Source organism: Lentzea sp. NPDC020367 (assembly GCF_044387305.1).
In the GTDB taxonomy this organism is placed as follows: domain Bacteria; phylum Actinomycetota; class Actinomycetes; order Mycobacteriales; family Pseudonocardiaceae; genus Lentzea.
This window is the reverse complement of record NZ_JBIRVV010000031.1, coordinates 1-56583: the sequence shown is the minus strand read 5'-3', so window position 1 is coordinate 56583 and position 56583 is coordinate 1. Positions and strand designations below refer to the sequence as shown.

The window sequence follows — 56583 nt, the reverse complement described above, 5'->3', positions numbered from 1 at the left end:
TTGACCTTCGGGTTGAGCTTGCCGGACACGGCGTCGACCAGCGTCTTGAGCAGCGGGTTGTTCGACGCGGCGACGGCGACCGGGTCAGCGGCCATACCCGAGACGGAACCCGCGCCGGACGGAACCTGCTTCGCGTAGTCGGCACAGCCCGGGCCGACGAGGTCCTTGGCCGGGTCGGCCATCGCGGCGGACGAGGTCGCGGTCGAGGTGGGCGCGGCACTGGACGAGGTGCCGCTGCTGCTGGCCGTGTCACCCGAGCCGCACGCCGCGCCGAACAGGGCGAGCGAGGCGGCGCCGACGGCCAGGACGGTGTTGCGGACGGTCTTGTTCATGACAGGACATCTCCAAGGGGTGATCGAGCAGTTGCTGCCCGTGATTCGCCACCCCCCTGGGAGCGGATGGGTGTGGTTATCGATCCGTTACCAAACGAGATCTGACGCATTCAGCACCGATCCATCAGCGCCTCTGCTGCGAACACCAGAGGACAACGCTGAGGAGAGGACCTGGGATGCCTGAGCGTGAGCGGGCGCTGCAAAGCCTGCCGAGGACCCCGCGAGACGTGGGTCCGACCGCCGACGAACTGCTCGCCCTGGTCGCACGGGGCGACGAGGCCGCGTTCGAGCGGCTCTACGACGTCGTGTCCGGATCGGTGTTCGGGCTGATCAGGCGGGTGGTGCGGGACCAGGCGCAGTCGGAGGAGGTGTTCCAGGAGGTGATGCTCGAGGTGTGGCGGACCGCGACCAGGTTCGACCCCGACCGCGGCAGCGCCAACACCTGGATCCTCACGCTGACGCACCGCCGCGCCGTCGACCGCGTCCGGTCCGCCCAGGCCGCCACCCACCGCGAGGACCGCGCGGCCCGGCTCGATCCGGGCAGGCCCTTCGACGAGGTGAGCGAGCAGGTCGACGGCCGGCTCGAACAACGTCAGGTGCGCCGCTGTCTGAGCTTCCTGACCGAACTGCAGCGCGAGTCCGTGCTGCTGGCCTACTACCAGGGCTACTCGTATCCGGAGGTCGCGAGCCTGCTGAGCATTCCGCTCGGCACGGTCAAGACCAGGATGCGCGACGGCCTGATCCGACTGCGGGACTGCATGGGGGTGACCGGATGAGGACCACATCCGCTGATCTGCACACGCTCACCGGCGCCTACGCCGTGAACGCGTTGTCCGAGATCGAACGAACCGCCTTCGAGGCGCACCTGATCCGTTGCGAGAGCTGCGCGCTCGAGGTCGCCGAGCTCGCGGCCACGGCGGCGAGGCTGGGCGTCGCGGTGGAGTCCCCGCCGCCACCGCAGCTGCGTGCCCGCGTGCTCGCCGCGGCGGCCGAGACCCGGCAGCTGTCCCCGCATCCGGCCCGCGTGCCGAACCCGCGCAGGATCCGCTGGGCCGGAGGGCTGCTCGCGGCCGCCTGCCTGGTCGCCGCTGTCTTCGTGACGGTGCAGTACACCGAGTCCTCGCAGGACAAGCAGTTGGCGCAACTGTCCAGCGAGTACAGCCGCTTCTCCGACCTGCTGTCCACTCCGGACGCCAAGCTGATCAGCGGCACGGCGCCGAACGGGGCGACCGGCACCGCGGTGATCTCGGCCAGCCGCGACGAGGCGCTGTTCCTCGCCAGGGACCTGCCGGATCCGGGCCCAGGTAAGGCCTACCAGCTCTGGCTGGTCGGCGAGAACGGCCCGCGCTCGGCCGGCGTGCTCAAGTCGCTGACGTCACCGCTCGCGGTCTCCGGGCTGACCGGCGCGCAGCGGGTCGCGCTCACCGTTGAGCCCCAGGGAGGTTCGCAGCAGCCGACGACGGACCCCGTGATGGCCATGCCACTCGTGTGATCCAGGGCGGTCGCTGTCCTCGATCCGTGCCAGCATCCCGCGCATGATCGGACGTTGGCACGGACTGGTGATCGACTGCCCTGACCCGCAGGGCCTCGCGGAGTTCTACGAGAAGCTGCTCGGGATGATCCGGGTGCAGGACGACGGCGCGCTCGTCGTCATCGGTGACGCCCCCGACCGGCCCGGCGTGGCGTTCGCGCGGGTCGAGGGCTGGCAGCCCCCGAACTGGCCGGCCGAGACCGCCCACATGCACTTCGACGTGCGCGTGGACGATCTCGGCGCGGCCGGCGAGAAGGTGCTGGCACTGGGCGCGCGCAGGCTCGAAGGCGGTGGCGAGCGGTTCCACGTGTACGCGGATCCCGCAGGCCACCCCTTCTGCCTGGTGAGCTGGTGAACTAACGCAGCTTGGCGCGCATGACGTGCGCGTCGAGCGGCAGCGCGTGCGTCTCGACCAGCTCGAAGCCCGCCTCGGCGAGCAACTCGCGGTAGTGCGACTCGGTGCGCTCACGGCCGCCGGTGTTGCACAACATGTGGATGTCCCACGGGATCGCGAGCGAGTCCACCTCGCCGGCCTCGGGCAGCAGGCGCTCGATCACCAGCAGTTCGGCGTGTGCGGGCATGTTCCGCGCGCACGTGGCCAGGATGGTGCGGCACTGCTCGTCGTCCCAGTCGTGCAGCACGCGGGACAGCAGGTAGATGTCGCCGGTGCCGGGGATCGAGCGGGTGAAGTCGCCGGGGACGAGGGTGACGCGGTCCGCGAGGTCGGCGAGGCGCGGTTCGGCGGCGGCGAGGGCGTTCGGGAGGTCGAGCAGAACGCCCCGCACCGCCGGGTTGGCGTGCAGCACGCGGGACAGCAGCTCGCCGTTGCCGCCGGCCACGTCCACGACCGTGCCGGCGGTGGAGAAGTCGACGACCTTGGTGACACCGGTGAACATGGCGTTGCTCGCGGCCATGGACCCGTGGAACAGCTCCGCCAGGTCCGGATCCGTTGCCATGTGGGCGAAGTGGTGCGCGCCGAAAGCTTTCGCGTACGACTCCTCACCGCTGCGGACGGCCTCGGTCAGTTCGGCGAACGACCGGTAGAACGGGCCGCCGTACATCAGCGCGAGCGGCCGCATCGACCCCGTCAGGTCCGACCTCAGCAGCTCGCCGAGGTCGGTGAGGCTGTGCCGCTCACCCGACATGTGCACAACGCCGAGTGACGTGAGGTACCGCAGAAGCCTTGCCAGGCTTTGGGGTTCGGAGCCGGTGGCCGCGGCGAGACCGGGCAGGTCCTGGATCGTCACGAGGTGGTCGAGCAGCCGGAGTTCGGCGGCGGTCGCGATGGCCTGCGTCGCCCACGCGCCGGTCAGCAGGCGCAGCAACTCCGTACCGGCACAGGACTCGCGCTGGTGAGTGGCCTGCAGCTGCGGGAACCGGCCGGTGGAGATCAGTTCCAGGCGGCGGAACGCGGGGTCGGCGCAGTGCGCGTCGCGGAAGTAGAGGACCGAGTGGTTCTCGTAACCGTTGTAACCACCGCCGTCCGGGCGCATGACACCGGCGATCATCGTGCGGAGTCCGCGCAGCAGCACCGGATCCGGGCGCCGTACGGCCAGTGCGACGTGGTTCTCGTGCTCGTGGCGGCGTTCGTCCTCGGCGATGTGCGCCAACTCCGGTGGCGTCACCATCACGAAGATCTCCAGTTCGCACGGCCAGCCGTTGCGGTCGGAGACGGGCGCGCGCAGGATGCCGACCTTCAGGTCCGCGACGGGCACGGAGTAGCGGGCGCTGAGACGTTCGCGGACGACGACGCTCGGGGTCATCGTGCCGACCTCGATGCCGTGCCGCGCGAGCTCGTCCGCAAGTCCCGCAAGGGTTTCCGGGAAGATCAGCAACGCGGCGTGGTCGAGGGTGGCGTGCCGCGTGACGGCGGCGCGCTGGTCGGCGGGCAGCGACGGCACGGCGGCGGCGAGGGCCGAGTGCGTGTCGTGCGCGCCGATGAGGGCCATCGTGGCGGTCAGCCGGTCGAGGTCGGCCGCGGCGATGACGGGTGTGCTGGTCGAGATCATGGTGACGGTTCCCGTGGCTCAGATGCCGACGTAGTGCTCGGCGAAGAAGTTCTGGTGGGCGCGGCAGTCGCGCAGGCTGTGCAGCCGGGCGCGGCGTAGAGCGCGGTGGAAGTCGTCGTCCTGGGTGTGCAGGAGGTCGATCATCCAGCGCGAGAACTCCTGCGCCCGCCAGACGCGGGGCAGGCAGGTGCGCGAGTACGCGGCCAGCGGCCGTTCGTCGTCCCGGTGCAGGGCGGAGATCAGGGCGGAGGCCAGCACCTCGGCCTCCATGATCGCCAGATTGGCGCCCTTGGCGGCGGACGGGCTGATCAGACTGGCCGCGTCACCGACGAGGAACAGCCTGTCGTGCTGGATCGGGTCGACGACCTCGGACCGCAGCCGGACGATCCGGCGTTCGGTGATCGGGCCCTGTTTGAGCTGACCGAACTCGTCGGTGCGCATCCGGGTGCCGAGGGCGGCCCAGATCCGTTCGTCGGTCCAGGACTCCGGGTCGTCGCCGGGAGGAACCTGGAGGTAGTACCGCGTCACCTCGGGGCTGCGCGCCATGTGGCCCGCGAAGCCGTCGTCGTGGATCGCGTAGGTGACCGCGGCCATGCTCTGCGGCGCCTCGGCGAGCACCGCGAGCCAGCTGACGCCGTGGTCCTGGGTGTGACGCTGACCTAAGTCCGCCGGAATCGCCTGCCGGGTGGCGCCGTTGCTGCCGTCGCACCCCGCGAGGAACCGGCCGGTGGCAACACCTTCGCCCTGCTCGTCGCGGTAACGGATCGTCGCGGTACCGGAATCGACGCCGGTGACGGTCGCACCGAACCGGATCTCCCCGCCGCGGTCCAGATATTCGGCGACCAGGTCCGTGACGAGGTCCTGCTGCGGGTAGACGGTGTGCACCTCGCCCCGGCCGAGCGCGGAGTAGTCCAGCTCGAACTCCCCGTCCTCACCCCGAAAAGCGCAGACGCCGTGCGACCGTCCTTTGTGGAGCATCCCGGCGGCGAGTCCGTGCTCCGCGAGGACGCGGGCGCTGTTCGGTCCCAGGAAGCCCGCCCTGGCCCTCGTCTGCACCTGCTCACGACTCGCCCGCTCGACGATGAGGGTGCCGATCCCCGCCGCGCGCAACAAGTTGCCTAACACGAGCCCCGCCGGCCCCGCGCCCGCGATGAGCACGGTTGTGTGGTCGACCACGCCTTCTGGTCCTCTCTCCGGATCGGCCCGCGTCCGCGGCGGGCCCGATTGCGCAGCACTGGACCTCAGCGGCCGGGGCGGGGGCCAGCGGCTCGCCGGAGATGATGATCATGATCACCTGATCGTGTCGGTGCGGGACCGACCCACGTGGTTTGTAACGACTTCACCGGCCGTGCATGACTTCGTCGCCGCCATCCGGCATTCTGCGCAAATGGCACTCCGGCAGGCGAGCGACTTCGCCCACTTGGCCGCCGAGATCAAGCAGGCTGGCCTGCTCGCTCGGCGGCGTGGTTACTACTTCGCTCGAATCGGCGTGAACCTCGCCGTCTACGCCGGGGCCTGGGTGGCGTTCGCGCTGCTGGGCGACTCGTGGTGGCAGCTCGCGGTGGCGGTCGTGCTGGCGGCGATGACCACGCAGCTCGCGTTCATCGGGCACGACGCGGGCCACAAGCAGATCTTCGCCACGAAGAAGTGGAACGCGATCACCGGCTACGTCCACAGCGGACTGGTCGGCGTCAGCTACGACTGGTGGGTCGGCAAGCACAACCGCCACCACGCCAACCCGAACCACGAGGACGAGGACCCGGACGTCGACATCACGGTGCTCGCGTTCACGCAACGGCAGGGCGCGGGCAAGCGCGGTGCGTTGCGGTGGATCGCCTCGCACCAGGCGGTGTTGTTCTTCCCGTTGCTGCTGCTCGAAGGCTTCGCGCTGCACTGGCACTCGATCCGGTACTCCGGCCGCGAGCGGTTCGTGATGATCGCGAACGTCGTGGTGTACCTCGGGGTCGTGTTCTGGGTGCTCTCGCCCGTGTACGCCGTCGCGTTCATCCTCGTGCACCAGGCGTTGTGGGGCTTCTACATGGGCTGTTCCTTCGCCCCCAACCACAAGGGCATGCCGGTGCTGTCCGCCGGCCACTCGCTCGACTTCCTGCGCAAGCAGGTGCTGACCTCGCGCAACATCCGGGGCGGCTGGTTCACGGACATCCTGCTCGGCGGTCTGAACTACCAGATCGAGCACCACCTGTTCCCCAGCATGCCCCGGCCGGCGCTGCGGCACGCGCAGGTGATCGTCCACAACTTCTGCGAGCAGCGCGGCATTTCCTATGCGCAGTGCGGCTTGTTCCGCTCGTACGGCTACGTGCTGGAGCACCTGCACGAGGTCGCGGCACCGCTGCGCGTCAAAGCCGCGGTCTGAATGTCCGAAAGTGGACAAAGGCTGACCAAAAGGCTCGTCTGATCCGCACGGCGCTGGTTTCCTCGGTTCAAGACCGAACTGGGGGAACTTCATATGCGCAAGCACCTATTTGGCGTGCTCACAGCAGGTGTGGCACTCGCACTGGTGGCCTCGGGGCAGTCGGCCGCCGAGCCCGCGCCGCAGCTCAGTCAACCCGATCCGATGCTGGCGTTCCTGCCGGCGGAGGCACAGGTCGACTGGGCCTCGGTGCACCGCGACCGCGAGTCCCGCAAGCAGTCGCGGGTGGCCGCGAAGAGCGCGGGCCAGCCGTTGACGTACGGCGAGAAGGAGACCGGGCAGGGCGCCAACGACGCGCCCGCCCAGGCCGAGCACGTGGCGGGGTTCGGCACCGGCAAGGGCAAGAACCCGAAGCTCACGATCACCGGTGACCTGGCGGGCGACCCCACGATCCCGGTCGTCCCTGCGTTCGCCGAGACCAACGACGCCATCCCGCTCGCGAGCGACATCGGCGTTCCGGCGCGCGGCAGGGCCCTGAAGACCAGCGGCACGATCGGCGACGGCCCGTACGGCACCGGCGGTGACGGCTCCGGCGACCACGACTTCTACAAGCTGACCGGTGGCACCGAGCTCAGGTACGTCGTCGTCGAGACGGACACCCCGTCCGGTGACCTGGACACGCACCTCGCCGCGTACGACGCCGCCGGGCAGGTCCTGGTGCAGCAGGACAACCTCGTGGGCACCACCGACAGCAGGATCCAGGTCCCCGTGGGCGCGGGCCAGGACGTGTACGTCATGGTCGCCGCGGCCGGACCGGGCGCGATCCCGTCCGACCCGCTGACGCCGGGCACCGGCAAGCGCGCGGGCACCGAAGGCGGGTACGACCTGACCATCTCCTCCGGTGACGGCCCTGCGGACAAGGACTTCTTCTCCGTCGACCTCAAGGCAGGCGACGTGCTCGGCGCGTCGGCGAAGGGCAAGGCGACCAGGGTCGTGATCAACGATCCCGCCGGACGTGAGGTCTTCGGCTCGTCGCAGGACTTCAGCTTCCTGTACGCCGAGAACTCCCCGATGCCCGCCGGCGGCAACGCCGTCGCGGACTTCGTGGCGCCCAAGGACGGCCGCTACACGGTCGGCGTCGAGAACGGCGACGGCCGCTACGACGTCACGGTCGAGGCCTACCGTCCCGGCTCGGAGCTCAACCCGCGGCCCGACGTGCTGACGCTCTTCCTCGACTTCGACGGCGCGCGGGTCAACACCCGGATCTTCGGCAGCGACCCGACAGCCGGCAACAAGGACCTCTCGCCGTTGAAGAAGTTCCTGCCCGGTTGGGGTCTCACCGGCGCCGACGAGAACGCCGTGATCGACGGCGTGGTCGCGACCGTGCGCGAGAACATCGAGAAGGACCTGGCCGCCAAGGGCACGAACAAGCGGTTCGCCGTGCGGATCCTGAACAGCCGCGACCACGCGGACCCGTGGGGTCAGCCGAACGTCAGCCGGGTGGTCGTCGGTGGCTCGATCGCCGAGTCCGGCATCCAGACCGTCGGCATCGCGCAGTCGATCGACGCGGGCAACTTCGGCAAGGAGGAGACCGCGCTGGTGCTGCTCGACATCCTCAGCTCGCCGGCCACCCAGTCGCGCACCTCGCTGAACGGGTACATCACGCCGGCCAGCGACAAGATCGCGTTCATCGGCAGGGCGATCGGCAACATCACCGCGCACGAGGCCGGTCACATGTCGGGCAGCTGGCACCAGGACCAGTTCAACGCGCTCGACGCCATCATGGACCAGGGCGGCAACCCGAAGGGCATGTTCGGCGTGGGTCCGGACGCCATCGGTGGCACCGCCGACGACATCGACGTCGACTTCCACGAGGACGTCCTCAACCCCAACGAGGGCTTCACCGGCGTCGAGGACTCCCTCAACCGCACCGCGTGGGCGTACGTCCGAGGCGCCAACTGACGGTCCGATTCCCGCCAGACGCCCGATGCTGATTCCAGCAGGCTGAGGGCATGGGATCACTTGCAGGGAAAGCGGCTCTCGTCACCGGCGGGAGCCGCGGCATCGGGGCCGCGATCGCCGAGAAGCTCACCGCTCTCGGCGCGCAGGTCGCGGTGACGTACCAGAACACCAAGCCGGACAACGGTTTCGCCATCCGGGCGGACAGCGCCGATCCGGACGCCGTGGTGGCGGCGGTCGACGAGACCGCCGTCCACTTCGGACGGTTGGACGTCCTCGTCAACAACGCGGCCGCCTTCCAGGTGGGACCACTGGAGGAACTCGGCCGGGAGGAGTTCGACCACACGATGGCCGTGAACGTGCGCGCACCCTTCCTCGCGGCGCGCGCGGCGGTACGGCACATGGGCGACGGCGGACGGATCATCAGCATCGGCAGCAACGTCGCCGTGTACGCGCCGTTTCCGGGCTTCGCCCTGTACTCGGCCGGCAAGACGGCGTTGATCGGGATGACCAAGGGACTCGCGCGCGATCTCGGTCCGCTGGGCATCACCGTGAACGTCGTCAACCCCGGTCCGACCGAGACGGACCTGAACCCGGCGGACGGGCCGATGGCGGACACGATCCGCGGGCTGACCGCACTGGGACGTTTCGGTCAGCCCGCGGAGATCGCCGAGGTCGTGGCGGCACTCGCCGGTGACGCCGGCGCTTACGTCACCGGCGCGAGCATCAACGTCGACGGTGGCTTCACCGTCTGACAGGTCAGCGGTTCCGGTCGTAGTACAGGCAAAGGGCGCCGCTCTCCACCGGTGTGGACGAGACCAGCCGCCAGGACGTGCCGGACGGACCGTCCTGGAACAGCCGTTCGCCGCCACCGACCAGCTCCGGGCACAGCGTGACGCTGAGCCGGTCCACCTCGTCGGCGGCGAGCAGCTGCCGGATCACGCTGGTGCTGGCGAGCACGATGATGTCGCCACCCTCCTGCTCGCGCAGCTGCTTGACCTCCGTGACGGGATCGACCGCGGACAGCCGCGCGTTCTCCCACTCCACCTCGGTGAGCGTGGTCGAGAAGACGACCTTCTCGACGTCGTTGAGCCAGCGGGAGAACGCGCGGTCGGCGGTGGCGGCGTTCTCGTCGTCCGCCACCCCCGGCCAGAACCCGCCGAAGCCCTGGTAGTTCTTGCGTCCCAGCAACGCCGTCGTCGCCGGGGCCGTCACCTCGACCATGTGCCGGCGGGCGCCGTCGGTGACGGCGTGCCCGACGATCCAGCCCATGTCGTACTCGCCGCCGGGACCCGCGATCCGGCCGTCGAGCGAGAGCGAGATGTTGGCGATGACCTTGCGCATTGCTGCCTCCCGTTTCGGATGTGTCCACAGCTTCTCCGAGCGGGTGGCAAGCTGTCGTCATCAGACTTGACGACATCGCGTCCGGGTTGGGAGGTGGCCGGTGACGTCTCCGGTGCTCATCGGCCGCGAGTCCGAGCTGGACTCGTTGCGCGGCGCGTACGAACGCGCACGCGGCGGTGCTCCCGCGACCGTGCTGGTGACCGGCGAGGCGGGCATCGGCAAGTCCCGGCTGGTGTCCACAGCGGTCGGCGCACTGCCCGGCGAGCCGATCGTCCTCAGTGGAGGCTGCCTGGAGCTCGGTGCGGACGGGGCACCGTACGTCCCGTTCGTCGCGGTTCTCCGGGATCTCGTGCGCAAGATCGGCCGCGACGGGGTCACCAAGCTGTTGCCTTCGGACGGCACGGCGTTGAGCGACTGGCTGCCCGGCCTCGGACCGGCGCCTGCGCGGTTCGGCCTGACCAGGTTGCTGGAAGAGGTGCTGGGGCTGCTGAGCGGCATCGGTCCCGCCGTCGTCGTCATCGAGGACCTGCACTGGGCCGACGCCTCCAGCCGCGAGCTGTTCGCCTACCTCGCGCGCAACCTCGGCGGTTCGCAGGTCCTGTTGATCGGCACGCTGCGCACCGGCGAGCTGGCCTCCGGGCATCCGGGCAGGCGGTTGTTCGCCGAACTGGGCCGCCGTGCGGACGTGCGGCGGATCGACGTGCCGCCGCTGGACCGCCGCCAGGTCGCCGACCTGCTCGCCGCCGTCGACGGGGACTCGTCGCGGGCTGCCGAGGTGCATCGGCGCAGTGGCGGCAACCCGTTGTTCGCGGAGGCGCTGAGCACCTCCGGCGAGGAGGCCGACCTGCGGACGTTGCTGCTCGACCGGGTCACCGCGCTGCCGGCCGGTGCCCGCGACCTGCTCGCGACGCTGGCCGTGGCCGGTACCGCGCTCGAACTGGAGGACGGCATCGGCGACCTGGCCGGGCTCGACCTCGTCGTCGCGGACGGCGACGGCTACCGCATCCGGCACGACCTCATCCGCGAGGCCGTCTACGACTCGGTGCCGCCCGCCCGGCGTCGTCAGCTGCACGCCCGCAGCGCGGAGGCACTGGCCGTGGACAGCGCGGCCGTGGCGGAGCACTGGGCGGCGGCGGGAGAGTTCGGCAGGGCCGCGGCGGTCGCGTGGCGGGCCGCGGCCATCGCCGCCCGGCAGTACGCCTGCGACGAACAGCTGCACCTGCTCGAACTCGTGCTGGCGCACTGGTCCCCCGAGATCGTGGCGGACCGGACGGCCGTGCTGGAACTCGCGGCCGAGGCGGCGTTCGCGGCGGGCAGGTCCGGCGTGGGCGTCGAGCACTGCACCGCCGCACTCGCCGAAGTGACCGAGCCGCACCGGGTGGCGCGGCTGCTCGGCCTGCGCGGCCGCCTTCGGTCCAGAATGGACGGAACCGGTCAGGACGACCTCCGCGGGGCGATCGAGCTGGCACCGCCAGGTCCGCTGCGCGGCAGGCTGCTCGCGGCGCTCGCGATCGCGGGCGTGGGCTCGTTCCGGCACGAGGAAAGTCGTTCGTGTGCAACGGAAGCACTGGCCATCGCCGACCAGCTGGACGACGACGCGTTGCGCGCGCCCGCTCTTCTGGTGCTCGCCGCGCTCGGCAACGATCGCGAGATGTTCGCCCGCGCCCGCGAACTGGCTGCGAGAGTGGACGACGATCACACGCTTCTCACCACGTACCAATGGGAAGCGGACGCGGCGGAACGGACGGGCCAGGTCGCGGACGCCGTCGAACTCGCCCGCACCGGCAGGCAGGTGGCGCAGCGGCTGGGCCGGGTGCGGTCGCGCGGCAGCATGCTCGCCGCCGCCCAGGCGATGTGCCAGCACTGGCTGGGCCAGTGGGACGAGGCGATCGAGGCCGCCGAGGACGCCCTCGCCGACGGCCCTCCGCCCCTGTACGCCGCCTTCTCCCGGCTCACCGTCACCAGGATCGCCCTGGAACGCGGCGACGAGGCCCGCTTCGAACCGCTGATGCGCCAGCTCGCCGAGTACTCCCGGCACGCGCACGGCGCCGCGCAGTTCCTGGCGGAGTTCACGATGCTGCGCCTGACGCGGGCGCTCGGCCAGGGCGAGTTGGAGGTGGCACAGCGCGTGCTCACCGACCAACTCGACCTGGCCGTCACCACCTGGTGGCCGGAGGAACTGCTGCGGCTGACCGTGATCGGCACCCGCGTTCAGCGTGCCCGGCGAGCCGCCGCACCCCGCGACCGCACACTGGCCCAGGACGTCGAGCAACGACTCGCCGAACTCACCAAGGTCGCTCATGCGATACCGGCCACAACCCCGGTGCTGACGGCGTACCGGCTCACCTTCGACGCAGCCACGTTGTCCACTTGGGACGAAGCCGCGGCGAAGTGGCGTGAGCTGGGCAATCCACACGAAACCGCACAGGCTCTCGTCGAAGGCGCCGTGACGGCGTTGGCGTCCAACAACAAGCCGGGCGCGAGAACGAGACTTCGTGAGGCGCAGGAGATTGCCGTGCGGCTGAAAGCGCAGCCGTTGCTCACCAGAATCGGCGGTCTGCTGGCACGTGGAGGGCTCGAAGACGTGGAAACCCCGCCGGGCAACGACTTCGGCCTCACCCGCCGCGAACTGGACGTGCTGGCGGTCCTCGTGCGGGGCCGGTCCAACTCGCAGATCGCCGCCGAGCTGTTCGTCAGCGTCAACACGGTCGCGACGCACGTGGCCAGGATCCTGGCCAAACTCGGTGTCGCGACCCGCACGGAAGCGGTGCGGCGGGCCTTGGAACTGGGTGTCGGAACTACGCCCAGGTGACGGGCAGTGCGTGGACGCCGTAGATGTTCATGTCGGTCCTGAGCTTCACCTCGTCGGCCGGAACCGCGAGCTGAAGGCCCGGGAAGCGACGGAGCAGCCCTTCGAACCCGGCGCGCATCTCGATGCGGGCCAGCTGCTGGCCGAGGCACTGGTGGACGCCGTGCCCGAACGACAGGTGCCCACGGGCGTTGCGGTGCACGTCGAGCGTGTCGGCGTTCTCGTAGCGCTCGGGGTCGTGGTTGCCCGCCAGCAGCGACAGGATGACCGACGAGCCCTTCGGAATCGTCTCCCCGAAGAACTCGATGTCCTCGGCGGCGTACCGGAAGAAGATGTCGGCGACGGCCAGGTAGCGCAGCAGTTCCTCGACGGCGTCAGGGATCAGTGCCGGGTCGTCCCGCAGCGCCGCGAGCTGGTCCGGGTGCTCCAGCAACGCGAAGGTGCCCAGCGACAACATGTTCGCCGTCGTCTCGTGGCCCGCGAGCAGCAGCAGGAACGCCATTCCGCAGAGTTCCTCGATGCTGAGGTCCTCGTCGCGGGCCAGATCGGACAGCAGGTCGTCACCCGGTTCCGCCCGCTTGCCGATGACCAGTTCGGCCAGGTACGTGTTCATCGCCATGTACGCGGCCATCTTGTCCTCGAGGTCCACCTCGCGTTCCATGAACTTCGAGGAGTTCGTCTGGAACGTGTCGCGGTCCGCGTAGGGAACGCCGAGGATCTCGCAGATCACCAGTGACGGCACCGGAAGCGCGAACTCCTTCACCAGGTCGACCGGTGGGGTGAGCTTCGCGAGTTCGTCCAGCTGCCGTTCGGTGATCTCGATGATGCCTTCTTCCAAGGCCTTCATCCGCTTGACCGTGAACGCCCCGGTGAGCTTGCGGCGCAACCGGGTGTGGTCCGGCGGGTCCATGCTGATGAACAGCCCCGGCGTCTGCGGGGACGGCTCGGTCTGCTCGGGCATGCCGGGCGTCGGGAACGGCACGTGGATGATGCCCAGGTCCTGCCGGTTGCTGAACCTGGTGTCGGATAACGCCTGCCGGACGGCTTCGTAGCCGGTGATGAGCCAGCCCTCGTGGCCGTCGGGGAAGAGCATCGGGCTGACGGGCCGGGTCTCGCGAACCAGGGTGATCTTGCTGGGAGGGTCGAACGGGGTGACGTCGCGTTCCATGGGAAGGCCTTGCAACATGATCGGTGACTCCTTCAGCGGGTGGATTCGCGGTTGAAGAGCTTCTTGGACCAGAGGTAGCCGCCGAGCCCGATGACGAGGCACCAGGCGAAGGCGATGTAGCCGCTGTTGCCGATCGCCGTGCCCATCAGCAGACCGCGCAGGGCGTCGATGAACGGGGTGAACGGCTGGTACTCGGCGAACCAGCGCAGCACCGTCGGCATCGAGTCGGTGGGCACGAAACCGTTGCCGAAGAACGGGAGCAGGATCAGCGGCAGGCCGACGTTGCTCGACGACTCGACGGACTTGCTGGCGAGGCCCAGCGCGGCGGACAACCAGATCATCGCGAACGACATGGAGATCAGCAGGCCGCCCAGCGCGAGCCAGCCGAGAGCGCTCGCCTGCGGCCGGAAGCCGATCGCGACCGCGACGCCGAAGACGAACGTCATGGCGAGCACCGTCTGGACCAGGCTGCCGACGACGTGTCCGGTCAGGACGGACACCCTGGCGATCTTCATGGTGCGGAAGCGGTCCACGATGCCCTCGGTCATGTCCATCGCGATCGAGATGCTCGTGCCCTGCACCGCGGCCGTGATCGACATCAGGATGATCGTCGGCGTGACGTAGTTGAGGTACTCGCCCCGTCCGCCGCTCGGCCCGCCGAGCCCGGCGCCCAGCGTGCCGCCGAAGACGTAGACGAACAGCAGCAGGAACACGACCGGCATGATCAGGAGCTGGAACGTCAGCGACGGGTAGCGGATCATCCGCGTGAGGTTGCGGCGCACCATCGTCGCCGAGTCGGCCAGGACGTAACTCATTGCTGGGCCACCTTTTCAGGGCTGCCGGTGAGGGCGAGGAAGACGTCGTCGAGGTCGGGCGTGTGGGTGCTGAGCGAGTCGACCAGCACCGAGTTCTCGTCCAGGCGGTCGAGCAGGGCCTTGAGCGAGCGGACGCTGCCGTCGCTGGGCACGCGCAGGGCGAGCGACTCACCGTCACGGGAGGCGTCGCGCACGATCCGCGTCGCGGCCTCGAGGTGCCGGGGATCGGTGAACTGCAACAGGACGTGGCCACCGGGAATGCGGCGCTTGAGCTCGTCCGCCGTGCCCTCGGCGACGACCTTCCCGTGGTCCAGCACCGCGATCCGGTCGGCGAGCTCGTCGGCCTCCTCCAGGTACTGGGTCGTCAGGAAGATCGTGACGCCGCTCGCCACCAGGTCCCGCACGATCTGCCACATCGTGCGGCGGCTGCGCGGGTCGAGTCCGGTGGTCGGCTCGTCCAGGAAGATCACCTCAGGTGACCCGACCAGCGTCATGGCGAGGTCGAGCCGGCGCCGCATGCCGCCGGAGTAGGTGGCCGCGGACTTGTCGGCCGCGTCGACCAGGTCGAACTGCTCCAGCAACTGCTCTGCCTTGCGCCTGCCGTCCGCCTTGCCGAGGTGGTGCAGGTCGGCCATCAGCTTCAGGTTCTCCCGGCCCGTCATCAGGTTGTCGACGGCGGAGAACTGGCCGGTGACGCCGATCGCGCCGCGGACGGCGTCCGGGTCGCTCGCCACGTCGTGACCGGCGACGGACGCACTGCCGCCGTGGGCGCCGATCAGCGTGGAGAGGATCTTGACGGTGGTGGTCTTGCCGGCGCCGTTCGCGCCGAGCAACGAGAAGACGGTGCCGCGCTGGACGTTCAGGTCGACGCCCTTCAGCACTTCGTTGTCCCCGTAGGACCGGCGCAGGCCGGTCGCCTTGATCGCGTTCATGGTGTTCCCCCTCAGGAACGGCGGACGGTGATGTCGCCGAAGGACGTGTGGGCGGTGACCTTGACGGTCTCGGCGGAGTTGCCGGGGCCGTCGCTGCCGTCGAGCGTGTTGGTGACGCGGCCGAACGCGGTCTTGGCGTCGATCCACGCGGCGGTGCCCTGGGCGATCCCGATCTCGATGCCGCCCATCGCGGTGTTGAGCGTGACGGTGTCGCGGACGACCTCGCCGATGTTGATGGATCCCATCGCGGTCCTGGCCTCCGCCGGGCCGGCGGCGCGTTCGACGGTGATGTCCCCGTTGGCGGAACGCGCCTTCAGCTCGCCCTCGACCACGCCGGCGTCGATGTGACCGTTGGAGTTCTTGACGACCAGCGAGCCGCGCACCGTGCCGATGCGGATGTGGCCGCTGCCGGTCCTGACGTCGGCGTGGCCCGTGACCGAGCCGATGTTGACCACTCCGGCGCCGGTGTCCGCCTTCAGCGGTCCGGTCCGGTCGAGGTGGATGTTGCCCGCGGACATGTCGACCTCGGTCACCCCGAGCACCCCGGAGGTGCGGACGCTGCCGGCCGTCACGTCGGCGTCCACTTTGGACCCCGTCGGCAGCTCGATCACGACGTCGACCGACCTGGTCTTCTTGGAGAAGTCGAACGTCCGCTTCTGCCCGCGCACCATCAGCGTGCCGTCGGAGTAGTCGACGCGGGTCTTCTGCGCCGCCTCGACGTCCGAGGAGTCGGACGGGTCGGAGGGTCGCACGTCGATCTTCGTGTCGGTGCGGTCGCTCGCGACGATCTGGACGTAGCCCGCGTAGACGTCGAGCAGTACGGAAATCGGTTCTGGCGTTTCGTAAGAAGGCATGGCTGTCCCCTCAGAAGGTGTCGGTGGAACATCCCCGCAGGTCGGGGCGATGTGAAGAAGACCGGGAGTTAGCGGACCCAGCCGACGAAACGCTGCGAGCCGGTGATGCTGCTCTCGATCGTCTCGGCGATGGTTTCGCGCTTCGGGCTCAGTTGCGCGGACGCGGCACGCACGAGCCACGCGTTGACCGAGCGGCCCTCCTTGGCCGCGGCCTCGTCGATCGCGGCCTTGAGCGGTTCGGGCAGCCGGACGTTGATGCGCACGGTGGTGCCGTCGTCGAAGGCGGCCGCCGCGTCCTCGGCGGGTGCCGCGGCGGCGGGCTCCGCAGCGACGGCGGCCGGCTGTTCGGGCGCCCGGCGCGTCACGACGAACTTCGGGTCACGGCCCCGCAGCAGCACCTGCACCGAGTCCGGTGCCAGGTCCGCGGTGATCTCGTCGGCGGCAGCGGACAGCGCCTCCAGCAGCGCCAGCCGGATCGCCGACTCCATCGTCACGGTCAACCGCTCGACCAGCGCGCTCGCTTCGTCGCCGCCGGTTTCGACGGCGGTCAGCAGCTCGCGGCCGAGGGAAGCCACATACGGGGTCAGATCCATGGCATCACTATGGCACACGGCGGTGCCACCAGCAAGCAATTCTGGCTCAGCTTGGCATCATTCTGGCTCACCGCAGGTCAGAGGCCTAGTCGAGGAAGGTCACGGTCTCCGCGAGCGGCGCCCGGCCCGTCCGTGGCTCCACCACGGCGGTGTCCGCGTACCCGATCGACATGCCGCAGAAGAGCACGAGTCCCTCCGGCGGAGCCACGACCTCCGCGACCGACGCGGTGAACTTCGCCCACGCCATCTGCGGGCAACTGTGCAGCCCTTCCTCGCGGAGCAGCAGCATCACGGTCTGCAGGTACATGCCGGCGTCGGACCACTGCGGCGAGCCCATGCCCCCGTCGAGGTAGCAGAACAGGGCGGCGGGAGCACCGAAGCAGTCCCAGTTCGCCGAGGCCGCCCGCTGCCGTGCCTCCAGGTCGTCGCGCGCGATGCCGAGCGCGCCGTAGCGCTGCGCCCCGAAGGCCGCACGCCGTTCGCGGTACGGCGACTTCAGCTCGGGCGGGTACTGCTGGTACTCGGGCTCGTCCCACGGATCGCCGGCGGCGAGGCGTTCCCCCGCACGCTTCTTGAGCTCCGCCAACGGTTGCCCGGTCACGACGTAGACGCGCCACGGCTGGATGTTCGACGCCGACGGCGCCCAGGCCGCCGCCGTCAGCACCCGCTCCAGCACCTCCCGCGACACCGGCCGATCAGTGAACGCGCGCACTGCCCTCCTGCTCGTGACGGCCTCGTAGACGTCCATCACAGGCTCCCTCACTTGACGTGGTCGTGTGGTTACACCTGAAATAGTATCGTTCGATACGATATCGAGCGATACGAAGTAGGAGAGAACACATGGCCGCGCTGCTGCACATCGACTCGTCCGTGTTCCCCGGCGACGCGTCCCACTCGCGTTCCGTCGCGGCGGTCTTCCGCCGGACCTGGGAGGAACAGCACCCGGACGGCACGGTGATCTACCGGGACGTCGCCGCCGCACCCGTCCCGCACATCACGGCCGAGGGCCACCGGGACCCCGGGGCCACCGGCAGGCTCGTGCTGATCGAGGAACTGGAGCGCGCCGACGCCGTGCTGATCGGCGCCCCGATGTACAACTACGGGATCCCGTCGACGCTGAAAGCATGGCTGGACAACGTGATCCTGCCCGGCCGCACGTCCGGCGAAAGTCCGTCGTGCCAGGGCAAGCCGGTCACCGTCGTCGCCAGCCGGGGCGGTTCCTACGAGCCGGGCACGCCGCGCGAGGGGTTCGAGTTCGTGCGGAACTACCTGCGGGCGGTGCTCGCCGGCAGCCTCGGACTGGAGGTCGGTTTCATCGTCCCGGAACTGACGATGGCACCCCGCAACCCCGCCATGTCCGCGCTGGTCCCGCAGTACGAGGCGTCCCGCGAGCGCGCGTTGGAGGAGGCGGTCGTGCTGGCGAAGAGGCTCTAGGCGCCGGAGTGGGCGAGCTTGGTCAGCAGCGCCTCGAGCTGATCACGCTCGCCGGGTTCGAGCACGGACCCCAGCCGTTCGGACAACGGTTGCGCCGCCACGTGGATCTCGTCGAAGAGCGCGAGCCCGGCCGGGGTGATCTCCACCGCCCGTGCCCGCCGATCTCCCGGCACGGCCTTGCGCACGGCCAGTCCCTTGCGCTCCAGGTCGTCCACGACGCGCATGATCCCGGCCTTGTCCGTGCCCGTGGCCGGTGCCAGATCGCGCTGCATCACGGGACCGTTGTTGACCAGTTCCACCAGCACGGCGAAGTGCCGGAGCTCGATGCCGAGGGGCCGCAACGACTCCCCCATGACCGCCGCCGCCCGCCAGTGCGCCCGGCGCAGCAACAGTCCCAGCGCGAACGGCGACGCGTCTCCTGGACGGTCGGTCGCACGCACGGGCTCGGTGGTCATGCCCGGCATGCTACCCATGCAGGGCGTCGGCGAACGCGGTCAGCGTCGGCGCGCCCTCCTGCCGGTCCAGCACCGCGAAGACGACGTGGTCGAAGAAGCGGTTGTCCCGCAACGCGAGCGCGAAGATCCGCGCGACGGTCGCGGGGTCGTTGCCGAAGACACCACAACCCCAGGCACCCAGCACGAGCCGGCGGTGCCCGTGCGACGCGGCCACGTGCAGCACGCGGATGGTGCGCCGCAGCAACGCGAGCGGGATGTCGTCGATGCGTTCGGGCTGGTTGCGCAGGATCGCGGACCGGTTGGGCGCGGCGGCGGTGAGGAACGAGACCTCGTACGGCTGCGGCAGCAGGGTTCCCTTGTCGTCCTTGAACACCGGCACGCGCGGCGAGTAGATCACGCGGTCGCTGTAGGTCAGGTCGTCGTGCGCGCGGTGGTAGGCGTAGAAGTCACCGGCGGCACGCAGGCAGGGGTAGATCGCCGACGCACGGGCGATGCTCTCCTCCTGTGCCTGCGCGCCGTTGAGGAACCCGCCTCCCGCGTTGCGCGCGGAGGCGAAGTTCAACGCGGCGACGTCACCGCCGAGGCGCCGGGTCGCATCCAAAGTGGACTCGTTGGTGACATCGATCCGCACGCCGTCGGTCTCCGGGGGCAGTGACAGCACCTCGTCGGGAAGGTGGAGCCGGGTTCCCGCGACCGCGGGAGCGACGGCGACAGCGACCTCACCCGCGTCGGTGAAGTAGGAGCCGCGCTCCGAGATGGCGACGGTGTCGTGGGCGATCGCTCGCAACCTGCTGCTCATGATGCCCACGAGTCTGACCGCCTCCGCCTGGCACGCCAAGCGGGTTAAATGCGCCCGTAGATCTCGGCGACGGCGTCGAACCCGGCCTTGGGCTCCCAGGTCCCGTCCTCGAACACCTTCACGATGCCGGGACTGGCCATGTCGAAGTCACGACCCGGGTCGTCCGGCCGGTGCGTGTAGGTGTTGAGCGCGAACATGTAGACGAACGCGCCGTCGACACCTTCGGCCTCGAAGGTCTCCAGCACCTCGCGCAGGTACGTGGCCTGCTCGGCCTCGTCGCGCACGTAGCCGTCCTTCACCCGCACCGGCAGCCCGGCCTCGTCGAGGTCCAGGATCTCCATGCTGCGCGGCGCCATGACACCCGAACCGCGCCAGGCCGCCGTGCCGAAGCCCGTGATGGCGACCGGTTCCCCCTGCGCCACCACGTTCCTGATGCTCTCTGCGAACACGTCGGCTACCTCGGCGGAGCGGATCAGCTCGAACGACTTGACGTCGAACAGGTCCCAGTCCGGGTTCTCGAACGGGATGCAGGCGTAGGTGACCTTGCCCTGGAACTGTTCCCGCACCACCGCGACGGCCTCGGCGAGGAACCCGTTGAGCTTCACGCCCGCCTCCCCCATCCGCTCCGCGCGGCCCTCGGCCTCGCCCAGCAGCCGGCCCAGGCGCTGCACCAGGTCGCCGCCGGGGAGGAAGCCCGAGTTCATGATGCTGAGCTCGACGCCCGTCACGAACACGACCTCGGCGCCGGTGAGCCGGATCCGCTCGGCTCTCCGGGCGCAGTCGGTGAACAGGTCCAGGATCTCGGGGGGCGTCAGTTCCAGCGGATAGGGCGAGAACCAGATCTCCAGCCCCAGCCCGGCGGCGATCTCCGCGGCCCGCTCGAGCCGTTCCGGATCGCCGCCGACCAGGTGAACGGCGTTGCAGTGCAGGTCGTCCCTGATGACGGTCAGATCCCGCCTGACCACGTCCAGGTCGAACTTCTCCAGCGAGATCTCTCCGTGGCGCACGAAACCGGTGTCGTACGCGATGCCTTTGGCGCGCATGCCACCGAGACTAGATCTCAAAAGTGCGTGCGCGCAAGTTTTCGCGAGCGCAGTTATGACGGCCAGACGAGGAGCACCGGACAGGGCGCGTGGTCGACGACGAACCGGGTCGCCGGGCCGAGGCTGCGCGGACCGACGTGGCTCACGTCGCCGTCCCGGCAGAGGATCAGCAGGGACGCATCCTGAGCAGCCGCAACGACTTCGTGCTCGACGCGGCCAACGCGTGCTTCCTTCGCGCACGGAAGCCCCAGGCGTTCCGCGGCCGCATCGAGGATCTGCGTGGCGTGACCGGCGGCGAGGTCGTCCAGGCGGCTGCCGGGGTCGCGCGCGGGGTGGCCCCTGCCGAACAACCCGGCGAACGCCCCGTGCGCCGCACCGGGCACGTCGTGGTCGCTGACGTGCAGCAACAGGAAGTCGCCCGAGTACGCGCGGGCCGCGTCGACGCAGTCCTGCCAGGTGTCACCGGCGATCCACACGACCACCGTCATGGTCATCCTCCGATCAGCAGCAGGGACGCCCACAGTGCCACGACCGCGCCGACCAGGGTGGCAGGCACGGCGAGCAGGCCGAGCTTCGTGAACTCCGGCAGGTTCACCTCGGTGTCGTGGTCGTGCACGATCCGCCGCCACAGCAACGTGGCGAGCGACCCGGCGTAGGTGAGGTTCGGGCCTAGGTTCACGCCCAGCAGCACCGCCAGCACCACGCCCGGCCCCATCGGCGCGACCAGCGGCAGCAGCACGAGCACCGCCGGCAGGTTGTTGATCACGTTCGCGAGCACGGCGGCGACCGCGGCCACCCCGAGCAACGCCCACAGGCTGGTGCCGCCGGGGATCGCGAGCCGCAGCACGTCGTCCAGCCCGTTGTCGACCACCGCCCGCACGACGATGCCCAGGCCGAGCACGAACGCCAGGAACGGCACGGACGCCGCCCGCACCACCTTGACCACGGTCGTGCGCTTCTTCGCGAGCGCCCGCACCGCCATGACGAGCGCACCGGCGCAGGCCGCCCACGCCGGGTCGATCCCGGTGGCCGACGCGACGACGAACCCGACCAGCGTCAGCCCGACCGTGGCCAGCGCGAACACCGGCAGCTCCTGCGGCTCCCGCACCACCGGCGCGTGCGCGGGCGCGTCGAGGTCGGTGCGGAAGAACAGCCGGAACACCAGGTACTCGGCGGCGATCGCCACGATCCACGGCAACGCCATCAGCGCCGCGAACCGCGTGAAGCTCAGCCCGCTCGACGCGAACGCCAGCAGGTTCGTCAGGTTCGACACCGGCAGCAGCAGCGACGCGCTGTTGGACAGGTGCGTGCACGCGTAGACGTGCGGCTTCGGCCGGACGCCGAGCAACGCGGCCGTCGCGAACACGACAGGCGTGAGCAGCACGACCGTCGCGTCCAGACTGAGCACCGCCGTCGTCACCGAGGCCGTGACGAACACACCGCCCAGCAACGTCTTCGGTCTGCCGCCGGACGCCCGCGCCATCCAGGTGCCGCAGGCCTGGAAGAGGCCCTCGTCGTCGCAGAGCTGCGCGAGCACGAGGATCGCGGCCAGGAACCCGATCACGGGTCCCAGCCGCTCCGCCTCGTCCACCACGTGGTCGAACGGCAACGCCCCTGCCAGCACGACGAGCACCGCCGCCGGCACCGCCACCGCCGCCTCGGGCCAGCCCCACGGTCTGACGACCGCGCAGACCAGCACGGCGACGAGCAGCAACACCGACAGCGCCAGCACGGGATCCTCCTGCGCCGGCGGGCCCCGGCTCCAACTACATCTTGGCCGCCGCCGACTTTATGGCCTGCCGGATGCGGAAGTAGGTGCCACACCGGCAGACGTTCGCGATCCGGTCGATGTCCTCGTCCGAAATCTCCTTCTTCGTCCGGAGCAACGCCGCCGCGGCCATGATCTGGCCTGGCTGGCAGTAGCCGCACTGCGCGACGTCCTGCTCCAGCCACGCCTCCTGGACCGGGTGCAGGTCGTCACCGGACGCCAGTCCCTCGATCGTGGTCACCGACTGCCCGGCGCACTCGGCGACCGGCGTCACGCACGGCTGGATCTCCGCGCCGTTGAGGTGGGAGGTGCAGGCGCGGCAGACGCCGATGCCGCAGCCGAACTTCGGGCCGCGCACGCCGAGCTTGTCGCGCAGCACCCAGAGCAGGGCCATGTCGGCGGGAGCGTCGACGGTGACCGGCTTCCCGTTGACGATCATCGTGTAAGTAGGCACAGGGGACGCTCCTTCAGCGCGGGAACGGCTCGAAGTCGACCGGGAAGATGATCGGGAAGCTGCGCGGCACCACACCGGTCGCCCGCGCGTAGGCGTTGGCGATCGCGCCGACCGCGGCCGGCACGCCCAGTTCGCCCGCGCCGCCCGGTTCCCCGGTCGCCGGCATCACGAAGATCCGCACGTCCTTCGGGGCGTCCTTCTGCCGGGCGTAGTGGAACTGCGAGTACGAGCCCTCCAGCGGCAGGCCCTTGTCGATGTGCAGACCGGCGCGCAACGTGGTGGAGATGGCGTCGGTCAGGCCGCCGAGGATCTGCGCCTCCAGGCCGCGCGGGTTGATCGGGCGGCCGACGTCGACCGCGATCGTCGCCTTGACCACGCGGGGGTTCTGCGGGTCGCGGGCGTCGATCTCGACCAGGCACGCGGTGCAGGACTTGTACTCGTCGTGGAACCCGATGCCCTGCGCGAAGCCCTTGGGCATCGCCCGGCCCCACTCGCCCTCCGCGACGACCTTGTCGAGCACGGCACGCTGGCGCGCGGTCTTGAGGTACTCGCGGCGGAACGCGACGGGGTCCTTGCCCATCTTCTTCGCGAGCTGGTCGACCAGGATCTCTTCCGCACCACGGGTGTTCGCCGAGTAGACCGACCGCCACGAGCCGGTGTGCATGCGCAGCGGCACCTCGTTGAGCAGCGAGGTCACCACGCCGAAGTTGTACGGCACCTTGCAGGTCGTGAGGAACACCGTCTGCGCGAACGACAGGTTGCCCGCGACCGGCAGCGACGCGGCGGTGGCGGTGAGGACCTCGCCGAGGCCGTGCCGGAAGTCGGTCTCGACCGAGGCCACCCGGTGCTCGAACGTCAGCACGTTGCCCAGCGCGAACGTCGCCCGCAGCTTGTGGTGGCTGGCGGCGCGAGCGCGGCCGTGCCGCATGTCGTCCTTGCGGTCCCACATGAGCTTCACCGGGCGCCGCAACGCCTTGGAGATCTGCGCGGCCTCCATCGCGGCGTCGAAGAAGAGCCTGCGCCCGAACGAGCCGCCGCCCTGCATCACGTGGACGGTGACCGCGGACTCGGGCAGTCCGATGGCCGCCGCGATGGTCTGCCGCGCCACGATCGGCGACTTCAGCCCCGCCCAGATCTCCGCCCGGTCGTCGCGGACGTCCGCGATCGCCGAGTTCGTCTCCATCGGCGCGTGGCTGACGAACGCGAAGTCGAACTCCATGTCGACGTGCTGGGTCAGCAGCGGCGGCACGATGAACGGCAGCGCGGCCGCCTGCAGCTTCGCCCGGATCTCCTTGTCCGACAACGCGTCGATCGTGCCCGCGTTCCAGGTGACCTTCAGCGCGTCGCGGGCGGCCATGGCCTGGCCGAACGTCTCGGCGACCACCGCGACGCCGGTCGGCACGACCCCGATCGCGAGCACGCCCGGCATCGCCTTCGCGGCAGTCGAGTCGACCGACTTCACCGAGCCGTTGATCGTCGGCGGCCTGCGCACGACCGTCGGCATGGCGCCCGGCACGTCCTGGTCGAGCGTGTACTTGAACTGCCCGGTGACCATCGCACGGGCGTCGATGCGCGACTGCGGCGTGCCGATGAGCCGGTGCTCCGACGCCGGTTTCGGTTGTGCGGCGAAGACTCCGGTCAGCTGCGCGGCCGCAGAGGTGAGCAGCCCGTACAGGATCGGGCGCCCGTCCGGCAGGATCACCGCACCGTCTCGTGTGGACAGCCGGTCGACCGCGACGCCGTGCTGCTTCGACGCCGCCGCGAGCAGCCGGGCCCGTGCGGCCGCCGCCGCCTGACGGACCGGGCCGTACACCGACCGCATCGTGTTCGAACCGCCGGTGAGCTGGTTCATCAGCAGCTCCGGCCGCGCGTCGGCGAGCGTGACGCGCACCTGCCCCAACGACAGGTCGAGCTCCTCCGCGACGAGCATCGCGCAGGCCGTGGTGATGCCCTGGCCGACCTCGGCGCGGGGCAGTTCGAGTGTGACGACGCCGTCCTCGCCGACGCTGAGCACGGCGAGCGCGCCCGCGGTCGGAGTACCGGCCAGAATCAGGATGTCGCCGAGATCGAGGATCTCGGCCGGTTGCGGCAGCGTCGGGATGACGGCCTCGGCCGTGCCCGGAACGGCGACGGTGAGCACCGGCGCCGCGACCAGGAACGTGAGGAACTGCCGCCGGCGCACGGGGACCCGGGCTTCGGGGACCGGGACTTCGTTGTCACAGGTCATGTACTCGTCAACGACATCTGGCCGACCCGGGTACGCCTGTCAGCCGAACGGGTGCGGGACTGCCTGGCGGATCACCGTAACTGCGTCTTCACCGGGGACGATCTGCCGTACATGAGACGATTAGCAGTACTGCTGCTGGCACTTGTCCTGGTCTCTCCCACTCCCGCCCTCGCGGCGGACGGCCCGATGGCGATGATCTTCTCGCCCACCGCGGAGGCCTCCGTCCCGCTGAACGAGCCGCTGCTCGTGATCGGCGGCGCCGTCAACGGCGAGTCGGGCGGCATCACCGAGGTCGACTTCTCCACCGACAACGGCACCAACTGGACCCCCGTCGACGCGCACGGCGAGCGGTGGTCGGTCCTGCTCTTCCCGTCCGTCCCCGGCCCGCTCACGATCCTGGCCCGCGCCCACACCGCGTCCACGACCGGCCCGGTCACCGCGTGGCGCACCGTCCACGTCGGCGGCACCACAGTCCCGGCACTGATCCACGAGACCTCGCTGACCCTGCACGACACGTACAGCCCGACGGTCAACGACCCCGACGAGCAGGCCGTCGAACTCGGCCTGCGCACCCAGGTCGACCGTCCTGGCTCGCTCACGGCGGTGATCATCAGGCGCGGCAACTACACCGGACCCGTGACCGCGCGGATCTGGTCCGACGGCACGTTGCTGGCCGAGCAGGCGGCCCCCGGAGCCGCCTACAGCCAGCGGATCACCTTCAGCACACCGGTTCCCGTGGTGCCGGGCACCGACTACGTCGTCTCGTACGTCACGCCGTCCGGTGGCTACAAGGTGACGGAGAACTACTTCGTGGGCAACCTCGTCCAGACGCCGTTCAGGATCCCGGTGAACGCCGGCGTGTACAGCTACGACGGCGGTTTCCCGACGGACACCTGGTACGCCAGCAACTACGGCATCGAGCCGGTCTTCAGGCCGTAGCCACCCGGCGCCTCAGCACGGCCTCGGTGCCGCCGGTCGCGTCGAGCAACCTGATCAACGCTCGCTTGACCTCGTCATCGCCGTGCACGTCCAGCTCACTGCGGAGCCGGCGGCTGTCCTCGACCAGTCGCCGGCCCCGGTCGGTGAGCCCCGCGCGCCTGATCCGGCTGTCGGCGCGGTCCGGCTCCCGCGTGACGTAGCCGAGGCGTTCCAGTTCGAGCAGCTGCTTCGAGGCGGCCTGCTGGGTGACGCCGAGCAGTTCCCCCAGTTCGGACACCGTCGGCGCGCCTTCGATCAGGTGCTGGATCACGTACCCGTGCGACACCCGCACGCCCTCGTGCCCGATCTCGTGCAGCCGCTCGAGGATCGCGTCGTTGGCGGAGCTGCCCGCCAGGTAGGCGAGGGTCGCGAGGTCGATGTCCATCAGGTCCACGCCCTGCATCCTCACATTGACAACCACGGTTGTACAACTATGGTTGTGGACATGGATCCCGTTGCCGTCGCCACCTCACTGCACCGAGCGCTCGAAGCCGGCGAGTCCGGTTCCGCGCTGCGCCGCCACTTCACCGCCGACGCGGTGACCGTCGAACGCCCGAACCTGATCAAGCCGAACGGCACGCGGACGCCGTTGGCCGAGATGCTCGCGAACTCGGAGAAGGGCGTCGGCCTGCTGTCGAGCCAGAAGTACGACGTGCACTCGGCGCTGGTGTCCGGCGACACCGCGATCCTGCGCCTGACCTGGACCGGTGTGCTCCGCGACGGCAGGCAGCTCGTCGCGCACATCGCCCAGTTCGTGGACACGCGCGACGGGCTGATCAGCTCTGTCGAGACGTTCGACTGCTACGAACCATTCTGAGCTCCTCCCCCTGCCACCTCTGGCGCAGCAACCGGTCGTGCGACGCCACGACGACCGCGCCGGGATAGTTCTCCAGTGCGGCTTCCAGCTCTTCCACCAGCGCGAGCGACAGGTGGTTCGTCGGCTCGTCCAGCAACAACACGTCGGATTGCTGGGTGAGCAACCGGGCGAGCGCGAGCCGTCGCCGTTGCCCGATCGACAACGCGCCCACCGGCGTGCCGAAGTCCTCTCGGCGCAGCAAACCCAGCGCTTCGAGCTCGTCCGCGTTACCACCGAACGCCTTCAGGACCGTCTGCTTCGGTTCGCGCACAACGGTTTCCTGTGGCAGGTAGCCGATCACGCCGTTGCGGGTGACCTCGTCCTTGTCGAGGACACCAGCCAGCACGTCGAGCAACGTCGTCTTGCCGGAGCCGTTCGGTCCGGTCACCAGCAACCGTTGCCCTGCCTCGACCTTCAGCCCCCCGAACTCGAGAACCGTGCCCTCCCGCACCGCCGCGTCGAGCGGAGCGTTGAGGCGCAACGGTTCCGGTGGCTTCGGCACCGGTTCGGCGCGAAGCCGCTCCAGCCGTTCGGACGCGCTGCGCACCCGCGTCCTGATCGACGCCTGCACGCGACGCCCGTCGCCGTTGTACTTGCACTTGTTGTGGTCCCGGATCGGTCGCGCCGGCGCGACGCGATGTGCTGTCGTGCCACGCCACTCGGTCCAGTGCCCGATCTCGCCGACCCACTCCGCGTAGGCCTGCTCCCACCGCTGCCGCGCCGCCCGCTTCCCGGCGACGTAGCCCGCGTAACCGTTGCCGTAGCGGGTGATCGCCCGGTTCTCGACCTCGACGATCGCCGTGGTCACCCGTTCCAGCAACAGCCGGTCGTGCGTCACCACGACCAGCGTGCCGCGGTGCCCGCGCAGCCTGTTCTCCAACCAGGACAACGCCTCGTCATCCAGGTGGTTGGTGGGTTCGTCGAGCAGCAGCAGTTCCGGTTCGGCCGCCAGCACACCGGCGAGCGCGAGCCTGGCCCGTTCCCCGCCCGACAACGTGCCCAGCCGCCGTTCACGACCGACGGTCACACCGAGCGCGGACATCGCGGCCTCGACCCGCGCGTCAGCCGAGTAGCCGTCCCGCGACTCGAACGCCGTCAGCAGTTCCCCAAGTTCATCGAGCCTCTCCTGTTCCGCCGCGACCGCGATCTGCTGCTCCAGCAGGCGGATCTCCACGAGTGCGGCATCGATCGCGTCGCCGACCGTCGCGTCCTCCGGCAGGTCGAGCACCTGCCCGAGGTAGCCGACACCCTGCGCCACCACGGTGATCTCACCGTCGTCCGGCACGTCCTGCCCGGCGATCAGCCGCAGCAGCGTCGACTTGCCCGAGCCGTTCTCGCCGACCACACCGAGCTTCTCGCCCGGCCGGACCGTCAGGGAGATGTCGTCGAGCACGCGCTTGTAGGCGTAGTTCCTGGTGATCTTCTTGATCGTCAACTGAGCTGACATAACCTAACCGATGTTGCCATACACCGTACGAGGCCGCAATCAAATACCGCTCTCAGGTAGACTGGCAGGGCATCTACCTGGGGGTTTGAGTGCAACGGAACGTGCGCACGATCGACGACGTGATGGCTTTGCTGGACGGTTTGTTCGCGCCGGAGGCCGACCGCTGGACCGCTCAGGCGGGCGGCTGGTGGGACGGCTTCTACGCGGACCGCACGCGGGAGGTCCCGTTCTTCGTGGCCAAGCCGGACGAGAACCTGGCCGAATACCTGGAACGCGGCCTGATCACGCCGGGCAGGGCGCTCGACGTCGGCTGCGGTCCCGGTCGCAACGCCCTCTTCCTGGCCCGCAACGGGTTCCAGGTCGACGCCGTGGACATCTCGGCCACCGCCATCAGGTGGGCCACCGAACGCGCGGAAGGCCTGGACGTCCGGTTCCGGCACGGCGACGCGTTCGCGACCAACGGCTCGTACGACCTGGTCTACGACTCGGGCTGCTTCCACCACCTGCCGCCGCACCGCCGCATCGGCTATCTCGCGCTGCTCGACCGCGTGCTCAGGCCCGGCGGCCACTTCGCGCTCACCTGCTTCACCGCGGACGAGGGCACCGCCACGCCGGACGCGGACCTGTACCGGCAGTCCGGGCTGTCCGGCGGGGTCGGCTACTCGCCGGAGGACCTGCGCTGGATCTTCCAGGACCTCACCGAGGTCGACCTCCGCCGCATGACGGAGGAGCCCGCGGACTCCCCCGCGTTCGGGAAGTCGTTCCTCTGGACGGCCCTGTTCCGCAAGTAAGTGCAGCCAACGGACACAGGCGTCCGGCAGGCGGAAAAGTCGGTGGTCGCCACCTGCGAAAGTAGGGTCAACGCCCTGCTCCAGTAGGTGATCCAGGGCACAAAACCGGCAGTATCGTCACCCGCGTGACACGGGCCGGAGAGCTGGCGCTGGCGCTGCTCGTGGCAGCGCTGGGGATCGGCCGTGAGTTGGCGCTGCCCGCGCCGTCGCATCTCGTCGCTGGGGGAACGACGTTCTACGTCACGGTCCACCTGCTCGCGGCGGCGGCGCTGTGGTGGCGGCGCAGCCTCCCCGTCCACTCCGGCTCGGCGATCTCCTTCCTCTCGCTCCTCACCCCGACCTTCGCCTCGGTCGTGTCCGCGTACTCGATCACCGCGTACACCGCGAAGCACCGCTGGCTCGTGGTCGTCCACGCCCTCGCGTGGCTTGCCGGCTCCGCGGTGTGGACGTTCCCGGACGGTCTCGTCGGTCCCTGCCTGATCGCGATCGCCGGGCTGACCGGCCTCCACCTCGGCGAGCGGCGCAGATTCGTGCAGGCGCTCGCCGAGCGGGAACGTGAACTGATGGCCGAGCACGCGCGCGCCGACGAACGCACCAGGCTCGCCGCCGAGATGCACGACGTCGTCACGCACCGGCTGAACCTGATGGTGCTGCACGCCGGCGCGTTGCGCATGGCCGCCAAGGACGACGACGTGCGCAAAGCCGCCGAGGAACTGCGCGCGGCGGGCTGCCACTCGCTGGCCGAACTGCGCGACCTCGTCGGCGTGCTGAGGTCCGGCCGTGCCCCGCGCATCCCGGACGTGCTGCCCGACCGGCTCTCCCGTCTCGTCGCCGACTCCGCCGCCACCGGCCTGGAGATCACGCTGACCGAACACGGCGACGCCGACACCATCTCGCCCGCCGTGCGCCGCACGATGTACCGGGTGGTCCAGGAGTCGCTGACCAACGTCCACAAGCACGCACCCGGCGCCCACACCGAGATCACCATCCACTGTGGACCGAGCAGCGTCCGCGCGGTCATCCGCAACACCAGGCCGTCCGCCGTCCCGGCCCTCGTGCTGCCCGGCTCCGGCAGCGGTCTGCTCGGCCTGCGCGGTCGCGTCGAGATGGTCGGCGGCACCCTCACGGCGGGCCCGACCGACGACGGCGGCTTCGAGGTCGACGCCGTCCTGCCCGCGTTCGTGCCGACCTGACCTCACTCGTCGGAGGCGCGGACCGCCCTGCAGGCCAGGTGCACCGCGAGCCGTTCGTCCGGGTTCAGCAGGCTGACGCCGAGCAGCTGTTCGGCCCGGTTGATCCGCTGCGCCACCGTGTTGCGGTGCACCTTCAACCGCACGGCCGCCGACGACGTCACCGACTCCTCGTCCAGGTAGATCGCGAGGGTGCGCAGCAGTTGCCCGTCCTCCACGCCCGCCAGCGGTTCCAGCAGACGCGCGGCCTGGTCGACCAGGGCCGGCGTCTCGGCCGCCATCGACAACAGCCGCCGCACGCCCAGTTCGTCGATGTGCACGACCTTCGCCACGCCGGTCATCGCCGCGGCCTCGCGCGCCTCGGCCAGCGACCTGCCCACGCCGGAGACGCCGGGGTGCGGGCGGCCGATGCCGGCGACGACCGGGCAGCCGCCCAGCACCTGGGCGATCTTCGCGGTCAGCTCGCGGTGCTGCGACTGCGGCGGCTCGGAGTCGTTGGTGAGCCAGAACGACCAGCCCTCCGCGCCCTCGACCAGCTGGCCGTGCAGGCCGCGGCGGGACAGCTCGACGCGCAGCCGTTCGGTGTTGGCGGTGTCGAGCGCGTCCGGCGCGGGCGGGTTCGGCGCCAGGTGGACGCCGGTGTGCCAGCCGTCGAGCCGCCACCCGGCGAGCACGGCCTGCTGCACGAGCTGCGGCGGCACGTCGTCGCCGGAGGCGAGCAGTTCGGACAGCAGTGAGCCGCGGGAACGGGCGCGGCGCTCGGTTTCGAGGCGTTCGGAGGCGACCCAGTTGCCGAGCGCCCACGAGGCGACCTGGCTGATCTGCTGGACGGTCTCGGCCCAGCGCTTGTTGCTGCCGCCGGCGTGCGAGACGAGCCACAGGTGCACGTGCCCGGTCCGGTCGGTCTCCACCGGCACGGCCACGGCGAAGCCCTCGGCCAGCTCGACGGTGGTGGCGACGGAACCGGTCAGCAGGTCCGGGGGCAGTCCCGGCGGGGAGACGCCCTCGATCGCGGTGCCGTCCGCGCTGATCACCGCGCACGTCACGTGCAGCTCGCCGGACAGGATCGTGATCACCGAACGCGGATCGGGCCTGCTGCGCCCGAGCCGCGCGGTGACGGCGTTGAGCAGCCGGGCCGCCGCGACCTCGGGACGCCGCACGGCCGTGCGCAACGCGTCCGCGACCAGCAGCGGGTCGTCCGCGTCGATCTGCAGCAGCGGCACGCCGAGGCGGTTCGCGAACGAGATCGTCGCGGTGGACGGGGCCTGGTAGGAGCCGGTCGACGGCCGCACCAGCACGACGGCCCGCACGTCCGCGCTGTAGGCCCGGCGCAGCGCCACCTCGACGAGGTACGGCTGGTGCCCGGTCAGGATCACCAGATCGCCCGCCGAGCACGCCTCGACGGCCGTCATGTCCGCCGCCAGCCGCACGTCCGCGACCTCGGTGCCGACGCCGCGCTGGCCCGCCAGCAGGGTCGCGTCGCCGAGCACGCCGATCTCCAGCAGATCGCGCACGGTCAGGGAGTCGGCGTCGTCGATCACTCGGCGCACCGGAAGGGGACGTAGTCGAGGTCGTAGCCGAACGCCCGCGGATCGACCCTGCCGAGCATCTCCCTCCGCACCCACTGCGGCGGTGATGGGAGCGCTACCACGTCCACGACCGCGCCGAACCTGAGCCGTTCCGTCGACAGCGGGTGGCCGGTCTCGGCGTCCAGGCAGCACAGCAGATCAGGCGTCGTCACGAGCGGTTCGCCGTCCGCGAGCGCGACGAGGTACTCACCCTGCATCTCCAGGCGCACGTACGCATCGTCGGCGTCCAGTCGCCGCAGCGCCACCGTTCCGCGCGGAAAGTCCCCGACCGACTCGCGCCACACCTCGACGACTTTTCCCCGCGTGACAAGGAAACCGCCGGATGCCTTGGCCCGTTCGTCGACCGGAACCGCGTGCTGCGACCAGATCCCGCCCAGTTCGAGAGCACGGGCGAGCGAGCCCGTTATGCCCGCTTTGACCGCGTCCGCGAGCTTCAACGGCTTCGCGACCATCATCGCCCAGCCGCCGAAGTCGACCATCACGGTGCGCGCGAGCTTCTCGATGCCGGTCGAGTCGAGCACCGCGCGGTTGCCGCTGGGTTCGGTGATGGCCAACGGGGTCGTGGGCAGGCCGGCCGCGTCGTAGGTCGTCTGGTCGACCCGTGGGAACGCTCTCCCCATCCCGTCGACGTCGACGTACGGCAGCCCCAGCCGCGCGGCCAGGATCAGCGGCAACAGCCCGTTGCACCCGCCGATCTCCCACCCGATGACAGCCGTCACAGGCGTGGAGTCCTGCGCCTGCAACGCCTTCAAGGCTTCCTCGGCCTCCTGGCCGGACGGCAGCTTCTCGATCATCACGGTCGGCGCGCCGATCAGCCCGACCCGCGCGCCGTAGCCGTCGGGATCGGCCTCCTCCGGCGACAACACCGTGACCGGCCCGCTCTGCCGCATCTCGTGCCGCAGCATCGCGGCGAACGCGTGGGTCTCCTGCTCGCCGCCCCCGCCCCCGCTGCCGAGCACGACCACGCCCAGGGCGAGCTGGTCCACCTCGTCGGGCCGGAGCAGGTGCATGCGCGTGACCCTAGTGGCCGAGCAGCAGATCACCCACCGCACGCGCCCGCACCCGGCTCGCGTTTCCCGGCAGGTACGCGAGCGGGATCTCCTCGACCTCGACGATCCGCACGCTGTCCGCCTTCGCGCCCGCCGCCACCGCCTTGTCCACGGCCTCCTGCCGGGCCGCGTCGAGCACCTCGTCGCGCCGTCTGGGTTCCATCGTGAACACCCGGTCGACCTCGCCGCCGACCTGCGCGATCGCGGCGCCGATGGCGTTGGCGAAGGCGTGGTGATCAGGCCGGACGACCTCGCTGACGCCCTCGATCCCGTCCGGTACGAGGATGCTGCCGCCGCCGACCAGCACGACGGGCAACGGCGCCGGGCTCGTGCGCATGCGGTCGACCTGCGTGGCGATCCGGCCGCGGACGTGGTCGAGCACCGACCGCACGAGCGTGCGGTCGAGGTGGCGCACCAGCGCCGGGTCACCGATGTCGGCGAGGCCCGCCGCGACCGCGACGTCCGTCGTCGTGAGCGTGTCGCCGCCGAACACGAGGGCCTGCCGGGACAGGCGGAATCCGACGCTGTCCGGTCCCACCTGGAGGTCGCCCCGGTCCTGCCGCACGACGCTGCCGCCACCGAGACCGACCGACAGCACGTCGGGCATCCGGAAGTTCGTGCGCACGCCGCTGATGAGCACCTCGGACGAGGCCTCGCGCGGGAAACCGTTGTGCAGCATGCCGATGTCGGTCGTCGTGCCGCCGATGTCGATCACCGCGCAGTCGTCCGTCCCGGACAGGAACGCACCCCCGCGCATGGAGTTCGTCGGCCCGGAGGCGAACGTGGCGACCGGGTGGCTGCGCGCGTACTCCAGGTCCATCAGCGTGCCGTCGTTCTGGCTGAGGAAGAGCGGGGCGTCGATGCCCTGTGCCGTCAGGGATTCCGTGAGACCGTCGGCGATCTGCTCGGCCAGCACGCGCAGCGCAGCGTTGATGATCGTCGCGTTCTCCCGCTCCAGCAGGCCGAGCCGTCCGATCTCGTGCGAGAAGCTGACCAGCAGGCCCGGCACCTCGGCCGTGAGGATCTCCGCGGCCCGGCGTTCGAAATCGCTGCTGACCAACGAGAACACCGACGAGATGGCTACCGACTGCACGTCCTTGGCCGCGATGTCGGCGGCCACCGCACGCAGTTCGTCCTCGTCGAGCGGCGAGATGACCCTGCCGTCGTACTCGTGGCCGCCGTGACAGAGGTACGCGTGCCCGCCGATGGCCTGCCGCAGCGGCTCCGGCCAGTCGACGAACGGCGGAAGTGCCGTGGTGGCGGGAAGTCCGAGCCGCACCGCCGCCGTCCGCGCGAGCCCGCGGCCCTCCACGACGGCGTTGACGAAGTGCGTCGTGCCGATCATGACCGCGGTGATCGCGGTCCGGTCGAACGCGAGCCCGCTGACCGCCGCGATGATTCCCGTGGTCACGTCGGCCGTGGTCGTCGCCTTGCACTCGGCCAGGACCCGCCGGCCCTCGACGAGAACGGCATCGGTGTTCGTGCCGCCGACGTCGATACCGATGTGCATGTGCACCCCTCAGGCGGCCGTCGCTTCCCCGACCACCTTACGGTTGGTGGCTCGTCGCGTGCGCATCCTAAGAAGGTCCAACCGTCCTGCGGACACGTACAGCGCGAAGGCGAGCACGAGAGAGTTCACACTGGACTGCCCGAACGGCAGCAGTTCGCCGACGATGGCCGCTGCGGGCCAGACCACCACCGTGACGGGCACCCACGAAGGCGCCGACCGCGGCACGTGCGGCCGCGTCGAGATGATCTCGTTGCGCCACCGCCGCACGACGTAGTACTCGGCGACCATGATCCCGGCGACGGGCGGGAACACCACGCCCAGCAACACCAGGAAGTGGCTGAACTGGTGCACGATCCCGGCCGCCGCGAGGAAGCTGCCCGCGCACCCGACCATGACCGTCACCTGCGCCCGGCTGATCCGCACGGCGAACACGGCGTCAACGAGGTTCACGATCCCGAGCGAGGCGGAGTAGAGGTTCCAGTCGTTGATCTTCAAGACCGCCGTGACCACGATCAGCGCGCCGATCCAGCCGCTGGACGAACTGATGACGCCCATGACGTCGGTGGTGCCGACCCCGCGCGCGAGCACCACTCCCGCCAGGCTGATGACCCACTCGCCGAGCGTGATCCCCAGAACGGTCTGCTTGACGACGTCCCACTCGTTGCGGTTGAAGCGCGTCATGTCCGGCGCGATCGCCGCACCCACGATGAAACTGCCCGTGACCAGCGTGATCGCGGTCAGCATCCCGATCGCGGGCCCCGGCGCCGGCCCGGAGATGGCGGCGCCGACATCGTTGACGTTGGCCAGCACGAGCCAGAGCAACAGGGCCAGGAACGCGGGCACCGCGACGTACGAGGTCCACGCCATCCACCGCACGCCATAGGCCGCGATGACCGTGACCACGATGCCGAAGAGCAACGACCACACCGGCGCCGGCAACACCCCGGCCACCCCGGCGAGCGTCGCCCCGGCCAGCCCCGTCTGCACCCCGAACCACCCGGTGCACGACAGGGCGATGATCAGCCCGAGCACCGCCGACCCGGCGTGCCCAAAGCCCGTCCACCGCGTGAGGATGGCCGTGGAAAGCCCTTCCCGCTGCCCGATGACACCGACGGTGATCGCCACGGCGTTGAGGAGCACGGCCCCGATCGTGAGCGCGATGAACGCGTCCCAGAACGACATGCCGAACCCGAGGGTCGCGCCCAGCAACAACTGACTCAGCGCGGTCGTCTGCCCGAAGCGCTGGGTCGCGACCGACAACCAAGGGTGCCGCGCCTGGTCAGGGACACGACTGAGAGCCTGATCATCGCGCCCGAGTAGAGCGGTCATGATCATCCCTCCGCCCTGTGATCGACAACTCGGACAGTAATAGCCGAGCCACGATCGAGCTACAGACACTCTGCACAGTCGGATGAATCACCACGTTGCGATTCGCACAGGCCACCCTTAATTCATCGCCAGTGCAATCCGCCTGCGAGCAACCAACCGAGTCTGATGCACGTCCATGCTCACCCCGAGCCCGGGCCGCCGCTCAAACCGGTCGTAACTGCGGCTGAGCAGCCAGTGAGCCGCCACCGGCGTGATCAGCTCCAACCGCATCTCCTCCCGAAGCCGAGCCAACGCCTCCCCGACCTGCCGAGTGAGAAACGCGTGCCGAGTGAGACTCCCGCTGATTTCGTCGATCATGAAAACCATCGCGTGCGGCGAGTCCCCGTACGAATAACTGCACAGCAGTGCCAGATATCCCGCGTCGATCGACCGATCCCCGATCCAGCACTCGCCAAATGTGAGCGCTCCCAGATCCCACTGCGGCTCGTCCTGATGCCTCGCGGCCTCCTGCGCCCACAGCCCTGGCCGCCCGGGAAGCAAATGACCGAGCGCCGTCAGCAACGCCGCACTACGCCGGCTCGGCACCTCCTCCAGGTGCCGGACGACGACCTCCCACAACTCCTCGTTGTCGGCGAACGGCCCCGCGAACGAACTGACCTGAAGCTCGACCTCCAGCGGATCGGTCAGCTGCGGCAGGGGACGCCCGGCGTCCACCACCGCCTGCTGCATGGGGGTCAGCCTCGTCCGCACGGCCGGAGATTAGACCGATCGGCGCAACGCAGTCCGTTCGTGCATCAACGCCACCACGCGGATCACCCCATCGAGATCGCCCGCCGCCGAGACCGCACTTCGCCGGCACGCCCCTCAGGTCAGACCACCGGCCACCGATCGTGAATCCATCAGAGAATCCAATGCCGCCAAGTGAGTGGCCGCCTTCCCGACCAGCCCATTGGCGACGTTGATCCAATTCGTTCGATTGAGCCGCGTGAGTGAATCACAGCAGGGGAATTATCCGCATTCGAGTGACCATTCAATCTACATCGTTTATTGCTTGACTGCGCGCTTTGACAGAACGAATCTCAAAAGGACAACGACTTCGGGCCGGGGAGGCACGATGGGGCGGCCGGAACGAAGTAGGTCTCCCCAGGGTTTCGGCGAGTTCGCGGCAGCGGTGTCCGAGTACGGATCTGCGCTCGTGCCCCGAATGCGGGGCGACGGCCGCAACGAGGACCGTCTCCGGCTACCGGTGAACAAGCTGCTGGAACGCCTCGGGCAGGTCGTGGGCCTGCGGGTTCACGTACACGACGAGGTCACGATCACTGAGCTGCAGTCTCGGCCGGACATCGCCGTCGACGTGCCCAGTGGCCGCGTCGGCTACGTCGAACTCAAAGCCCCCGGCAAGGGGACGCCGGAAACGAGCGCATGGCGGCCGGACAAACACGATCGCCAGCAGTGGGAGAAGTTGAAGGCGCTCCCCAATCTGATCTACACGGATGGCAGCTCGTTCGCTCGCTACGAGAAGGGAACGCTGGTCGGCAGCGTCGCCGTGCTCGACGGAGATCTTTCCCGGGCTGGCAGCCGGCTCACCGCTCCGGACGCATTCGAGCGCTTGATGAGGGACTTTCTTTTCTGGCCGCCGCCAGAGCCGCGAAGCCTTCGCGCGATCGTCACCGAGGTCGCACCCCTCTGCCGACTGCTCCGGGACCAGGTGCTCGAGACGCTGCAGAAGGAGGGAAGCACGCCGGGCCGCAAGCCGTTCACAGGCCTGGCCAACGAGTGGAAGGACATCCTCTTCCCCAATCCGGACGGACGCGACAACGACACCAATTTCGCTGACTCCTACGCGCAGGCCGTCACGTTCGCGCTACTGCTGGCGCGCGTCGACGGGATCAACTTCGAGGGCCGAACCCCGTGGGCGATCGCCGAGCAACTCGCCAAGAAGCACTCGTTGCTCGGCGCGGCACTCGCGATGCTCGCGAACCCGAAATGGGTGGGCCATCTCAACGTCGTGGACTCGTTGGTGCGGGTCATCGGCAACGTCGACTGGTCGCACGTCCAACTCGGCGACGCCGACACCTACGCGAGGCTGTACGAGACCTTCCTCGAGGACTACGACCCTGCGTTGCGACGGCAGAGCGGCACCTACTACACGCCTGCCCCGGTGGCCAGGTCCATGGTCGCGTTCGTCGATCAGATCCTGAAGAAGCGGCTGAAGAAGAAGCGCGGGTTCGCCGCGGACGACGTGACGGTTCTGGATCCGGCGATGGGCGCGGGCACGTTCCTGGCGGAGGTGCTCGAAAGCGCGGCGGACACGCTCCGACACGTGCGCGGCAGCGACGCCGTTCCTGCGACCCACCTCCGCGCGTTGTTCGCCAACCGGCTGGTCGGATTCGAGCTGCAAGCAGCACCGTTCGCCGTCGCCGAACTCCGTCTGCACGCCGCCCTGAAGGGCCGCTACCAGGTAGAACTCCCTAAGGAAGAACCACGCTTCCTCACCAACGCACTAGACGACCCATACGCCCAGCCGTTCGCGTTCGGACAGCTGTACGAGGCCCTCACGGAGTCCAGGGAGAAGGCCAACCATCACAAGCGAAACGCACCGGTGATGGTGGTGATCGGTAATCCGCCATGGCGAGAGAACGCACACGGCGCCGCACCGTGGCTGGAGAAACGCCGAGACCCGAAAAAGCTGCTCGACACTTCGAACCGGCCGTCGCTGGACGAGTTCCGCATCCCAGGAGCCGGCCGGCACGAGTTCAACCTCAGCAACATGTGGACGTACTTCTGGCGCTGGTCGGCATGGAAAGCGTTCGAGGCGAACGACCCGACCGGGATCGTCGCTCTGATCACGCCGAGCGCGTATCTCACGTCCAAGTCGTACGCCGGTATGCGCAGCTACCTCCGGCGAACAGCCGACGAGGGCTGGATCATCGACCTGTCGCCGGAGCAGCACCGTGCAGGCACCAACACGAGGATCTTCCCCATCACCCAGCACAAGATCTGCATTGGCATCTTTCTCCGAACCGGTAATCCACAGCCGGAGACGCCGGCGACAGTGCACTACCGAGCCCTGTCAGGAACACAGGCGGAGAAGTTCGCCGAACTGGCGAACCTCAGCCTCGACACTGGCTGGACGGACTGCTCGTCCGACTGGCAGGCGGCCTTCCGGCCGAACGACGACACATGGGCGACCTACCCGCCCCTCGGCGACCTCTTCCCGTGGCAGCAGCCCGGCGTCAAACCTAATCGGAACTGGGTCTATGCACCCGATACCGACACCCTTGTACGACGATGGGCACGTCTGATTCATGCGAACGAAAGCGACAAAGCCGCACTGTTCAAAGAAACACGAGACCGCACCACCGTCAGTCGCGTTCGCCCTCAACCCGGCGTCCCCGCAGGAATGGCGGCCATAGGCGACGAGGCGACACCTGTGCCGCAGATGGTGCGCCTGGCCTTCCGGAGCTTCGATCGACAGATGGTGATCCACGATCGCCGGATGATCGACTTTCCCCGGCCTGAACTGTGGCAGGTAAGTGCTCCACACCAGGTCTACGTGACCGAGCAGCATGCAGATGTGCTCAGCGAAGGCATCGCGCTGCATTTCACCGCGCATGTTCCCGACATGCACTGCTTCAACAGTCGAGGTGGACGAGTACTACCGCTCTACCGAGACGCTCAAGGCGTAGTGCAGAACGTGGCTCCTGCGCTGCTGAAGACCTTGCAGGGGTTCACGGGAACGCGGGCCACCGGCGAAGACCTGCTGGCCTACATTGCCGCCATGACGGCCCATCCGGGCTACACCCGACTTTTCCGAGAGCAGTTGAAGACTCCCGGCATCCGCATACCGATCACGCTGGACACAAAGCTGTGGCGACGAGCGGTCGAGATCGGTCGTCGAGTCATCTGGCTGCACACGTTCGGCGAACGGATGGTGGACCCAAAGGCCGGCAGGCCCCTCGGCATCCCGGACGAAGCGAAGCCACACCCGGTCACACCCGTTCCGGCAGGAGACGGCGAGATCCCGAGTTCGGCTCACCTGGACGAAGCGACCGAAACCTTGGTGCTCGGCGAGGACACCCTGTTCGACACGGCCGGGCAGATCCGGCCGGTCAGCCGCGCGGTGTGGGACTACTCGACGGGTGGCATGCCAGTCGTCCGCAAATGGCTGAGTTACCGGCGGAGCGACCCCAAGCACCGCAGACGGACGTCCGAACTGGACAACATCAATCCCCAGCGGTGGACGGTGCAGTTCGACGAGGAGTTGCTGGAGTTGCTGGCCGTCCTCGACATGTGCGTGCGGCTCGAGCCCGACCAGGACGCGCTGTTGAACGAGGTGGTCAACGGCCCTCTCGTGACTGTCGCGGATCTCGAACGCGAGGGAGTTCTCCCTGTTCCTCCCGCCTACCGGAAACCGCCTAAACAAGGTGACGCGTCGTTGCTCTGACCAAGCTGTCGGTACCGGGATCTTGTTACAGGGATCGGCCGCCCGCCCTGTCACCCGAAAGCCCTACAACGCCAGCTACGGTGGCACAGGTGACGACGTTTCCACGGGTGCCCGCGGACCTGTTCCGCTTCACCACGACCGCCCACGCGGAGCTGCACACTGCAGTGATGCGCGTGTTCGGGGTGGCGAACGAGCGCCTGCAGACCGTCCTCACGGCCGATGACGTGCAGCAACGACTCCGCGCAGTCGGCTGGTCCGAGCAGGTGACGGACGACGACCTCCAGGCCTCCCTCACCGCTCTGCGTGGCTGGGGCCTGCTCGACGCGACGCAGCAGCGCTACGGGCTCACCAGGCTCGGCGAGGCCGCGTGTGCCGGCCTCCAGCAGGCGCTCGACACCCTCACGAGCAACGGCTCGCTGCAGACCGCCGTCCTCGACGCCATCGCGGCCCACCTCGACGAGCTGCAGAAGCCGCTGGACGACCGCGGCAGTTTCACCGCACTCACCCAGCTCGAAGGGCACCTCGAGGCCTTCGAGACCGGCACGACGCGGTTCAACGCCGACCTGCAACGACTCCTGCGGGACGAGCAGACCGACCTCGCCACGTTCCAGGACGTCAAGCGCACAACGATCACCTACCTGCGCGACTTCATCGCGGACCTGGACGCGCGCAAGCAGAAGATCCGCGAGACCATCGCGAGCATCGACGCGACCGAGTTGCACGAACGCGCGCGCAACGGCGCCGGGCTCCACCAGAGCGACGAGTTGTGGCTTCAGCAGCGCAAAGAGCGTTGGAGCAACCTCAAGAGCTGGTTTCACGACAACCCGCCGCGCGTCGACGAGTTGCAGGACGTGTCGCGCAAGGCGATCGTGCAGTTGCTGCGGGTGCTCGACCGGATCAGTGAGCAGCGCAAGCCGACGAACACCGCGGCCGACTTCCGGGCGCTGGCGCTGTGGTTCGCGAAGACCGAGACCGAGGACGAGGCGCACGAGCTGTTCAACGCCGCGTTCGGACTGTGGCCGGCCCGGCACGCGCACCTCGCGCACGCCGACGGTGAGTTGATGCCGAGCGGCGAGGCGTGGCACAACACGCCGCCGGTGCCCGTGTCGCCGCAGCTGCGCGCGACCGGCAAGCAGGAGCACATCGGCGCCACCGGCAAGGTTCGCAACGTCGACGAGGTGCGCCGCAACCGCCGTGAACGGGCGCAGAGGGAGCGCGAGGAGCTCGAACACGCCTGGTCGCAGATCCAGACCGACGGCGCGGTCCGGATCTCCACGCTCACCAACCTCGACCACGACACGTTCCACCGGCTGATCGACCTGGTCGGGCGGGCGCTCGGCAGCGATCCGGACAGCACCGGCACGCGCACCGCCGGCACGAGTGACGGGCGGATGCAGATCAACCTGCGCAACGCGCGTGGCTGGGCGACCATGACCACCCAGAAGGGCACGCTGAGCGGGCCCGACTACGTGATCGACGTGCAGAGCCGATGAGCCGCACGGGAAACCAGCTCGCACGGCTGGAGAGCGAAGAGGTGGCGCGTGGTGTCCGTCTGCTGCTCGCGCGTCCGTTGCTGACGGCGACACTGGACCACGACGGGTTCGACCTCATCAGAAGGCGCCGCGAACCGGTCACGAAGTGGTTCGACTACTACTGCGGCTGGCGGGTGCACGTCGAGCCACGGGCCGGATACGCGCGTCTGTTCAAGACCACGCAACGGCCTGACCGCACGCGACCGGCGTTCGATCGGCGGCGGTACATCCTGCTGTGTCTCGTGTGCGCGGAACTGCTGACCACGCCGACGATGACGCTCGACGAGCTGACGACGCGCACGAAGCACGCGGCCACTGACGGCATCCAGTTCGACCCGGCCAGGCGCAGCGACCGGAACGCGTTCAACGACGTGCTGACGTTTCTCGAGGAACACGGCGCGGTCGAGACCGACGAGCAGGTCCGCGCGGACCCGACGCTCATCACGCGCCTGCTGGCCGCGCCCGTTCCGCCCTCCACAGTGGACACGATCGCGGACCTCACCAGGGAGACCCGCTACGACAACGCGCACCGCAGTCTGTGGCAGCGGCACTCCGTGATGCGCAGGCTGATCGACGATCCCGTGGTGTACAAGGAAGATCTGACCGCGAGCCAGCTGGCGTTCCTGGGCTCACCGACTGGGCGGAAGGTCGTCCAGACGGGCATCGGGCTCGCCGGTTGCACGCTGGAGGAACGCGCCGAGGGTTTTCTCGTGGTGGACGCGGACGCGATCGCCACGGACACGAGGTTCCCGGACGACGACAACAACGCGAAGGTCGCCGCGTTGTTGTTGCTCGACCGGTTGGCACAAGGCCCTGCGACCACCGAGGAACTGGTCGAGGAGACACGCGAGCTGCTCACGAAGTTCCGCACGTGGGCCAACGCCTACCAGTCGGACGGTGGCGCGGGCAGGCTCGCGGCGGACGGGATCGAACTGCTCGAGATGTTCGGACTCGCTCGCACCAAGAACGGCACCGTTCACAGGCTGCCCGCCGCAGCCAGGTACGCGGTCGAGGAGCCCAATGACTGACCGGTGGCAACCCAGCCGCGCCGGCATCATCAACGTCTGGCGCTACTACGACGAGATCTTCTCGTTCTACCAGGGCAGACTGCTGCTCAGAGGCCCCAACGGCACGGGCAAGTCGAAGGCTCTCGAACTGCTGCTGCCGTACCTGTTCGACGCGAACCTGCGTCCGCACCGGCTGTCGACGTTCGGCAGCGCGGACCGCACGATGCACTGGAACCTCATGGGCGAGGGCAACCAGGGCAGCACGCGCGTCGGGTACGTGTGGCTGGAGTTCCAGCACGGCGAGCAGTGGTTCACGTGCGGTGCGCGGCTTCAGGCCACCACGAACACGTCGAACGTCACCGCCACGTACTTCACGACGTCGCAGCGGGTCGGTGATCTGGCGCTGGTGAACGAGGCCGGGCGCCCGTTGACCAAGACCGATCTCGTTGCGGCGATCGGCGAACACGGCGTTGTGCACGCCTCACCGGCTGATTACCGCCACACGGTGCGCACGACGTTGTTCCCCGGCGTGACCGAGCAACGGTACGACTCGCTGATCACCGCGCTGTTGCAGCTGCGCACGCCGAAGCTGTCCGAGCGGCTCGACCCGAGCGTGCTGTCCTCGTTGCTGTCCAAGGCACTTCCGCCGCTGGACCAGTCCGATCTGACCGAGATCGCCGAGGGGTTCGAACGGCTCGACCGCCGGCGCGAGGGGCTGCGACGCCTCGACGAGGAGATCGCCACCACCGAACGGCTCGCGGACGTGCAGCGCGTCTACGCCCAGCGCGTTCTTGGAGTGGCCGCAAGGACACTGGAGTCGACGACCCAGCAGCTCGAGGACCTGACGCGGGCCGCGCGGATGAGCGAACGGCGCTACCAGCGCCAGATCACGCTGACCGACGAGGCGTTCGACCAGCTCGCCGCGCTGGGGCGTGAGGCGAGCGCGGTCGACGCGGAGATCTCCGGCATCTCCGACCTGCCCGCGTACCAGGAGGGCAAGCAGCTCGACCTGTTGCGGCAACAGCTTTCCGCCGCGACCCTGCGCGCGTCGGAGGCTGCCGGGCACGCCGCGAAACTGCGCGCACGGGCCGTTGCCGAGGAGGAACAAGCCGCGCAGGCCAAGTCCGATGCGGCCGCACGAGCCGATGAGCTGCGACGTTCCGCCGTGCAGGCACGGGAAGCTGCCGAACGGGCCGGCATGCCGTCGGTCTTCGAGGAGATCGAGTCGGGCGCGGACGCGCGGGCGGGACGGCAGCTGCTCACCGCCGCCGTCGAGTCCCGTTCCGCCGAGATCACGTCGATCCTGCGTGCCGTCGCCGCGCATGGGCGAACAGTCGACGCACGGGACGCCGCACGCCAACGGCTTGAGGAGACCCGCGACGAGCTCGACCTCGCCACGGAAGCGGAGATCGCGGCGCAGCAGGCGTTCGAGCAAGCGTTTGCGAAGTTCGGAGCGGACTTCGAGACGTGGGCGCACGGCTGCTCTGAGCTGAACGTGTCCGAGCACAGCGAGATCGTCGAGGCCGCCGCTCTCGCCCGCGAGGAGTTCAGCCGCATCGAGGCGCGCCTGGACGAGACGCGCACGGCGTTGAACAGCCAGCTTTCGCAGTACAACTCCATCCGCGAGAAGCTCGCCAATCAGGTCGACGTGCCGCCACCCGCGCCGTACACGCGCGCCGGCGATTACCGCCTTTCCGCGGCGGGCGCTCCGTTGTGGCGTCTGGTCGACTTCCGTCCTGGCACGCCGCCGGCCGTGTGCGCCGCGGTCGAGGCGGCGCTGGAGGCCTCCGGCCTGCTCGACGCGTGGCTCGCGGCGGACAACTCGTTCGGTCTCCTCCCCGACCAGGACCGTTTCGTGGAACCGACGCTGGCGCCTCCCGCTCCCGGCTACACGCTGCTGGAGGTGCTCGTCACCGACGACGAGCGCTGTCACCGGTTCCTGGAAGGCATCGCGTTCGGCGACACGGCCACCGGCCACGCCATCGCGATCGGCGCGGACGGGACGTGGCGCCTGGCCAACGCGCACGGCCGCTGGTCCAAGCCCTTCCCCACCTACATCGGCGCGGATGCGCGCAAACGCGCCCGCGCGGGCCGCATCGCCGAGCTCACCGGCCTGATCGAGCAGCTCGCCACCGACCTGTCCGGTGTGGACGCCGCGCTGAACCAGATCGCGGTGCGCCGCGCGACCCTGGCGGGCGAACTGGCCAGGCAACCCTCGGCCGACCCGATCGAGATCGCCGAGGACCAGCGCACGAAGGCCCAGTTGCGGTGCGCGGCCAGGAAGGACGCCGTCGCGGCCGCGACCAGGCGGGTCGCCGACGCGGAGGCCGCCGTCGCGCGGTACAGCCTGAGCACCGAGGTGCCCGACGTGGAGGCGCTGTCCGCGTTCGGCACCACGGGCCACCGCTGGCTCGACGACCGTCACGACGCCTTCGCAGCAGAGGCGCTGTCGATCGACGCCGGCAACCGTGCCTCGCTCAGCAGCACGCTGGCCGACGAGGCCGAGGAGACGTCGGCCGCCCGTCACCAGGAAGCCGCCGACCTCACCATCACGCTGGAGACCGTCGAACGGTCAGCGGGCTCCGAGTTCCACGCCCTCGACCAGCAGCTCATCTCGTTGCGCACCAAGGCACTCGCGTTGACCGAGGAACGCGAAATGCTGCAGGACAAGCAAACGGGTCTGGCGCGCACACTCGGCACGTTGGAGGAAAAGCGCAAGCTCGACACCTCACGTGCCGCGGAGGCCGCCGTCGCGCACGACGCGGCCGAGGCCCGCTACCGGCACCTGACCAGCGGACACCTGCCCGCGGACGCCGGTGAGGTGCCCGAGGACGTGGTGGATCCGCGCCTGATCCGCGACTTCGAGTCCCGGCTCGGTCTCGCCGTGCACCAGGCCCGTCAGCAGCTCGCGGGCCGCATCGACCTGTCGCTCGACCCCGACGACGACGTGACGGTGCTGACCGCGACGCTGGACGGCACGCGCATGGGTGCGCACGCCCTGCTTCAGACCTTGCAGGCTGAACGCGACCGCGTGCGCACGCACATCACGGACGTCGAACGCGACCTCTTCGACCAGACCCTCACCGGCGACACGCGCAGGCACATCGCCCAGCGCATCCAGGGCGCGTCCGAGCTGGTCGGCATCATGAACCAGCGCTTGGAACGCGTCCAAACCGCGTCCGGCATCCGCGTGCAGCTCGACTGGCAGGTCGATCCCCAGCTACCGCCGGGCACGCGAGAGGCCCGCGACCTCCTGCTGCGATCGGACCTGAACGACGCCGAACGCGAGGTGCTGCACCAGTTCTTCCGCGAGCGCGTGGAAGAGGCACGCGCGCACGACTCCGCAACGGGCTGGGAACAACAACTCGCCCAGGTGCTCGACTACACGACGTGGCACCAGTTCGTCGTGAAGGTGGACAGGGGCGAAGGCTGGGTCCCCGTCACCAAACGGGTGCACGGCGCGTTGTCCGGCGGCGAGAAGGCCATCGTGCTGCACCTCCCGCTGTTCGCAGCAGCGGCCGCGCACTACCACGCCACGCCGACCGCACCCCGCCTGATCCTGCTGGACGAGGTCTTCGTCGGCGTCGACGCGACCAACCGCGGCCAGCTGCTGGAACTGCTGGTCAACTTCGACCTCGACCTGGTGCTCACGTCGGACCACGAGTGGTGCGACTACCGGGAGCTGACCGGCATCGCGATCCACCAGCTCACGACCGGCACGGACGGGGACGACGCCGTGACGACCGTGCGCTTCACATGGGACGGGCACAGCCTCACGGCCGATGACTAACTACCGAGCAGTGCGAGTAGTTCGCGTTGTTCGGAAGTGAGCGGGAACGACGGGTTGCGCCGCGGGTAGATCTCCGCGGCCTCCCACAGTTCCGTGCGCACGCTGGACGAGCTGCCGATCTTGAGGCCACGGGACTGAAGGTCGGCCACCACGGCCGCGCCGTCGAACAGGTAGACCGCGTCAACGACCAACGGCCTGGTCGTGCCCCGGGAACCGGCCGGCTCGGCTTTCGGCCCGGCCAGCACGAGATACAGGTCCGGCCCCTTCTCCTTCAGGTCCAGCAGGCCTTCCCACTTCGTGTTCCACCGCACGCCCACGGTCCGGCCGTCGCCGAGCCTGCCGTCGCTGATTCCGAAGACCTGCGCCGCGATCCACGCGCCGAGGTGCCCGGTCAACGCGGGCCGCCCGATGCACGTCGACAGTTCGGCGTCGATGCGGTTGCGTTCCTGGATGAGCGCGGCCACCCGGTCCATCGCGCTCATGCCGACCCGCTCAGCTGACCGAGCAGACCCGCGAACAGGTCCTCGGACACCACCGGGATCCCGTACGTGCGCGCCTTGTCCGCCTTGCCCGACATGGAGTCCGGGTCCGCCGCGATCACCACCGCGGTCCTCTTCGTCACGCCCGCCTTCACGGTGAGCCCGGCGGACAGCGCCCGGCTCTCCCACACGTCACGGCCCTCGCGCATCTGGCCGGTGAAGACGACGAGGTCGCCCAGCGAGAGCCGGACCGGCCTGCGCAGCGCGTCGCCGACGTCCACACCGAGCAACGACGCGACCAGCCGCAGGTCCGCCTCCTCGTCGGCGGTCACCCGGCCGTCCTCCCAGGCGGCGTCGGCGAGCGCGGCGAGGTAGCCGCGGTGCAGCTCCATCACCTGCGGCAGGCCGAGATCGAGCGCACGAGCCACTTCGAGCAACTCTTCCTGTTCCTCCTGGGTCAGGTGCCGGTCGACCAACGCCCGGTCGAGCACGTCGAGGTACTCGTCGCCCGACGCGGTCTCCACGCGAGGCAGCAGCCGCACGAGCTTCGCCAGGAAGTGGTGTTCGGCTCCGTGGGGGTGGCTGCGTTGCACGGCGAATGCGTCCAGGGTGCGCGGCACCGTCAGCCGCACGGGCTCCACGTCCCCGACATGGTCCAGGCAACGCGCCAGCAGCCCCGCGGACGCCCGCGCGTCGTGCAGCGCGGAGTGCGCGGTGCCCATCGGCACGCCGGCCAACTCGCAGCACGCGGCGAGCGACCGCGACGAGGCACCGAGGTACCGGCCCGCGAGGTCCATCGTGCAGAGCCCCTCCGCGAAGAGCTCGTGGCCGAGCCTCTCGAACTCGGCCCGCAGGAACCGCAGGTCGAACGACAGGTTGTGCGCGACGAGCACCCGTCCCGACAGCCTCGCGGCGAGCTCACCGGCGATGCCGGCGAAGTCGGGTGCGCGCCGGGCGTCCGCGGCGCTGATGCCGTGCACGTGCTGGGCGCCGAGGTCGCGGCGCGGGTTGACCAGCGTGCACCACTCGTCCACGCGGCGGCCGGACGCGTCGAGGTGCACGACGGCGACCTCTATCACCCGGTGGTGCTGACCAGGCGAAAGTCCGGTGGTCTCGACGTCGACGACCGCGTACCCGTTGCTCATGCCGGACCTGTCGTTCGGACCCGTGCCGAGCGTTATCCCCGTCCGCCGAGGTCATCCGTAAGGACCAACGCGAGCTCACCGCGGGTCGCGATGCCGAGCTTCGCGTAGGCGTTGGACAGGTGGTTGTCGACGGTCCGCACGGAGATCACCAATGACTCGGCGATCTCCTTGTTCGTCAGTCCTCGTGCGGCCAGCACGGCCACTTCGCGCTCACGGCGGGAGAGCGGTGTCAGCGTCATCCTCGCCAACGCGGGCGTGCGCGCGCCCTCGCAGTGCCTCACCAACCGCGCGAACAACGCCCGGTTGCCCGACTCAGCGGCCGCTTCTGCCGCGAACAGCAGGTACCCGGCCTGCTCGAACCGCGCGGCCACCTCTTGCAGCGCCGCGGAGTCGTTGCGCACCAACGCCTCCGCATGGGCGGCGTACACCGGGACCAGCAGTCCGGTCGTCGTGGCGGCGAGCTCGCGCAGTCGTTCCAGGGCGTCGGAGGCGTGGCCGAGCCGGACGGCCTCGTGCAGGAACACCGCCTCGGCGGCGAACTCGGTGTGCGCCCTGGCGTCCTCGGCCGCCTCGAACGGCGAAGTCCCGCCCGCCCAGATCCGCGCCTGCCACAGCCCGATGCCGTACGGGCGCATTCCCGGCGGCGCCAGCTCTTCCGCTTCAGCGAGCAGCGAACGCGCGTCGTTGCCCAGCAACGCCTCCACGTGGGCGAGTTCGCAGAGCTGTACGAACGGCTGCACGGGCCGCGCCTCTCGCAGCAGGCGCCGCGCTTCGAGCAAACGGCCACCTGCCCGTGCCAGGCCTGCACACGAAACAGCCCAGCTCGACCGCATGGAATCCCACTCGGCCTTCTCCCGATGTGCTTGCACGGCAAGACGATCCGCACGGACCAGTTCACCGTGCAAGGCGTGCACGAACACCTCGGAGAACGCGTTCATCTCGGCGCCCAGCCCGACATCGGGGTTCGGTGGGACGATCGGGAACGGCCCCGTGTACCTGCCCTGCACGACGTCGATCATCGCGAGGATCGCCGCCTCACCAGGATCGGAGTCCGAGAGCAGTGCGCGGGCCTCGTCGTACCTGCCGGCGAAGTACAGGAGCGCGGCCCGGCCCGCCGGCATGACGATCATCTCGGCTGCCTCCTCGGTGCGCCCGAGCCCCCACCCCAGGTTCATCGCCCGCATGGTGCGGACCTCGATCGGGTCGTCGTCGGTCGCGACTCGCGCGAAGATCTCCTCGGCCTCCTCCGCGCGATCCGTGAACACCAGCACGTACGCCAACTGCCGTGCGGCCTCCACACCACCACCGACAGACCACGCGGCGCGTGCAAGTCGTTCCGCCAGAACGACTCCACCTGTCGAGGCAGCCAGGAGAGCGGCCTGCAGCAGCTGTGCGGGATCGTCTGCCGTACCGCTGTCCAGACGCAACACAGCTACTCGCAACGGATCGTCGAGCACAGAAGCCAGGTACCGCTGATGGTTGCGCTTGCGCAGCGGAGGGCACTGCGCGCGCAACACCTCGCCGTACAACGGATGCGCGAGCCTCAGTCCGTCATCGGTCACGGTCACGAGCCCGTCCAACGCTTCCGACGCGGCCAGGTCCAGCGGTTCGCCGAACGCGAGCAGCTCCAGCACCCGGCGTTCCTCGGCGGGTACCGCGGCGAGATGCGCCTCGATCAGCTCAACCAGCCGTGGCGACAACGGCAGTGGACCGTCCAACGACCACACACCGCCGTGCGACACCCACTGCGCGGCGAAGTGCATCTCTCGCAGCAGCAACATGTTTCCCGCTGACGCCGTCCACAACCGATCGGCCGTAGCGCTGTCCAGCACGCCGCCGAGCACTGTCTCCAGCACCTCGACGACCGCGGCGCGTCCGAGCGGCTCGAGCTCGATGCGCGGCAGCAGCTCGTCCTTCCACAGCGCCACCACGGGATCCGGCGCGCGTTCGCCCGACCGCAGGGCCGCCACCACGACGGCTTCCCGGTGATGCACGAGCTGGTGCAGCAGTGCCGCCGACGCGTCATCGAGCAGATGAACGTCGTCGACCACCACGACGCGATCGCGCAGCGCGGTCCGTGCAGCGGTCAACATCGCCAACGGCGAGGGATCGGCCGACGGCAAGAAGGGCGCCATCACGCCCAGTGGAATCTCCGACATCGCCGCTGTCGCACGCAACCGGACGTCACACCCGACCTCGTCCAACAGCCGTGTCTTGCCCACGCCGGCAGGACCAGCCACGATCAGCCCCGCACCACGCAGCGCACGCCGGACCGCGGCGAGTTCGGCGTCCCTCCCCACGAACGGCCACCCCACCCCGTCAGGCTAGGTGATCCCCGCCACCAAGATGGGTGATCGCCTACTCATGCCCCTGACCAGCGCGAACACCACGATGACGGCATGAGCTTCTTCACCGATCCGACCCCGTACTTCGACGAGTGGCGCGCGCGGGGGCCCGCGTTGATCGAGACCCCGGACGGCCAGAGGTCGTGGATCATCAGCCGCTACGACGACGTCGTGCAGGCACTCGGGCATCCCGACCTCAGCAGCGCCATCATGCCCGGCGGCATGCTGAACCACACCGACCCGCCGGAGCACACCCGGTTGCGCAAGCCCGTCGCGCGCGCGTTCTCCACACGGCGGATGGAGGCGCTACGGCCGCGCATCGAGGAGATCGCCAACGAGCTGCTCGACGCGTGGGAGGGCGCGGAGGAGGTGGACGTCGTCGAGACGTTCGCCTATCCGCTGCCGATCACCGTCATCTGTGAACTCCTGGGTGTGCCCGAAAAGGACAGAGACGAGGTCCGGAAGCTGACCGCGGAGCTGCTCGCACCGGCGACCATGGCCGAGGCCTACGGCAGGTTCGCCACCTACGCGCAGGACCTCGTGCACACCAAAGAGCCCGGTGACGACGTCATCACCGAGCTCCGCGACGAACCGAACCTCGTGAACACCCTTGTGTTGCTCATCACAGCAGGGCATGAGACGACCTCGCAGCTCATCGGCAGCGGCCTGCTCGCCCTGCTGCGCGATCCCGCCCTGAGGCGGTCGCTGGTCGACGATCCGATCCTGATTCCGGAGGCCGTCGAGGAGTTCCTGCGCCACGACGGTCCGTTCGCTGTGGGCCTGGGTCGTGTCGCCACTGCCGACGTGGTGATCGGAGGGGTCACGATTCCGAGATCTTCGCAGGTCACCGTCTCACTTGGGGCGGCGAACCGGGATCCGTCCCGGTACTCCGATCCGGACGTGCTGCAGCTGGGTCGAAACCCACACGTCGGGTTCGGTCACGGGATCCACTACTGCGTGGGGGCGCGGCTGGCGCGTATCGAGGGCGAGATCGCGTTCGGAACGCTCCTTCGACGATTCCCGGAACTCGTGCTCGCCGCTGAGCCCGAGTGGCGGGAGTCATTCATCCGAGGCTTGGGATCATTTCGCGTGCGACCGAAGCCCTGACAGCGGCACGAGCCGCCACCAGGTCGTCGACCGCGTAAATCTCGGGGCAGGACGCGATGACCAGGTCCTTGTCTGACGCGACCGTCAGCAAAGAAGCTTTCTCAGTCAACGACTTGGCTTGCCGCACAACTCCCTTGGCATCAACGCGGATCAACGTGACCCACGTCTCTGACCAGGGAAAGTCGGCGACGGCGCTGGATTTACGCAGGCCTTCCACATCGAACTCGGCAAATCTGGGCATGACACCAAGATAACGAGTCGAGGTAGCGGAAAGGCAAAGATCACCCTTTCACCGCAATGCAGCCAGCAGATGGGACAGGTTGACACCAACGGCGTCCGCCAACCGGCGCACGACTTCCGGAGCGGGTGCCAACGGGTGTGTCTCGCGGGTGAACGGGAGGCCTTCACCGCCCGAAAACTTCGATTGCGGCGTAACGGGCGCGAGGATCGGGTAGACGCGCCAGCGCGGCACCTTCGAGTCCGCCATGGCGAGAGTGTTCTCGTGCCACAACATCACGGCGGATGACCGAATGTTGCGCGCGAGGACGCAGCCGTGGCCCGTGAGCGTGATCGCGCGCGCAGCCGCCCGCACGGCGTTGCGGAACTCGCCCTCGACCACCCACACGCCGTTCATGAACTCCGCGGTGAATCCCTCGGTCTCCAGCGCGGCGATCGTCTCGGCGTGCTGGTCGTCCGCCGCGGCCGTGGCCAGTTCGACGACCTCCCGCACCTCCGACTCCGTCACGACGCGCGCACCGGCCTCGGTGGAGGCGTGCAGGAGCCGTTCGACGTGCCGGTCCTCCGCGTAGGCCGCCCACTCCTGGGCCTTCTCCCACGCCGACCGTGCGATGACATCGGCCTCGGAACCGCCGCGCAGCCGTGCGTCCTGCAGCAACTGAGCGAGCACCACGGCGATGACAGAGCTCAGCAGGGCGTCGTCACGTGACTCGTCGTCCTCGGGCACGAGAGAGACGACCAGGTCACGCAGATCGGCACGCCAGCTCTCGTCGCCCGCCCACACACCGATGGCGAGCAGGTTCAGGTAGTGGTCCGCGAGAGCCATCCGCACGAGCAACGGCTGGGAGCCCGCTTCTCGTGCGTCGCGGCGCGCGGTCGCCTTCATCTGCTGCCGTTCCGCGGGATCCACCACGCTCACGCGGATCTTGTCGAGTTCGTCGAGGAAGTCGTCCCACCGGTCGTCCGAAAACCGGGCGAAGACGTCGTCCACCTGTTACCTCCAGCTCAGAGTCGAGCGACGGACTCGAGTACTCGTCTGGTGCGCGCCACCTCGTGCGCGCGAAAGACCGCGGCGCCCGCCAACGCCGCGATCACGGTCGCGACGAGGGTGCCCTCGACGCGCTCGTGCAGTTCCACGCCGAGGGTCTCCCCGACGAAGTCCTTGTTGGACAACGCCATCAGCACCGGCCACCCGGTCGCCACCAGCTCGTCCGTGTGCCGCACCAGCGCGAGGCTGTGCCATGTGTTCTTGCCGAAGTCGTGTGTGGGGTCGATCAGCACGCTCTTGCGAGGCACACCGAGCGCGACCACCCTCTCCGCGCGCGTCGTCGTCTCCGCGATGACGTCCGCGACGAGGTTCGGATAACTAACCCTATGCGGACGCGTGCGGGGCCGCGCACCGCCCGTGTGCGAGCAGACGTAGCCGGCGCCGTACTCCGCGGCGACCTCGGCCAGCTGCGGGTCCGCGCCCGCCCACGTGTCGTTGAGCAGGTCGGCACCGGCCTCGCAGACGAGCCGGCCGACGTCGGCGCGCCAGGTGTCGCTGCTGATGATCAGATCCGGGTAGGCGGCGCGCACGCGGGCGATGAACGGCACGACGCGACGCACTTCCTCGCCGGAGTCGACCAGATCGCCGGGGCCCGCCTTCACACCGCCGATGTCCACGATGTCCGCGCCCTCGTCCACGACGCGGTGCACGGCCTCCATGGCCACGTCCTCGGCGTAGGTGGCGCCCTTGTCGTAGAACGAGTCCGGGGTGCGGTTGATGATCGCCATCACCAGCGCGTGGTCGCGGACGACGGTCCGGCCGCGGAACTGGAGCTCGATCACATCCCGTGTCTACCAGGTGGTCCCCGACCTTTGCACATGGCGGACGTCTCATACTGCATGGCGTGGAACTGGTGAAAGCGGTCGACGCGCTCTGGCAGCGCGGCTGGCTGCCGTACGACCTTCGCGAGATCGTGTCGCGTTCGCTCGACGAGTCGGCCGCGTCCCTCGTGGTGGACGTGATCGCTTTGTCCTGTTCGCCGCATCACGAGGCGACGGTGCATCCGCGGTGGCAGCGTCAGCTCGACGAGATCGGCGCCTCCGTGTGGTGGGAGGGGCCGCTGCTGGAGGCGTGGGCGACGCGTCACATCGAGACACGGGCCTATGCGAATCGCACGGCCGCTGACCTGTTGAAGTTTCTCGGGCGGTTGCCTTCGTTGCCGCAGATCCTGCCGTTGCCGGGCGACGTGTTGATGTCCGCCGTGCGCGCGGGGCTGGACCCGAAGGTGCTCAACCGGGTCCGGGGGCTGCTCGCGAAGGCCGAGTCGACGGCGTTCCCCGAAGAGGCGGAGGCGCTGTCGGCCAAGGCGCAGGAGCTGATGAACCGGCACGCGCTGGAGCGGGCGATGCTCGACGCGGACCTGCCGGCGGAGGCGACGTCGCGGCGGATGTGGCTGGACAAGAGCTACTTCAAGGAGAAGTCGCAGCTCGTGCACGTGGTCGCGGAGGCGTTCCGCTCTCGGGCGGTGGCCTACGACGGGTTCGGGTTCATCGCTCTCGTGGGTGACGAGGTGGACCTGGAGAGCGTGGAGCTCCTGTCGACGTCTCTGCTCGTGCAGGCGACACGGGCGATGGTGGCCATCGGCGGACCGGCTGGGAAGGGCAGTGAGGCGCGCTCACGGCCGTTCCGGAAGGCGTTCCTGGTGGCGTACGCGTCGCGGATCGGGGAGCGGCTGGAGGCGATGGCGGCGGTGCCGGCGTCCCCGGACGACCCGATCGTCTCGGACGAGCGGCTGCTGCCGGTGCTCGCGGACCGCAAGCAGGCCGTGGACACGTTGTTCGAGCAGATGTTCACGCGCACGCGCACCTCACGCGTGACGGTGCGATCCGCCGCGGGCTGGGGAGCGGGGCGGGCGGCCGCCGACCGCGCCGACATCGGTGGCGGCAGAAGCGCCGTGACGTCCGGCCAGGCGTGACCCCCACCCCTTCGAGTGAACTCCCCGCGCTCAAAGGCCGCCCCGGCGGTCCACCCCGGAAAAAGAGTCAGACCCCCTCCCTAACGTCGACCCCATGACATCCACCTTCCACAACGAGATCAAGCTCGGCGAGGTCAACTACCGGCTGAGCGCGACGACCGACTCCGACGAATCGATGGTGCTCGACCTGCTGGGCTCGCTCGACTCGGGCGAGGTGGTCGCGGACGGCCGTCTGCGGCTGCCGGTCGAGGGCGGCACCACGATCGGCAAGCTCCTCGGCCGCGTGCTGAGCGCCCACACGCGCCTGCGCAGCCGTTCGTCCCGCCACGCGAACGCCAACCAGCCCTGGACCGAGTCCCTCGACGCCGACCTGCGCACCACCTGGCTCACCCCGACCGACCTGCCCTCCCCCACCCTCATCAGGTCCCTGGCCGACACCATGGAGCGCTCCCCCACGGCCATCCGCGCCCGCCTGGCCAGGGTGGGCTGCGATCCGGACGTGCCCGGCCGCGAACTCTCCGCCACAGCCGCCGTGCTGCTAGGGGGAAAGTCAGGGGCCACTCAGGGAAAGACCTGATTCGCGAGGCCCGCGCCCGGCGCACTCTGGAGTAGCAGGCACCAGAGTCTCAGGGGGTAAACAGTGGAAATCGGCGGCTTGTTCACCGCGCTGCTCTTCGGAGCCATCATCGGCGGTCTGGGCCGCCTGGTGATCCCAGGCAGGCAACACGTCTCGCTGCTCGCGACCATCCTCGTAGGCATCGTCGCCGCCCTGCTGGGCACCGCGGCCGCCACGGTCCTGGGCGTCGCGAACACCCCGGGAATCGACTGGATCGAACTGGCCCTGCAGGTAGGCCTCGCCGGCGCCGGCGTGACCCTGCTGGCCAACCGCTCCAAGCCGAAACTCCACCGCTGACCCTCCGGGCAGGGGCGGCCCCACGGCCGCCCACCCACTCACCACGTACCCGTCCCCCAGGACCCGAGCCGCCACGCCCTCCGCGCGCCCACACGCCACCGCGCCCGGACCGCACAGCGCCCAACGGGTCCACGGCCGACGCACCCGGCCTCGCACATCGCCGCCGCAGTCGATCCGAGCCGCGCTGCCTCCCGCGCCTTTACGCGCCGAACCCCAGCGCCCCAACGGATCCCTCGACGTCAGCGCACGGCTGCTTCTCGCCACCGACCGGCGAACTCCGGCCCGCGACTGCCGCGATCCAGGCTGCCCCGCGCCCGCGTCACGAACACCTGCGCCCAACCCGTCACGGATCCGCAGGCACGGAATCCATCGCCACAACCATCGAGCCGACGCATCGCTTCACCACGCCACCGTCCCTCAAGCGGCACCCGGCGCCTCAACGGATCCGCAGCGACAGCCCTGGCGCCTCAACAATTCCGCAGCGACTGCCCCTGGCGCCTCAGAGGAATCCGCAGCGACGGCACCCGGCTGACCGCTGCCACCGCATCACCCCACCCCGCCACCACCTTCCGACCAGGCGCGGCTCCCTCACTCCGCACCGTCCGCCCTCACCCCCAAGCCATCCGCCCTCACCCCGAGCCGCCCGTCCTCAACCCAAACTTCCGCCCTCAACCCGAACCTGCCGCTCACCACCCCAACCGTCCGTCTTCAACCCCAACCTGTCCGCCCTCAATCCCAACCACCCGCCCCTCACCCCGAATCTGCCGCCCAATACCCGAATCGCCCGCCCTCCCCGAACATCCGCCCACAACCCACCCCCGTCCGCCCTCACCCCGAAACGCCCACCCCAACCTCCGATTCCCCCACAAGCCGCTGATCCAGCTGATGCAGAAAGACATCTCAGGTTTTTGAAAGTCAAGCCGCCGTGGCGAGAGGAGGTGGAAAGGCCCGATGTTCGGTGAAGCTGTGTCGATGCTGAAGG

General features: G+C 69.4%; 49 protein-coding genes and 1 pseudogene. 20 read left to right on the top strand and 30 right to left on the bottom strand.

Annotated elements, in window-relative coordinates; translation table 11 throughout:
• Positions 1–332, bottom strand: a pseudogene (locus ACH413_RS47445) (fasciclin domain-containing protein); the annotation flags it as partial.
• Between the two features lie 176 nt (positions 333–508).
• On the opposite strand from ACH413_RS47445, the gene sigK reads away from it, so the two are divergent.
• The 3 genes from sigK to ACH413_RS47430 are packed head-to-tail and all read left to right on the top strand — an operon-like array spanning position 509 to position 2218.
• Positions 509–1108 carry an ECF RNA polymerase sigma factor SigK gene (gene sigK, locus ACH413_RS47440; protein ID WP_093598963.1) on the top strand — a complete coding sequence of 200 codons (600 nt, stop codon included), beginning with the start codon at positions 509–511 and terminating at the stop codon, positions 1106–1108.
• Positions 1105–1824 (top strand): anti-sigma factor, encoded by a 720-nt coding sequence (locus ACH413_RS47435; protein ID WP_360048802.1) that lies wholly within the window; start codon positions 1105–1107, stop codon positions 1822–1824. The genes sigK and ACH413_RS47435 overlap by 4 nt, the downstream gene beginning before the upstream one ends.
• 43 nt (positions 1825–1867) lie before the next feature.
• On the top strand, positions 1868–2218 hold the full coding sequence (locus ACH413_RS47430) for a VOC family protein (RefSeq protein WP_360048804.1): 351 nt from the start codon (positions 1868–1870) through the stop codon (positions 2216–2218).
• A gap of 1 nt (position 2219) precedes the next feature.
• Here the strand turns inward: ACH413_RS47430 and ACH413_RS47425 are convergent, their stop codons facing one another.
• Entirely contained in the window at positions 2220–3872 is a 1653-nt protein-coding gene (locus tag ACH413_RS47425; protein WP_360048806.1) for a methyltransferase, read from the bottom strand.
• 18 nt (positions 3873–3890) lie between these two features.
• Positions 3891–5048, bottom strand: coding sequence for a 4-hydroxybenzoate 3-monooxygenase (locus ACH413_RS47420; protein WP_360048808.1), 1158 nt, complete (start codon positions 5046–5048; stop codon positions 3891–3893).
• A 211-nt stretch (positions 5049–5259) separates the two neighbouring features.
• Here ACH413_RS47420 and ACH413_RS47415 point away from each other — a divergent pair, with 211 nt between their 5' ends.
• The 3 genes from ACH413_RS47415 to ACH413_RS47405 all read left to right on the top strand — a co-directional run bounded on the left by ACH413_RS47415 (position 5260) and on the right by ACH413_RS47405 (position 8957).
• A complete protein-coding gene (locus ACH413_RS47415; protein ID WP_360048809.1) occupies positions 5260–6246 on the top strand; it encodes an acyl-CoA desaturase in 987 nt (328 codons plus the stop codon).
• A 114-nt stretch (positions 6247–6360) separates the two neighbouring features.
• Positions 6361–8205, top strand: coding sequence for a hypothetical protein (locus tag ACH413_RS47410; protein WP_360048810.1), 1845 nt, complete (start codon positions 6361–6363; stop codon positions 8203–8205).
• A 50-nt stretch (positions 8206–8255) separates the two neighbouring features.
• Positions 8256–8957 carry an SDR family oxidoreductase gene (locus tag ACH413_RS47405; protein ID WP_360048812.1) on the top strand — a complete coding sequence of 234 codons (702 nt, stop codon included), beginning with the start codon at positions 8256–8258 and terminating at the stop codon, positions 8955–8957.
• 4 nt (positions 8958–8961) lie between these two features.
• Here ACH413_RS47405 and ACH413_RS47400 read toward each other — a convergent pair whose 3' ends face one another.
• Entirely contained in the window at positions 8962–9546 is a 585-nt protein-coding gene (locus ACH413_RS47400; RefSeq protein ID WP_360048813.1) for a dihydrofolate reductase family protein, read from the bottom strand.
• 100 nt (positions 9547–9646) lie between these two features.
• Here ACH413_RS47400 and ACH413_RS47395 point away from each other — a divergent pair, with 100 nt between their 5' ends.
• Positions 9647–12358, top strand: a complete 2712-nt coding sequence (locus ACH413_RS47395) for an AAA family ATPase (protein ID WP_360048815.1) — start codon at positions 9647–9649, stop codon at positions 12356–12358.
• On the opposite strand, the gene ACH413_RS47390 is transcribed toward ACH413_RS47395, so the two are convergent.
• The 6 genes from ACH413_RS47390 to ACH413_RS47365 form a co-directional block, all read right to left on the bottom strand.
• On the bottom strand, positions 12345–13541 hold the full coding sequence (locus ACH413_RS47390; RefSeq protein WP_360048816.1) for a cytochrome P450: 1197 nt from the start codon (positions 13539–13541) through the stop codon (positions 12345–12347). The genes ACH413_RS47395 and ACH413_RS47390 overlap by 14 nt on opposite strands.
• A 14-nt stretch (positions 13542–13555) precedes the next feature.
• On the bottom strand, positions 13556–14338 hold the full coding sequence (locus ACH413_RS47385) for an ABC transporter permease (protein WP_360048818.1): 783 nt from the start codon (positions 14336–14338) through the stop codon (positions 13556–13558).
• A complete protein-coding gene (locus ACH413_RS47380; protein ID WP_360048820.1) occupies positions 14335–15270 on the bottom strand; it encodes an ATP-binding cassette domain-containing protein in 936 nt (311 codons plus the stop codon). Before ACH413_RS47380 ends, ACH413_RS47385 begins: the two co-directional genes overlap by 4 nt.
• An 11-nt stretch (positions 15271–15281) precedes the next feature.
• The gene (locus tag ACH413_RS47375; RefSeq protein ID WP_360048821.1) at positions 15282–16124 is read right to left on the bottom strand and encodes a DUF4097 family beta strand repeat-containing protein; all 843 of its coding nucleotides are present in this window, start codon (positions 16122–16124) and stop codon (positions 15282–15284) included.
• 68 nt (positions 16125–16192) lie between these two features.
• Positions 16193–16717, bottom strand: coding sequence for a ribbon-helix-helix protein, CopG family (locus tag ACH413_RS47370; RefSeq protein ID WP_360048823.1), 525 nt, complete (start codon positions 16715–16717; stop codon positions 16193–16195).
• Between the two features lie 85 nt (positions 16718–16802).
• Positions 16803–17465, bottom strand: coding sequence for a nitroreductase (locus ACH413_RS47365; RefSeq protein WP_360048824.1), 663 nt, complete (start codon positions 17463–17465; stop codon positions 16803–16805).
• Between the two features lie 92 nt (positions 17466–17557).
• Between ACH413_RS47365 and ACH413_RS47360 the strand changes: the two genes are divergently transcribed.
• Positions 17558–18151, top strand: coding sequence for an NAD(P)H-dependent oxidoreductase (locus ACH413_RS47360; protein WP_360048826.1), 594 nt, complete (start codon positions 17558–17560; stop codon positions 18149–18151).
• Here the strand turns inward: ACH413_RS47360 and ACH413_RS47355 are convergent.
• Genes ACH413_RS47355 through ACH413_RS47325 form a run of 7 tightly spaced genes read right to left on the bottom strand, consistent with a single transcriptional unit; the run spans position 18148 to position 24897 of the window.
• Positions 18148–18606, bottom strand: a complete 459-nt coding sequence (locus tag ACH413_RS47355; protein ID WP_360048828.1) for a MarR family winged helix-turn-helix transcriptional regulator — start codon at positions 18604–18606, stop codon at positions 18148–18150. The genes ACH413_RS47360 and ACH413_RS47355 overlap by 4 nt on opposite strands.
• 10 nt (positions 18607–18616) lie before the next feature.
• Complete coding sequence (locus tag ACH413_RS47350; RefSeq protein ID WP_360048829.1) at positions 18617–19405, bottom strand: TIGR02452 family protein; 789 nt, start codon at positions 19403–19405, stop codon at positions 18617–18619.
• A gap of 44 nt (positions 19406–19449) precedes the next feature.
• Positions 19450–20448 carry a hypothetical protein gene (locus tag ACH413_RS47345; RefSeq protein WP_360048831.1) on the bottom strand — a complete coding sequence of 333 codons (999 nt, stop codon included), beginning with the start codon at positions 20446–20448 and terminating at the stop codon, positions 19450–19452.
• 53 nt (positions 20449–20501) lie between these two features.
• On the bottom strand, positions 20502–20936 hold the full coding sequence (locus ACH413_RS47340; RefSeq protein ID WP_360048833.1) for a universal stress protein: 435 nt from the start codon (positions 20934–20936) through the stop codon (positions 20502–20504).
• A gap of 2 nt (positions 20937–20938) precedes the next feature.
• Positions 20939–22180: an SLC13 family permease gene (locus tag ACH413_RS47335; RefSeq protein WP_360048835.1), complete on the bottom strand. Its 1242-nt coding sequence runs from the start codon at positions 22178–22180 to the stop codon at positions 20939–20941.
• A 34-nt stretch (positions 22181–22214) separates the two neighbouring features.
• A complete protein-coding gene (locus ACH413_RS47330) occupies positions 22215–22670 on the bottom strand; it encodes a (2Fe-2S)-binding protein (protein ID WP_360048837.1) in 456 nt (151 codons plus the stop codon).
• 13 nt (positions 22671–22683) lie between these two features.
• Positions 22684–24897 carry a molybdopterin cofactor-binding domain-containing protein gene (locus ACH413_RS47325; protein WP_360048838.1) on the bottom strand — a complete coding sequence of 738 codons (2214 nt, stop codon included), beginning with the start codon at positions 24895–24897 and terminating at the stop codon, positions 22684–22686.
• Positions 24898–25008: 111 nt separating this feature from the next.
• On the opposite strand from ACH413_RS47325, the gene ACH413_RS47320 reads away from it, so the two are divergent.
• On the top strand, positions 25009–25836 hold the full coding sequence (locus ACH413_RS47320; protein WP_360048840.1) for a DUF4082 domain-containing protein: 828 nt from the start codon (positions 25009–25011) through the stop codon (positions 25834–25836).
• Here ACH413_RS47320 and ACH413_RS47315 read toward each other — a convergent pair.
• A complete protein-coding gene (locus tag ACH413_RS47315) occupies positions 25826–26260 on the bottom strand; it encodes a MarR family transcriptional regulator (RefSeq protein WP_360048876.1) in 435 nt (144 codons plus the stop codon). The two genes, ACH413_RS47320 and ACH413_RS47315, sit on opposite strands and share 11 nt — an antisense overlap.
• Before the next feature lie 60 nt (positions 26261–26320).
• On the opposite strand from ACH413_RS47315, the gene ACH413_RS47310 reads away from it, so the two are divergent.
• Positions 26321–26692: a nuclear transport factor 2 family protein gene (locus ACH413_RS47310; protein WP_360048841.1), complete on the top strand. Its 372-nt coding sequence runs from the start codon at positions 26321–26323 to the stop codon at positions 26690–26692.
• Here ACH413_RS47310 and ACH413_RS47305 read toward each other — a convergent pair.
• Positions 26652–28178 carry an ABC-F family ATP-binding cassette domain-containing protein gene (locus ACH413_RS47305; protein ID WP_360048842.1) on the bottom strand — a complete coding sequence of 509 codons (1527 nt, stop codon included), beginning with the start codon at positions 28176–28178 and terminating at the stop codon, positions 26652–26654. The two genes, ACH413_RS47310 and ACH413_RS47305, sit on opposite strands and share 41 nt — an antisense overlap.
• A gap of 89 nt (positions 28179–28267) precedes the next feature.
• Between ACH413_RS47305 and ACH413_RS47300 the strand changes: the two genes are divergently transcribed.
• Both ACH413_RS47300 and ACH413_RS47295 read left to right on the top strand, forming a co-directional pair.
• Complete coding sequence (locus tag ACH413_RS47300; RefSeq protein ID WP_360048844.1) at positions 28268–28969, top strand: class I SAM-dependent methyltransferase; 702 nt, start codon at positions 28268–28270, stop codon at positions 28967–28969.
• Between the two features lie 125 nt (positions 28970–29094).
• Entirely contained in the window at positions 29095–30162 is a 1068-nt protein-coding gene (locus ACH413_RS47295; RefSeq protein ID WP_360048845.1) for a histidine kinase, read from the top strand.
• A 2-nt stretch (positions 30163–30164) separates the two neighbouring features.
• Here ACH413_RS47295 and ACH413_RS47290 read toward each other — a convergent pair whose 3' ends face one another.
• The 5 genes from ACH413_RS47290 to ACH413_RS47270 all read right to left on the bottom strand — a co-directional run bounded on the left by ACH413_RS47290 (position 30165) and on the right by ACH413_RS47270 (position 36365).
• On the bottom strand, positions 30165–31700 hold the full coding sequence (locus ACH413_RS47290; RefSeq protein WP_360048847.1) for a helix-turn-helix domain-containing protein: 1536 nt from the start codon (positions 31698–31700) through the stop codon (positions 30165–30167).
• A complete protein-coding gene (locus ACH413_RS47285; protein ID WP_360048849.1) occupies positions 31697–32758 on the bottom strand; it encodes a DUF917 domain-containing protein in 1062 nt (353 codons plus the stop codon). Before ACH413_RS47285 ends, ACH413_RS47290 begins: the two co-directional genes overlap by 4 nt.
• A gap of 10 nt (positions 32759–32768) precedes the next feature.
• Entirely contained in the window at positions 32769–34307 is a 1539-nt protein-coding gene (locus tag ACH413_RS47280; RefSeq protein ID WP_360048850.1) for a hydantoinase/oxoprolinase family protein, read from the bottom strand.
• A 9-nt stretch (positions 34308–34316) separates the two neighbouring features.
• Entirely contained in the window at positions 34317–35567 is a 1251-nt protein-coding gene (locus ACH413_RS47275; protein WP_360048851.1) for a cytosine permease, read from the bottom strand.
• Between the two features lie 186 nt (positions 35568–35753).
• The gene (locus tag ACH413_RS47270) at positions 35754–36365 is read right to left on the bottom strand and encodes a hypothetical protein (RefSeq protein ID WP_360048852.1); all 612 of its coding nucleotides are present in this window, start codon (positions 36363–36365) and stop codon (positions 35754–35756) included.
• A gap of 517 nt (positions 36366–36882) precedes the next feature.
• Here ACH413_RS47270 and ACH413_RS47265 point away from each other — a divergent pair.
• The 4 genes from ACH413_RS47265 (at position 36883) to ACH413_RS47250 (ending at position 46412) form a co-directional block, all read left to right on the top strand.
• Positions 36883–40083 carry a type ISP restriction/modification enzyme gene (locus ACH413_RS47265; protein ID WP_360048854.1) on the top strand — a complete coding sequence of 1067 codons (3201 nt, stop codon included), beginning with the start codon at positions 36883–36885 and terminating at the stop codon, positions 40081–40083.
• 89 nt (positions 40084–40172) lie between these two features.
• On the top strand, positions 40173–41576 hold the full coding sequence (locus ACH413_RS47260) for a TIGR02677 family protein (RefSeq protein WP_360048856.1): 1404 nt from the start codon (positions 40173–40175) through the stop codon (positions 41574–41576).
• Positions 41573–42643 (top strand): TIGR02678 family protein, encoded by a 1071-nt coding sequence (locus ACH413_RS47255; protein ID WP_360048857.1) that lies wholly within the window; start codon positions 41573–41575, stop codon positions 42641–42643. The genes ACH413_RS47260 and ACH413_RS47255 overlap by 4 nt, the downstream gene beginning before the upstream one ends.
• The gene (locus ACH413_RS47250) at positions 42636–46412 is read left to right on the top strand and encodes a TIGR02680 family protein (RefSeq protein ID WP_360048859.1); all 3777 of its coding nucleotides are present in this window, start codon (positions 42636–42638) and stop codon (positions 46410–46412) included. Before ACH413_RS47255 ends, ACH413_RS47250 begins: the two co-directional genes overlap by 8 nt.
• Here ACH413_RS47250 and ACH413_RS47245 read toward each other — a convergent pair.
• From ACH413_RS47245 to ACH413_RS47235, 3 genes are read right to left on the bottom strand one after another with little or no spacing between them, the layout of a single operon-like run.
• Positions 46409–46894: a hypothetical protein gene (locus tag ACH413_RS47245; protein ID WP_360048861.1), complete on the bottom strand. Its 486-nt coding sequence runs from the start codon at positions 46892–46894 to the stop codon at positions 46409–46411. The genes ACH413_RS47250 and ACH413_RS47245 overlap by 4 nt on opposite strands.
• On the bottom strand, positions 46891–48036 hold the full coding sequence (locus ACH413_RS47240; RefSeq protein WP_360048863.1) for an exonuclease domain-containing protein: 1146 nt from the start codon (positions 48034–48036) through the stop codon (positions 46891–46893). The genes ACH413_RS47245 and ACH413_RS47240 overlap by 4 nt, the downstream gene beginning before the upstream one ends.
• A gap of 32 nt (positions 48037–48068) precedes the next feature.
• Entirely contained in the window at positions 48069–50351 is a 2283-nt protein-coding gene (locus ACH413_RS47235; protein WP_360048864.1) for a LuxR C-terminal-related transcriptional regulator, read from the bottom strand.
• Between the two features lie 84 nt (positions 50352–50435).
• Between ACH413_RS47235 and ACH413_RS47230 the strand changes: the two genes are divergently transcribed.
• The gene (locus ACH413_RS47230; RefSeq protein ID WP_360048866.1) at positions 50436–51488 is read left to right on the top strand and encodes a cytochrome P450; all 1053 of its coding nucleotides are present in this window, start codon (positions 50436–50438) and stop codon (positions 51486–51488) included.
• Here the strand turns inward: ACH413_RS47230 and ACH413_RS47225 are convergent.
• Genes ACH413_RS47225 through folP form a run of 3 tightly spaced genes read right to left on the bottom strand, consistent with a single transcriptional unit; the run spans position 51445 to position 53555 of the window.
• Positions 51445–51729 carry a hypothetical protein gene (locus ACH413_RS47225; RefSeq protein ID WP_093598851.1) on the bottom strand — a complete coding sequence of 95 codons (285 nt, stop codon included), beginning with the start codon at positions 51727–51729 and terminating at the stop codon, positions 51445–51447. The genes ACH413_RS47230 and ACH413_RS47225 overlap by 44 nt on opposite strands.
• 48 nt (positions 51730–51777) lie before the next feature.
• Positions 51778–52716, bottom strand: coding sequence for a hypothetical protein (locus ACH413_RS47220; RefSeq protein WP_360048868.1), 939 nt, complete (start codon positions 52714–52716; stop codon positions 51778–51780).
• Between the two features lie 14 nt (positions 52717–52730).
• A complete protein-coding gene (gene folP, locus ACH413_RS47215; RefSeq protein WP_360048870.1) occupies positions 52731–53555 on the bottom strand; it encodes a dihydropteroate synthase in 825 nt (274 codons plus the stop codon).
• A 62-nt stretch (positions 53556–53617) separates the two neighbouring features.
• Here folP and ACH413_RS47210 point away from each other — a divergent pair, with 62 nt between their 5' ends.
• From ACH413_RS47210 to ACH413_RS47200, 3 genes are all read left to right on the top strand, one after another.
• The gene (locus ACH413_RS47210; protein ID WP_360048872.1) at positions 53618–54688 is read left to right on the top strand and encodes a DUF2786 domain-containing protein; all 1071 of its coding nucleotides are present in this window, start codon (positions 53618–53620) and stop codon (positions 54686–54688) included.
• 94 nt (positions 54689–54782) lie between these two features.
• A complete protein-coding gene (locus ACH413_RS47205; protein ID WP_360048873.1) occupies positions 54783–55265 on the top strand; it encodes a hypothetical protein in 483 nt (160 codons plus the stop codon).
• Positions 55266–55328: 63 nt separating this feature from the next.
• Positions 55329–55601 (top strand): GlsB/YeaQ/YmgE family stress response membrane protein, encoded by a 273-nt coding sequence (locus ACH413_RS47200; RefSeq protein ID WP_360048875.1) that lies wholly within the window; start codon positions 55329–55331, stop codon positions 55599–55601.
• The last annotated feature ends 982 nt before the right edge of the window (positions 55602–56583 follow it).

Coding starts and splice junctions, on each gene's coding strand:
- sigK (WP_093598963.1), top strand. CDS start 509: ATGCCTGAGCGTGAGCGGGCGCTGCAAAGCCTGCCGAGGACCCCGCGA.
- ACH413_RS47435 (WP_360048802.1), top strand. CDS start 1,105: ATGAGGACCACATCCGCTGATCTGCACACGCTCACCGGCGCCTACGCC.
- ACH413_RS47430 (WP_360048804.1), top strand. CDS start 1,868: ATGATCGGACGTTGGCACGGACTGGTGATCGACTGCCCTGACCCGCAG.
- ACH413_RS47425 (WP_360048806.1), bottom strand. CDS start 3,872: ATGATCTCGACCAGCACACCCGTCATCGCCGCGGCCGACCTCGACCGG.
- ACH413_RS47415 (WP_360048809.1), top strand. CDS start 5,260: ATGGCACTCCGGCAGGCGAGCGACTTCGCCCACTTGGCCGCCGAGATC.
- ACH413_RS47405 (WP_360048812.1), top strand. CDS start 8,256: ATGGGATCACTTGCAGGGAAAGCGGCTCTCGTCACCGGCGGGAGCCGC.
- ACH413_RS47400 (WP_360048813.1), bottom strand. CDS start 9,546: ATGCGCAAGGTCATCGCCAACATCTCGCTCTCGCTCGACGGCCGGATC.
- ACH413_RS47390 (WP_360048816.1), bottom strand. CDS start 13,541: ATGTTGCAAGGCCTTCCCATGGAACGCGACGTCACCCCGTTCGACCCT.
- ACH413_RS47385 (WP_360048818.1), bottom strand. CDS start 14,338: ATGAGTTACGTCCTGGCCGACTCGGCGACGATGGTGCGCCGCAACCTC.
- ACH413_RS47380 (WP_360048820.1), bottom strand. CDS start 15,270: ATGAACGCGATCAAGGCGACCGGCCTGCGCCGGTCCTACGGGGACAAC.
- ACH413_RS47375 (WP_360048821.1), bottom strand. CDS start 16,124: ATGCCTTCTTACGAAACGCCAGAACCGATTTCCGTACTGCTCGACGTC.
- ACH413_RS47370 (WP_360048823.1), bottom strand. CDS start 16,717: ATGGATCTGACCCCGTATGTGGCTTCCCTCGGCCGCGAGCTGCTGACC.
- ACH413_RS47365 (WP_360048824.1), bottom strand. CDS start 17,465: ATGGACGTCTACGAGGCCGTCACGAGCAGGAGGGCAGTGCGCGCGTTC.
- ACH413_RS47360 (WP_360048826.1), top strand. CDS start 17,558: ATGGCCGCGCTGCTGCACATCGACTCGTCCGTGTTCCCCGGCGACGCG.
- ACH413_RS47355 (WP_360048828.1), bottom strand. CDS start 18,606: ATGACCACCGAGCCCGTGCGTGCGACCGACCGTCCAGGAGACGCGTCG.
- ACH413_RS47350 (WP_360048829.1), bottom strand. CDS start 19,405: ATGAGCAGCAGGTTGCGAGCGATCGCCCACGACACCGTCGCCATCTCG.
- ACH413_RS47345 (WP_360048831.1), bottom strand. CDS start 20,448: ATGCGCGCCAAAGGCATCGCGTACGACACCGGTTTCGTGCGCCACGGA.
- ACH413_RS47340 (WP_360048833.1), bottom strand. CDS start 20,936: ATGACGGTGGTCGTGTGGATCGCCGGTGACACCTGGCAGGACTGCGTC.
- ACH413_RS47325 (WP_360048838.1), bottom strand. CDS start 24,897: ATGACCTGTGACAACGAAGTCCCGGTCCCCGAAGCCCGGGTCCCCGTG.
- ACH413_RS47320 (WP_360048840.1), top strand. CDS start 25,009: ATGAGACGATTAGCAGTACTGCTGCTGGCACTTGTCCTGGTCTCTCCC.
- ACH413_RS47315 (WP_360048876.1), bottom strand. CDS start 26,260: ATGGACATCGACCTCGCGACCCTCGCCTACCTGGCGGGCAGCTCCGCC.
- ACH413_RS47310 (WP_360048841.1), top strand. CDS start 26,321: ATGGATCCCGTTGCCGTCGCCACCTCACTGCACCGAGCGCTCGAAGCC.
- ACH413_RS47305 (WP_360048842.1), bottom strand. CDS start 28,178: ATGTCAGCTCAGTTGACGATCAAGAAGATCACCAGGAACTACGCCTAC.
- ACH413_RS47285 (WP_360048849.1), bottom strand. CDS start 32,758: ATGCACCTGCTCCGGCCCGACGAGGTGGACCAGCTCGCCCTGGGCGTG.
- ACH413_RS47280 (WP_360048850.1), bottom strand. CDS start 34,307: ATGCACATCGGTATCGACGTCGGCGGCACGAACACCGATGCCGTTCTC.
- ACH413_RS47270 (WP_360048852.1), bottom strand. CDS start 36,365: ATGCAGCAGGCGGTGGTGGACGCCGGGCGTCCCCTGCCGCAGCTGACC.
- ACH413_RS47255 (WP_360048857.1), top strand. CDS start 41,573: ATGAGCCGCACGGGAAACCAGCTCGCACGGCTGGAGAGCGAAGAGGTG.
- ACH413_RS47250 (WP_360048859.1), top strand. CDS start 42,636: ATGACTGACCGGTGGCAACCCAGCCGCGCCGGCATCATCAACGTCTGG.
- ACH413_RS47245 (WP_360048861.1), bottom strand. CDS start 46,894: ATGAGCGCGATGGACCGGGTGGCCGCGCTCATCCAGGAACGCAACCGC.
- ACH413_RS47240 (WP_360048863.1), bottom strand. CDS start 48,036: ATGAGCAACGGGTACGCGGTCGTCGACGTCGAGACCACCGGACTTTCG.
- ACH413_RS47230 (WP_360048866.1), top strand. CDS start 50,436: ATGAGCTTCTTCACCGATCCGACCCCGTACTTCGACGAGTGGCGCGCG.
- ACH413_RS47225 (WP_093598851.1), bottom strand. CDS start 51,729: ATGCCCAGATTTGCCGAGTTCGATGTGGAAGGCCTGCGTAAATCCAGC.
- ACH413_RS47205 (WP_360048873.1), top strand. CDS start 54,783: ATGACATCCACCTTCCACAACGAGATCAAGCTCGGCGAGGTCAACTAC.